The organism is Prevotella sp. HCN-7019 (genome assembly GCF_037890215.1).
Taxonomy (GTDB): domain Bacteria; phylum Bacteroidota; class Bacteroidia; order Bacteroidales; family Bacteroidaceae; genus Prevotella.
Map to the genome: position 1 here is coordinate 115,344 of NZ_JBBKBO010000006.1, position 55,531 is coordinate 170,874.

The 55,531-nt window shown below is 40.5% G+C and carries 55 protein-coding genes and 1 tRNA gene (1 of these 56 running past the window's edge); 5 read left to right on the forward strand and 51 right to left on the reverse strand.

What is annotated here, in order from left to right; translation table 11 throughout:
* From WKT13_RS09380 to WKT13_RS09395, 4 genes are all read right to left on the reverse strand, one after another.
* On the reverse strand, positions 1-2,181 hold the 5' end (the start) of the coding sequence (locus WKT13_RS09380) for a translocation/assembly module TamB domain-containing protein (RefSeq protein ID WP_340323679.1). 2,436 nt of this gene lie to the left of the window's left edge; only the first 2,181 of its 4,617 coding nucleotides appear in the window; the start codon lies at positions 2,179-2,181; its stop codon lies off the left edge, out of view.
* A 77-nt stretch (positions 2,182-2,258) separates the two neighbouring features.
* Positions 2,259-2,933, reverse strand: a complete 675-nt coding sequence (locus WKT13_RS09385; RefSeq protein ID WP_340323680.1) for an RluA family pseudouridine synthase — start codon at positions 2,931-2,933, stop codon at positions 2,259-2,261.
* Positions 2,934-3,017: 84 nt separating this feature from the next.
* On the reverse strand, positions 3,018-3,764 hold the full coding sequence (gene fabG / locus WKT13_RS09390) for a 3-oxoacyl-[acyl-carrier-protein] reductase (RefSeq protein WP_298620996.1): 747 nt from the start codon (positions 3,762-3,764) through the stop codon (positions 3,018-3,020).
* A 38-nt stretch (positions 3,765-3,802) separates the two neighbouring features.
* The gene (locus WKT13_RS09395) at positions 3,803-4,396 is read right to left on the reverse strand and encodes a TetR/AcrR family transcriptional regulator (RefSeq protein ID WP_298620994.1); all 594 of its coding nucleotides are present in this window, start codon (positions 4,394-4,396) and stop codon (positions 3,803-3,805) included.
* A gap of 638 nt (positions 4,397-5,034) precedes the next feature.
* Between WKT13_RS09395 and WKT13_RS09400 the strand changes: the two genes are divergently transcribed.
* A tRNA-Met gene (locus WKT13_RS09400) sits at positions 5,035-5,107 on the forward strand.
* Between the two features lie 267 nt (positions 5,108-5,374).
* Positions 5,375-6,397 carry a tyrosine-type recombinase/integrase gene (locus tag WKT13_RS09405; RefSeq protein ID WP_340323681.1) on the forward strand — a complete coding sequence of 341 codons (1,023 nt, stop codon included), beginning with the start codon at positions 5,375-5,377 and terminating at the stop codon, positions 6,395-6,397.
* Here the strand turns inward: WKT13_RS09405 and WKT13_RS09410 are convergent.
* The 32 genes from WKT13_RS09410 to WKT13_RS09565 form a co-directional block, all read right to left on the reverse strand.
* Positions 6,392-8,338 carry a hypothetical protein gene (locus WKT13_RS09410; RefSeq protein WP_340323682.1) on the reverse strand — a complete coding sequence of 649 codons (1,947 nt, stop codon included), beginning with the start codon at positions 8,336-8,338 and terminating at the stop codon, positions 6,392-6,394. The genes WKT13_RS09405 and WKT13_RS09410 overlap by 6 nt on opposite strands.
* Positions 8,335-13,140: a phage tail tape measure protein gene (locus tag WKT13_RS09415; protein ID WP_340323683.1), complete on the reverse strand. Its 4,806-nt coding sequence runs from the start codon at positions 13,138-13,140 to the stop codon at positions 8,335-8,337. The genes WKT13_RS09410 and WKT13_RS09415 overlap by 4 nt, the downstream gene beginning before the upstream one ends.
* An 11-nt stretch (positions 13,141-13,151) precedes the next feature.
* The gene (locus WKT13_RS09420) at positions 13,152-13,646 is read right to left on the reverse strand and encodes a DUF6808 domain-containing protein (protein ID WP_340323684.1); all 495 of its coding nucleotides are present in this window, start codon (positions 13,644-13,646) and stop codon (positions 13,152-13,154) included.
* Positions 13,647-13,664: 18 nt separating this feature from the next.
* Positions 13,665-14,090: a lysozyme gene (locus tag WKT13_RS09425; RefSeq protein WP_340323685.1), complete on the reverse strand. Its 426-nt coding sequence runs from the start codon at positions 14,088-14,090 to the stop codon at positions 13,665-13,667.
* Entirely contained in the window at positions 14,087-14,641 is a 555-nt protein-coding gene (locus tag WKT13_RS09430) for a hypothetical protein (protein WP_340323686.1), read from the reverse strand. Before WKT13_RS09430 ends, WKT13_RS09425 begins: the two co-directional genes overlap by 4 nt.
* Before the next feature lie 100 nt (positions 14,642-14,741).
* A complete protein-coding gene (locus tag WKT13_RS09435; RefSeq protein ID WP_340323687.1) occupies positions 14,742-14,990 on the reverse strand; it encodes a hypothetical protein in 249 nt (82 codons plus the stop codon).
* Between the two features lies 1 nt (position 14,991).
* Complete coding sequence (locus WKT13_RS09440) at positions 14,992-15,255, reverse strand: hypothetical protein (protein ID WP_340323688.1); 264 nt, start codon at positions 15,253-15,255, stop codon at positions 14,992-14,994.
* Positions 15,256-15,278: 23 nt separating this feature from the next.
* On the reverse strand, positions 15,279-15,938 hold the full coding sequence (locus tag WKT13_RS09445) for a carbohydrate-binding protein (protein ID WP_340323689.1): 660 nt from the start codon (positions 15,936-15,938) through the stop codon (positions 15,279-15,281).
* Positions 15,939-15,949: 11 nt separating this feature from the next.
* Positions 15,950-22,486, reverse strand: coding sequence for a leucine-rich repeat domain-containing protein (locus tag WKT13_RS09450; RefSeq protein ID WP_340323690.1), 6,537 nt, complete (start codon positions 22,484-22,486; stop codon positions 15,950-15,952).
* 17 nt (positions 22,487-22,503) lie between these two features.
* Entirely contained in the window at positions 22,504-22,677 is a 174-nt protein-coding gene (locus WKT13_RS09455) for an MFS transporter (protein ID WP_340323691.1), read from the reverse strand.
* Positions 22,674-23,045, reverse strand: coding sequence for a hypothetical protein (locus tag WKT13_RS09460; RefSeq protein WP_340323692.1), 372 nt, complete (start codon positions 23,043-23,045; stop codon positions 22,674-22,676). The genes WKT13_RS09455 and WKT13_RS09460 overlap by 4 nt, the downstream gene beginning before the upstream one ends.
* Positions 23,046-23,062: 17 nt before the next feature.
* Positions 23,063-23,326: a hypothetical protein gene (locus WKT13_RS09465; RefSeq protein WP_340323693.1), complete on the reverse strand. Its 264-nt coding sequence runs from the start codon at positions 23,324-23,326 to the stop codon at positions 23,063-23,065.
* Between the two features lie 7 nt (positions 23,327-23,333).
* Positions 23,334-25,565: a hypothetical protein gene (locus WKT13_RS09470; RefSeq protein WP_340323694.1), complete on the reverse strand. Its 2,232-nt coding sequence runs from the start codon at positions 25,563-25,565 to the stop codon at positions 23,334-23,336.
* A gap of 55 nt (positions 25,566-25,620) precedes the next feature.
* On the reverse strand, positions 25,621-26,202 hold the full coding sequence (locus WKT13_RS09475; protein ID WP_340323695.1) for a hypothetical protein: 582 nt from the start codon (positions 26,200-26,202) through the stop codon (positions 25,621-25,623).
* A 47-nt stretch (positions 26,203-26,249) separates the two neighbouring features.
* Positions 26,250-26,753, reverse strand: coding sequence for a hypothetical protein (locus tag WKT13_RS09480; RefSeq protein WP_340323696.1), 504 nt, complete (start codon positions 26,751-26,753; stop codon positions 26,250-26,252).
* Positions 26,750-27,562: a hypothetical protein gene (locus WKT13_RS09485; RefSeq protein WP_340323697.1), complete on the reverse strand. Its 813-nt coding sequence runs from the start codon at positions 27,560-27,562 to the stop codon at positions 26,750-26,752. Before WKT13_RS09485 ends, WKT13_RS09480 begins: the two co-directional genes overlap by 4 nt.
* Entirely contained in the window at positions 27,510-28,358 is an 849-nt protein-coding gene (locus WKT13_RS09490) for a DUF6712 family protein (RefSeq protein WP_340323698.1), read from the reverse strand. Before WKT13_RS09490 ends, WKT13_RS09485 begins: the two co-directional genes overlap by 53 nt.
* A complete protein-coding gene (locus WKT13_RS09495) occupies positions 28,330-29,784 on the reverse strand; it encodes a hypothetical protein (RefSeq protein ID WP_340323699.1) in 1,455 nt (484 codons plus the stop codon). Before WKT13_RS09495 ends, WKT13_RS09490 begins: the two co-directional genes overlap by 29 nt.
* A complete protein-coding gene (locus WKT13_RS09500) occupies positions 29,781-30,020 on the reverse strand; it encodes a hypothetical protein (protein ID WP_298620961.1) in 240 nt (79 codons plus the stop codon). The genes WKT13_RS09495 and WKT13_RS09500 overlap by 4 nt, the downstream gene beginning before the upstream one ends.
* A 22-nt stretch (positions 30,021-30,042) precedes the next feature.
* Positions 30,043-31,089 (reverse strand): hypothetical protein, encoded by a 1,047-nt coding sequence (locus tag WKT13_RS09505; protein ID WP_298620960.1) that lies wholly within the window; start codon positions 31,087-31,089, stop codon positions 30,043-30,045.
* 224 nt (positions 31,090-31,313) lie between these two features.
* Entirely contained in the window at positions 31,314-31,619 is a 306-nt protein-coding gene (locus WKT13_RS09510; protein ID WP_340323700.1) for a hypothetical protein, read from the reverse strand.
* 5 nt (positions 31,620-31,624) lie between these two features.
* Positions 31,625-31,828 carry a hypothetical protein gene (locus WKT13_RS09515; RefSeq protein WP_298620956.1) on the reverse strand — a complete coding sequence of 68 codons (204 nt, stop codon included), beginning with the start codon at positions 31,826-31,828 and terminating at the stop codon, positions 31,625-31,627.
* Positions 31,815-32,144: a hypothetical protein gene (locus WKT13_RS09520; protein ID WP_340323701.1), complete on the reverse strand. Its 330-nt coding sequence runs from the start codon at positions 32,142-32,144 to the stop codon at positions 31,815-31,817. The genes WKT13_RS09515 and WKT13_RS09520 overlap by 14 nt, the downstream gene beginning before the upstream one ends.
* Complete coding sequence (locus tag WKT13_RS09525) at positions 32,131-32,439, reverse strand: Tat pathway signal protein (protein WP_340323702.1); 309 nt, start codon at positions 32,437-32,439, stop codon at positions 32,131-32,133. The genes WKT13_RS09520 and WKT13_RS09525 overlap by 14 nt, the downstream gene beginning before the upstream one ends.
* Before the next feature lie 982 nt (positions 32,440-33,421).
* Complete coding sequence (locus tag WKT13_RS09530) at positions 33,422-34,444, reverse strand: hypothetical protein (RefSeq protein ID WP_340323703.1); 1,023 nt, start codon at positions 34,442-34,444, stop codon at positions 33,422-33,424.
* Between the two features lie 469 nt (positions 34,445-34,913).
* Entirely contained in the window at positions 34,914-35,360 is a 447-nt protein-coding gene (locus tag WKT13_RS09535) for a hypothetical protein (protein ID WP_298620950.1), read from the reverse strand.
* A 109-nt stretch (positions 35,361-35,469) separates the two neighbouring features.
* A complete protein-coding gene (locus WKT13_RS09540; protein ID WP_298620949.1) occupies positions 35,470-35,715 on the reverse strand; it encodes a DUF5053 domain-containing protein in 246 nt (81 codons plus the stop codon).
* A 61-nt stretch (positions 35,716-35,776) separates the two neighbouring features.
* Positions 35,777-35,908, reverse strand: a complete 132-nt coding sequence (locus tag WKT13_RS09545; RefSeq protein ID WP_298620947.1) for a hypothetical protein — start codon at positions 35,906-35,908, stop codon at positions 35,777-35,779.
* A 526-nt stretch (positions 35,909-36,434) separates the two neighbouring features.
* Entirely contained in the window at positions 36,435-36,842 is a 408-nt protein-coding gene (locus WKT13_RS09550) for a hypothetical protein (protein WP_298620945.1), read from the reverse strand.
* Between the two features lie 227 nt (positions 36,843-37,069).
* Positions 37,070-37,390, reverse strand: a complete 321-nt coding sequence (locus tag WKT13_RS09555; protein WP_340323704.1) for a type II toxin-antitoxin system HicA family toxin — start codon at positions 37,388-37,390, stop codon at positions 37,070-37,072.
* Positions 37,391-37,805: 415 nt separating this feature from the next.
* On the reverse strand, positions 37,806-38,792 hold the full coding sequence (locus tag WKT13_RS09560) for an ArdC family protein (RefSeq protein WP_340323705.1): 987 nt from the start codon (positions 38,790-38,792) through the stop codon (positions 37,806-37,808).
* 25 nt (positions 38,793-38,817) lie between these two features.
* Positions 38,818-39,057, reverse strand: a complete 240-nt coding sequence (locus tag WKT13_RS09565; RefSeq protein WP_298620940.1) for a hypothetical protein — start codon at positions 39,055-39,057, stop codon at positions 38,818-38,820.
* A 208-nt stretch (positions 39,058-39,265) separates the two neighbouring features.
* On the opposite strand from WKT13_RS09565, the gene WKT13_RS09570 reads away from it, so the two are divergent.
* Positions 39,266-39,559: a hypothetical protein gene (locus tag WKT13_RS09570; RefSeq protein ID WP_298620939.1), complete on the forward strand. Its 294-nt coding sequence runs from the start codon at positions 39,266-39,268 to the stop codon at positions 39,557-39,559.
* 88 nt (positions 39,560-39,647) lie between these two features.
* Here WKT13_RS09570 and WKT13_RS09575 read toward each other — a convergent pair whose 3' ends face one another.
* The 14 genes from WKT13_RS09575 to WKT13_RS09640 all read right to left on the reverse strand — a co-directional run bounded on the left by WKT13_RS09575 (position 39,648) and on the right by WKT13_RS09640 (position 52,231).
* A complete protein-coding gene (locus WKT13_RS09575; RefSeq protein WP_340323706.1) occupies positions 39,648-41,258 on the reverse strand; it encodes a hypothetical protein in 1,611 nt (536 codons plus the stop codon).
* Positions 41,227-41,829 carry a hypothetical protein gene (locus WKT13_RS09580; protein ID WP_298620936.1) on the reverse strand — a complete coding sequence of 201 codons (603 nt, stop codon included), beginning with the start codon at positions 41,827-41,829 and terminating at the stop codon, positions 41,227-41,229. The genes WKT13_RS09575 and WKT13_RS09580 overlap by 32 nt, the downstream gene beginning before the upstream one ends.
* A gap of 2 nt (positions 41,830-41,831) precedes the next feature.
* Positions 41,832-42,113, reverse strand: a complete 282-nt coding sequence (locus WKT13_RS09585) for a hypothetical protein (RefSeq protein WP_298620934.1) — start codon at positions 42,111-42,113, stop codon at positions 41,832-41,834.
* Entirely contained in the window at positions 42,076-42,594 is a 519-nt protein-coding gene (locus WKT13_RS09590) for a C4-dicarboxylate ABC transporter (RefSeq protein WP_340323707.1), read from the reverse strand. Before WKT13_RS09590 ends, WKT13_RS09585 begins: the two co-directional genes overlap by 38 nt.
* The gene (locus WKT13_RS09595) at positions 42,554-43,396 is read right to left on the reverse strand and encodes a hypothetical protein (RefSeq protein ID WP_340323708.1); all 843 of its coding nucleotides are present in this window, start codon (positions 43,394-43,396) and stop codon (positions 42,554-42,556) included. Before WKT13_RS09595 ends, WKT13_RS09590 begins: the two co-directional genes overlap by 41 nt.
* A gap of 77 nt (positions 43,397-43,473) precedes the next feature.
* On the reverse strand, positions 43,474-44,079 hold the full coding sequence (locus WKT13_RS09600) for a hypothetical protein (protein WP_298620928.1): 606 nt from the start codon (positions 44,077-44,079) through the stop codon (positions 43,474-43,476).
* A gap of 27 nt (positions 44,080-44,106) precedes the next feature.
* Positions 44,107-45,096: a hypothetical protein gene (locus tag WKT13_RS09605; protein WP_298620926.1), complete on the reverse strand. Its 990-nt coding sequence runs from the start codon at positions 45,094-45,096 to the stop codon at positions 44,107-44,109.
* A 2-nt stretch (positions 45,097-45,098) separates the two neighbouring features.
* The gene (locus tag WKT13_RS09610) at positions 45,099-46,205 is read right to left on the reverse strand and encodes a Clp protease ClpP (protein ID WP_340323709.1); all 1,107 of its coding nucleotides are present in this window, start codon (positions 46,203-46,205) and stop codon (positions 45,099-45,101) included.
* A gap of 54 nt (positions 46,206-46,259) precedes the next feature.
* The gene (locus WKT13_RS09615) at positions 46,260-46,664 is read right to left on the reverse strand and encodes a hypothetical protein (RefSeq protein ID WP_340323710.1); all 405 of its coding nucleotides are present in this window, start codon (positions 46,662-46,664) and stop codon (positions 46,260-46,262) included.
* Between the two features lie 15 nt (positions 46,665-46,679).
* Entirely contained in the window at positions 46,680-47,231 is a 552-nt protein-coding gene (locus WKT13_RS09620; RefSeq protein ID WP_298620924.1) for a hypothetical protein, read from the reverse strand.
* A gap of 548 nt (positions 47,232-47,779) precedes the next feature.
* On the reverse strand, positions 47,780-50,680 hold the full coding sequence (locus WKT13_RS09625) for a hypothetical protein (RefSeq protein WP_340323711.1): 2,901 nt from the start codon (positions 50,678-50,680) through the stop codon (positions 47,780-47,782).
* 38 nt (positions 50,681-50,718) lie between these two features.
* On the reverse strand, positions 50,719-51,243 hold the full coding sequence (locus tag WKT13_RS09630) for a hypothetical protein (RefSeq protein ID WP_298620919.1): 525 nt from the start codon (positions 51,241-51,243) through the stop codon (positions 50,719-50,721).
* 189 nt (positions 51,244-51,432) lie between these two features.
* Positions 51,433-51,666 (reverse strand): hypothetical protein, encoded by a 234-nt coding sequence (locus WKT13_RS09635; RefSeq protein ID WP_340323712.1) that lies wholly within the window; start codon positions 51,664-51,666, stop codon positions 51,433-51,435.
* A 1-nt stretch (position 51,667) separates the two neighbouring features.
* Positions 51,668-52,231 carry a helix-turn-helix transcriptional regulator gene (locus WKT13_RS09640; RefSeq protein WP_340323713.1) on the reverse strand — a complete coding sequence of 188 codons (564 nt, stop codon included), beginning with the start codon at positions 52,229-52,231 and terminating at the stop codon, positions 51,668-51,670.
* 322 nt (positions 52,232-52,553) lie between these two features.
* On the opposite strand from WKT13_RS09640, the gene WKT13_RS09645 reads away from it, so the two are divergent.
* The gene (locus tag WKT13_RS09645; RefSeq protein WP_340323714.1) at positions 52,554-53,009 is read left to right on the forward strand and encodes a hypothetical protein; all 456 of its coding nucleotides are present in this window, start codon (positions 52,554-52,556) and stop codon (positions 53,007-53,009) included.
* Positions 53,002-53,148, forward strand: a complete 147-nt coding sequence (locus tag WKT13_RS09650; RefSeq protein ID WP_340323715.1) for a hypothetical protein — start codon at positions 53,002-53,004, stop codon at positions 53,146-53,148. The genes WKT13_RS09645 and WKT13_RS09650 overlap by 8 nt, the downstream gene beginning before the upstream one ends.
* 1,188 nt (positions 53,149-54,336) lie before the next feature.
* Here WKT13_RS09650 and WKT13_RS09655 read toward each other — a convergent pair.
* Complete coding sequence (locus WKT13_RS09655; protein WP_340323716.1) at positions 54,337-54,774, reverse strand: lytic transglycosylase domain-containing protein; 438 nt, start codon at positions 54,772-54,774, stop codon at positions 54,337-54,339.
* Between the last annotated feature and the right edge of the window lie 757 nt (positions 54,775-55,531).

A 55,531-nucleotide genomic window follows, 5' to 3' on the forward strand; every position in this document is an offset into this window, starting at 1 on the left:
ACGGCTGAAGAAATTGTTACGGCCGGCACAGAAATGGAATCTCATATGCGGGAAATATTCACGCAACCGCACCTGATCGATATAACGCTCTTTCAACTGTTTGCCAATCTCACCCAAGAGCCCCTTACCATTGCGCATAAGTTTCTCATAACCACCAGAAGCACTTATCATCATATCGAAATCACCACTTTTCACTATAGCCAAAGTGGAGTCGGTGCGGGTGAATGCTCTTATCAGTACATCCTCCGGCGTATATACACGCGCACTGTCCGTCAGAGCAATGTTGCGTATGCTTCCGCTTACACTGTGATTCTTTCTGAAATTGGTTGCAAAATTAATGTCCGCATTTAAAGACAAATCCACAGGAACATCGAACACCTGAAGTCTGTAAAGGTCGATATTCTTTATGTCACACAACAAATTTGCCTGCAGATTCTTATGACTCATCATAGCGTCAAGAGCCACATTTCCGTCAAGCAACTTATTATGACTGTCAAGAGTTGCGCGAGCCTTGCCTTTATCCAGACTGGCAGTGAATGTCATGCCCGAGAGATCGTAGTTTGAATAAACAAAATCAGACACGTCTGCATTAATATTCAAACGTGTGCGTGAAGAACGAATATCCGTACCCTTTCCAGAAAGACTGATATTGCCGGAGAACGGTTTGAAAGCCAGAGATGGCAGAAAGTGACTTATGTTCAATTTATCGGCTTCGGCCTTGGCTTCGTAAGACATACCATCTGTATTCATGGCCGCCGACAGTTTCAGTTTTCCGCCCCCCTCAGATGCTACAACATCCACATCATATTTTGTTCCTCTGGCCATAAGACGTCCGTCAATGGATATGCCTTTTGGAATGCGCAGTGAAGGGTTGCCGACAAAAGCTGTCACGAAGTCCATATTATATGTCTTGGCCTTCATGTTAAGGTCTGCTCCGAATTTCTTGTTATCATTTATATTCGTAAACCGTCCCTTACCGCTCACACTGAAAGCCGTAGGAAGATTGATTACGACACCGTCAAGACTCGCACGTTTCATGTTGCCTGTCACTGAAGCTTTCAGCGTAAGCGGATAATTTGGCCAACTACGCATGAAGGCGGAAGGCATAGAAGCCATAAAACGTGACAAATCCTGCCTACCAAACGAAGCATCAAGCAAGACATTGAGTTTGCCTGCTGATTTGCCAGACAAAGCATTGAACACTACATCTGCACGTGCACGTAATGATGATTCACTCGTGCGCAGGCGGAAATCAGGTACCTTCAGTCGGACAGAATCAAGCGAAACGGATCCACTCAGTTCGTTCAGACGTATGCCACTCTTCTCGTAAAAAGCGCACTCCTTCATTCGAAGGCTTAATGCAGAATCATGATAATAAATTGAATCTACAGACAGATTCAGGCCGGAAAGCGCTATGTGATTGTAATCAAGACCGGCCACCGGCTTCTCAAATTTATTGTCGTAGGTAATTTTTCCGTTCTTCCAGCCAAAACGTCCAACAGTATATTTGCCGTCATGAAGATCGAAGTTGCCGTTTCCGGCATTCATACTGTCCATGTAAGCAGATACCCGAAGCGTATCGCCTGGCATGTGCACAGTGACAGAAGTGCGCGATATGTCAAGATTGTCGACACATATTTTCCAGAAATTCTCGCTCTTAGTGGTATCTTCGGGCACACTGTCACTCAATGCCACGTCCACAACAGCATCGGCGAGAGACACATCGTTTATACGCACAGTTTCCTTATTAAGATCTATGCCATGACTCATAAGCTCAAGACAACCGAGCGTTCCGCGTATGCGTGCACTCTCAACAAGTCCGGCTGTATTGAGAATGACATCACTCAAACTAAGGCGATCAATTTCGACCTGACTTCTGAACAATGGCAGAAGTCTCACGTCCACAATAATATTGCGTACACTTGCGATGGTGTCTTTCTTATTTGAGAGCGAGTCAACAGGCTGCAAAACGCTCACACCATTGACGCTCAGATCGAGTGGAAATGCCAACCGTACATTGTCGACAGCTATGTCAAAACCTGTTTTTTCCGACGCAGAAGATACGACTTGCCTTACAATCCAGTTTTGAATCGGAGGTATATACAAGAGCACAGCCACAATGAAAAACATCATGACCGGTATGAGCAAAACTATCAGTATCCTTTTAAAGATTTTCTTCATTGGCATGTCTTTGTCTGTAAGTCGGGGACATCGTATTCAGAGGCATTTGTCGCACAAGTACAGTCCGGAGGGCCGCATCAGTCCTTGCGCACTATTCCACGCCACAACGGCTCATCCGGAAGTATGGCATCGAAGCTCATAGGCTGTTTGGATACGGGGTGTACAAATGTGATATTGGCCGAGACGAGCGATATGCTTCCGTCCGGATTGCTGCGTCGCGCTCCATATTTGAGGTCGCCCTTTATAGGGCATCCTATTGAAGCAAGCTGACAGCGTATCTGATGATGGCGCCCTGTCTTCAGCTCCACCTCCAGCAATGTGTAATTGTCTGTGTGGCCGGCTTCTTTATAGCACAACACCGCCTTCTTCGAACCGGGCACCTCGTGGTCGTAGCAATAGCTTTTATTCTGTTTTTCATTGCGCACAAGCCAGCCGGTAAGTATATCCATTGTTTTCGGAGGACGGCCGGCAGTAAGCGCCAGATAGGTTTTATGGACATCACCATTGCGAAACATCTCGTTGAGTCGTGACAATGCTTTCGATGTTCTGGCAAACACCACAACGCCCGACACCGGACGATCGAGGCGATGGACAACACCGAGAAACACATTGCCGGGTTTATTATATTTGACCTTGATGTATTCCTTAACTGTCTCCGACAACGGCGTATCGCCGGTCTTATCACCCTGCACTATCTCTCCGCTGTCCTTGTTTACAACGATGATATGATTGTCTTCGTATAAAACCTTCATTTATTATAATAAATATTTATGCACAATCCATAAGATGCGTCCAGCGTCTATCTTACGGATCATGCATAATGAGTGTGTCAGCAATTACATGTTCATACCGCCGTCAACCTGTATTACCTGACCGGTAACATAAGAAGACATGTCGGATGCGAGGAATGTAGCAACATTTGCGATGTCCTCAACTGTTCCACCACGGCGCAGTGGGATCTTCTTGATCCACTCGGCACGGATGTTGTCTGGCAGAGCCTGTGTCATAGCAGTGTCGATAAAGCCCGGAGCGATGGCGTTGGCACGTATGCCGCGGCTGCCCACTTCCTGTCCGATACTCTTTGCAAGTGCAATCAGACCAGCCTTTGAGGCAGCGTAATTGCTCTGTCCGGCATTGCCATGAACTCCTACAACAGATGCCATATTGATGATGGAACCGCTCTTCTGACGCATCATGATAGGTGTGCAGGCGTGGATGAAGTTGAACGCCGACTTGAGGTTAACGGCGATAACTGCGTCCCACTGTGTCTCTGTCATACGCATCATCAGACCGTCCTTGGTTATACCTGCGTTGTTCACGAGGATATCGATGCTGCCGAAGTCTTCGTGTACTTTCTTCACGAGTTCTTCTGTCTCACCGAAGATTGCAGCGTTGCTTGCATATCCCTTTGCTTTGACGCCCAGCGCCAGAAGCTCAGCCTCTGTAGCCTTTCCGTTCTCGTCAATAACAAGGTCGGTGAATGCGATGTTTGCACCTTCTGATGCAAATTTCAGCGCGATTGCTTTTCCGATACCGCGCGCAGCTCCTGTAATAAGAGCCGTCTTACCTGTTAAAAGTCCCATTTTTCTTTTTATTTATAAATAAACTATACTGTGAATTGTCATTTTGCAGTGTTTTTCCCAAGAGCACCATACACCACCTTGGCCACAAGCGGCTTGCTTGCCTCCTCTGTCATGCCGTGCCCCAGTCGACCGTATATGAACGGTACTTCCAGACCTTTTATACAATAATGTGTGATGTCGGCAACAAGATCCACGTCTTCTATATCGAACTCTCCGTCTGCCTTACCTTCGGCATATACCTTACGGAAAAGTTCTATTTCATCCTCATCAAAATTCTTACGCACTTTCTCTACCATCCAAATATTGCGGAAGAACTCCGCACGCAGATTGCCATTGCGCACTACAGTCTCCCTGATCATGCAGAGATGCGTATAAATGAGTTTGATTATCTTGTCCTGGGGTCGTATCTTCATGGCAGCCACCTCATCCAGCTTGTCGGACAGACGTTCCAACTCCGACTCTATAACTGCCGAATAAACATCTTCCTTTCTATTAAAATATGTGTAAAGCGTACGGCGTCCCTTACCCGAAGCAACAGCAATGTCATTCATTGTCGTATTGGCAATTCCGTTTTTTGCAAACAACTGCCGGGCCACATCCACAAGTTTCTGTCGCGTTTTAGATACTGACATACATCATTATTATTTCGTTCGTTTTATCCGTATGCACATACTGGACTACATGTGCAAAAATAAAATATTAATTTTATATATGCAAATAAATATATGCGGTTTTATGTTTTTTATGCCAACATGCATTAAATCATACAGAAAACGCAGACAAAACTGCTGACACATGTTTTATAACGACATATGAGAGCCAAGAGCTAAGCTCTGTAACAGTATAAAAAGAAGAAAAACAAAATGAAAAACATTAACTTCATTATACACCTGGAATGACTGTAAATACATAAAAAATGTCGGAAATGCATTTTAAATAATACGAGCAAACTGATGGTATCTGGCAAAGAGGCAGCTGACATTAACTACATTTATACAGATCTGCACAGAATGTATACCCCAAGAATATAATGAACATACAGACGAATAAATTACGTTATTGCTTTTCATAACACACTGATAAACAGCAAAATATGAAAAAGAATCTATACAAACATCCGTAAAATAGCATTAAGTATTCCGTTATTCTCATATCGATATTTTGCATAAAAATAAAAAATAATGCCATTATAATTTGCATAATTCAACAAAAAGCAGTACCTTTGCACTCGCAAATCAGAAATGACATTGCAACAAACAAAACATTACATCGCGGAGTGGAGCAGTTGGTAGCTCGCCAGGCTCATAACCTGGAGGTCGCATGTTCGAGTCCTGCCTCCGCAACTAAGAGTGTCCGAAACACCTGATATCATAGGTTTTCGGGCACTTCCCGATTTTATAACGGGACAAAATCAGGAATCTAATAATATTAATGTTACATTGGCTGCTTCTCCGGACAATGTAAAAAAAATGTTTTTTAACACTTCAAAAAGCCTCACGTGTAAAGATATAGTATCTTTCACTCTTCCAAAGCTTCATAAAGGAAAAGTTTGGTATGTAGATTTTTTCGCCTTCGATCCGGCCAAAGATGGGATGCGCCGGAAAAAATATATGCTTAATCGTTACAAGACACACAAGGAACGGGAGGCAATGGCGTCTATCCTTATACATAATATATACGAACGACTGATAGCCGGTTGGAATCCATTCACCCAAGGCGGAAGAACGAGGCAATACACAGAGCTATCCGTAGTGCTCGACCGATATAAGAGTTATATATCGGCCGAATGTGATAAGGGAGTGATGAAGAAGAAAACAGGCATCGATTATCTCAGCCGGTTAAAGAAACTTAATAAGTTCCTTTCAGAAGTTGGAACAGTCAAGGTAAAATACGTTTATCAGTTTGACAAAAAACTGATAATCGACTTTCTGGACTACCTGATGTTTGACGACAACGTATCTGCTACAACGCGTAACAATTACAGGACATGGCTATCCACTTTAAGCACATGGCTAAAAGAAAGATTGTATATATCAGACAATCCTGTCGAGGATATACATATGCTACGCGAAACAGACAAGTTTCGTGAGCCTTTGTCACCAGCAGCCCTTAAAAAGCTCGGCGATTATTTAAGAGAGAAAAACCCGCCCTTTTATCTTGCATGCATGATGGAATATTACACATTTATCCGTCCGGATGAACTGCGCTATATAAAGATTGGTGATATAAGAGTGAATGAACAGACTGTATATGTATCATCGTCGGTCTCAAAAAACCGGAAAGGACAGACAGTCGCCCTTAATGATGTCCTTATAAAGGAGATGATTAGGCAGCATGTATTTGATTACCCTTCCGGAGATTATCTGTTTAGTGATGGAATGAAGCCAGGAAATACACAGATATATTTTAATAAGCTGCGTTTGGAATGGAAGAAGGTCCGCTCGGCTCTAAGGTTTCCGGAGGCATACCAGTTCTACAGCCTTAAGGATGCCGGTATCCGAGACCTAGCGAACGCTGAGGGAATCGTAATCGCTCGCGACCAGGCCCGCCACTCAGATGTGTCTGTTACCAACAGATACCTTAAGTCGAGCCGGGTCGATGATAAGGCGAAGCACTTCAAGGGAGCACTATAGCATTTCGAAGAAATATCCTTTGACGAGCTTATCTAGGCCTTTCTCTCCGACAGTCAATTCCAGCTTTTCACAGACATATCTGCGGTTCTTGAAGATGAAAATCTTACGCACGTCTGGGATGGAATCTGTCTCGAACTGTATCTGAATCTCTGTCTGTGTATTAACGAGATAATTGTTCTGATGCAACTGTCCGAGAAAATGATCCGCACTACAATTAGACAATGCCAACGACCAAGAGTCGTGCACGTTCTGATATCCGCAATCTGCAAGATTTATTGCCTTGTCACGATAGTCCGTGAATGGCATCGGATATGGCACTTTTTTCGACGCATCCGTATAACCAGGCTTGTTGATGTATTGTAGTTGTGTACCTACGAACATCACCTGTATACGATCTTCCGCGGTTGTCTCCTCATTGATGTCTTGTGTTCCGGATATACCAGCCCAGACTACCTTAGTATAATCACGGGTGGGGATATCTCCTTTTTCATTTTTCAACGATGGCATCTGCACCTCCGTCTCCCATGCTTTTTCATAAACTGCGCCATGCCCCGTTGAACCTGATGGAGATGCCTCCACATAATAACCAGCCATCTGTTCAGTTGTAATTCCGACAGGACATATCTTAAGTGAGATATATTCGTCAATCTTTTCATTTCGTATAATTGCTCCGAACTGATTAACTTGACCGATATACCAGGTATCATCTGAGTCATCACCGGATGATCCTGACGAGCTACCACCCCCAAAACTGCCATCTCCTTCAGAATCCGTCGGTACGTCAGGCGCATCGTTTGTCTTATAAATAAAGAATCCTTCCGGACAAACGAAAAAATACTTCTTCTTATCATCCTCGCTCAAGCTGTTGAAGTCACGCAGTAGTTCGTCATACGAATCATATTTTTTCCGCTCATAACCAGACAGTACATCATCGCTAAGACAATCATAAAGGTGTGTGCCGGAATCAGACACGTCGAATTTAATATTTGAGGATCCTAACGACTGTGTCTTTTCCTCGTCTTCGTCTGAAACGTCTGATGTATATTCATCAAGTGGCTCATAGCTTTGTATGCCTTTGTCGAAGTAGCTGATATTGCTTATTAGTTCTGCGGTCTTGTCGCTTTCGTTAAAAACAAATGTACAGTTGAAAAAATTCTGTACTTCCGTCAGGAAGTCAGAAACCGTCCAATGCGGTAAGGCTTCCTGAATTATGAGCGTCTTACGCGCATTGCAGATGACAAGTCTATTCCATGGAGATACATCGACATCATTAATGCTAAGTCTGTACCCGAAGTGTTCAACCACCTTACGGATTATCATCATCAGATTCGGCATAATTGCATCGCCATGCGTGTATATGTACGGCTTTGAATCCCCCTTATCAAGAGATAATCTTGTCACATTCTTAATTTCTTCTTTCGACTCATCATATACCGGCATCAGGACATACTCGGACACATCACCCATTGCTGGTTTGGAATAAGAATCCCATTCACCGGCAATATAGGTATATCCTTTGTATGGTATTCCTCCTCGTTCACCTGCGAACGTGTAACCTTTACCATCATATACTTCTATCTCACCATAGTCTATTTCGTCGATGTATATGTCGCCGTTCTTTGCGATGAAATTTACATCCGAGTTACCGCCCAACAGTTGTAATTTAACCTGCTTGTCCGATATAGAGTTGACAACAGCCGAACCAGACAGTAGCAGATTGTTGTCGACAACAAGTGTGGCCGTCATTTTCTCTGTTTTTTTTGATGTCTGCAAAAGCTGTAAATTCTTGAAAAACTGTCTGTTTTCAAGGATATCCATAGGCAGTACTACATCAAGTGTATAACTGCCTGATTGTGTAAAAAACGGATTTTCTTTTGTCAGCTTAATGTCTTGAGAGGTGTCTGTATAGACCCTCTGTTTGTTAAGGTATAATTCAATCATATTCGACCTTTCATTCTGTTGTAGCGGTTGAGATTATAAGCGACACCATCAGTACCATCGATTGAGACTGATGCCCGGATTCCGGAAGATAATACAACATTGAGCGTTCCTAATACTTCATTCAAGGCACTAATCGTAGTGTTAAGTTCTGCATTATCTGTCGTCACATTAACGATGGGTGCTGCGACAACAGAGCCATTACCTTGTCTCAATGCCATTGACAGATCGGATGCAGTCAGGCTGCCGACAGTATTATTACGCTGAGCCAAGTCAATGAGTTGCAAAGCAGGACGGATGGCGGAGTTGTTGACAGCTTTATGATTTGCAACAAATTCGCCTTCGTGGACGACGCCGGCTTCACGGCGATAGTTATTACCTCCGGTAAAACCACCCTCGTAATAACCGGCACTCTGTGCCTCCTGCTGTTTCTTTATTGTTGCGACTTGCAACATACCGGCAGCGGTTGCGGCTGCAGCGGCTGCATAAGCAAGAGGATATGTATGCGGTTGAAGTGGCTGCAAAACAGCACCATAGGCAGCCAATGCGTTCATTGCCGTAGTTGCCAATGCCTGTGCAATCTGTATAGGCATTGCTCTTCTGTTTGCAGCATTTTTTGCTTTTCGTATCTTCTCATCTCGTTCTTCTTCCAGTTTTTCACGCTTCGACGAGTTGTTTTTCGCTGCCTCTATCTGCTTATCGTATTCTGCTTGTATCTTAGCGGTTTCAGCATCAGCGCAAGCTTGTGCATATGATGATACTGACGATAACATATTATTGATGCCGCTTAAGACTACAATGGCATTCTGCAATCGTCTTTTCCAGTTTTCTTCGTCGTTAATACTTATAGCCTGTTGGTATTGCTCATAATTAATCACATTCTCCTCATAGAGCTTCTTTAATTCCTCATTCACTTTTTTCTGCTGCTCAACAGATGTGAATATATCGTTAACAGCAGCAAAGGCATTAGTAGGGTTTGTGCTATTATCACTCACCCCTACTCTATCTTTCGCGATAGACAATGCAAGATTAGCGGCATCACGCGTCTTTTCTTCTTCCGTTTTAGCCCTTTCCGAATATTTGGCAATGATAGCGAGACGCATCTGTTGATATTCTTCTTCACTTACAAGTCCTTTGCGATATATTTCTTCAAGATTTCTTAATTCAATATTCTGTCTTGTTGCAGAGCTCTGTCTGAGATATTCTTGCTGCATCTTTTGGAATGTGGTCTGATACCACATCTCCTGCTCAAGTTTATGTTTTTCTTCAGCATCGTTGATTTCCGACTCTATCTGATGGTATTCTTCGGCCGACTTTTTGTACAACAGCTGTTTCTTTTTAAGATAATTCATGTCGCTTTGAAACAGAGCTTCGTTAAGAGCCGTCTCATTGAGATACATCTCATTAGACGAATCGTTATATTGAGATTTTATTTTTGCCTGCTCAATGGTCTTCTGCCGCTCAAGTTCCTTTAGGTCGAGTGCAGTTTTACTCTTAAGATAATCAGCGTCAGCCTCCTGTTTTTTTGCGATAACATTATCGTATTCCGAGGTGTCTGCCTTATTATAATTTCGCATCAGCTCCAGTTGCTTATCGTAACCATCCAGCAGAGCCTTGTATCTTTTTTCAAGAAATTCCGTATATTTGATTTCGCCCGATGTGTATTGCGCATCGAGGGCAATCAATGATGTTTTCAGGTCTGTCTCTCTATCCTTCAGAGCCTTCTTATATCTATTCTCGCGTTCACGTTCTTGTTTCTTCAGTTCCTTATCATCAACGCTTGATGTTGCTGGCGCTGAACTTGTGGGTGTGCCGGTAGATGCGGCGGCATCAACTAAAGATGCACCCTGCTTATCAACTTGATCCAGTACGGTGTCTATACGTTTGTTTATATTTTCTGAAGCTTTTGTATATGCTTCAATGCGCTCGATGTTGTAATTATATGTTTTCATAATGGCATCCAACTCATCGAGTTGCTTATCATTAAGATGCTTTAAAAATGTGCCGGTCTCCTTATCTCTAATAAATCCACCTCCACCCGTCGTATAACGTCGGTATTCCTGAGTTCGTGGATCAAAGTCCCTCTCTCTGAGCCTTTTGAGCATCACCTGTTGGTTTAGCTCACGATTACTCTTAAGATTAGCGTTATCCATGAGTGCACTTTCAAAGCCGGCGACTTTATTCATCGCAGCCTGAGCTAAGGCTGCCTTACGAAGATTTTTTATATATTCATCAAGTGCTGATGTATTGTTATTAATGAGTTTACCCTCAGCTGTAAGAGATGCATGGTATTGTGGTACAATGCCTTTTAGTTGGGTAAGGGCCTTTCTGCGTTCTCGGAGGCTGTTATTGGCATTGTCTACGACATTCCGAAGCACGCGTATCTGTGAGATTTCTGCAGAATTGCTGGATGCAGCCTCTTTCTGTATATTCCTTAAGTCATTGTAACTGTTGCGCATCTGCCGTATCGCTTCAGCGTTTCGTTTAGATTCCTCGTTGTTTTGTTTAAAGTAATTATACAATTTGTATATGCCATAACCAAGTGCCAGAACAACGGCGAGCAAGGCGGTATAAGGATTAGTTAGGCTGGCGGCTTTCATCGCCTGCATCGCATTAACGGCCTTTGTTACGTTACCCGTCAAGAGAGCCATTGCGACACGCAGCGTACCGATGAGAGCCACGCGCGCCTTGATGATAACATTATGCGCACGGTGCAACAGGAGCAATGCGTTTTCTTTGAGATACCATAGTCCGGCACTGATGGATACAGCCTTATATGTTACGGTGAGCAAGAGCAATGACGTTACCAGATACGCAATCTCGCCCCTGTATTTAGCGACAAAAGTTATCAGATTGTACAATCCTTTTGCAAGCAGAGTGCCCGATGTCACGACATAGCGCATCACCGGCAAAAGTTTTTCGCCGAGCTCGACGGAAATGTCGTGGAATTGTTTTTTTGCCTTGTCAATCCTTGCCTGCTCGGTATTGTTTTGCACATTAAACTCTTTTATAATACTCGTGCCCTCGTTGTAGGCCTGGAACGCTAAGGCCTGAGCCTCTTTTACTTGGTTAAGGTGAGAGGCTACAGAAGAGAGCACACCAACTGCACGGGTTCCGTCGAGTTGCATTTGCGTAAACATAGGGGCCAAAGCGTCAAAACCACCACGTTGTTGCATCGACTCCAAAAACATAAGGAGAGCAGTGTTGGCGTCATCCTTAAGGATGCGCGAAAACTCCTTTACTTCAATACCTGCCAACTTTGCAAAACGTGCTGGCTCTTGGAACATCTTTGTAAGGAGCTGTGAAAAAACTGTCGCCGATGTCTCGGCCTCCTGATTGTTTTGGTCGAGCGCAGAGCCAAGGCCGAGTATCTCCGACTGAGCCATACCGGCCTGATAAGCTACACCCGATAGACGGGATGTAAAATTCACCATATAGTTGGCCGATGCCGACGAGTTCTGCGACAGCTCGTTGACAGCTGAGCCTGTCGCGAGCATAGCGCCACGGAGACCAAGTTTATCATCCTCTCCAAACATCTGCGCAAGTTTACCTATGTCCCTCACAGCCGTTTCGCCGAGGTCATCACCAAGAGCCACACGTATCTTATCAGCTCCATCAACAAACTCCTTTATCATTTTTTCGTTTGTTATACCGAGACGGCCAGCATCTGCCGCCAAACCGTTAAGCTGTTCGCGAGATGTTCGGGTGTCCATTTTTTTAAATGATTCGTTCATTTTTTCGACCTCCTGCTGTGTCTGCCCGGTGTATTTGGTGACGTTGGCCATGGCCGAGTCCATATCCAAAAAATCCTGAGTAGATTTGCGCATTGTTAACGTAAGGCCGGTAAGCGAGGCAATCACCGAAAAAATTAATGTTTGCCATCGGTTAAACCTGTCGGCCAATCGGTTTATCCAAGATTCTTGTGCCGCTCCCTCGTCACTTATAGCCTTGAGTTGCGTTTTTAATTGTTTGGCTTGGGCTGTCATATGCTTAAATTCGACGGTACCGCGCTCCATGCCATTAATCTCATCATTGATTATCTTAAGAGAGTAGCGCAGGTCTCGTATGGATGCCTTATCCAAAGATTTGAGAGTCCTATTGACAAGCTCCGTATTACTTGCAACCTTCATTGTCTGCTGGCCTGCCTTCTCAAGCTCGATATTATATTGATCAATTACTGTATTAACAAGTTTCTGCTTACCATATATCTCATTCAGTCGAGCCTTTATTTTTAGCAAGTTTTGATTTTGCTCCTTGTATTGAGAGGAACTTGGGTTCAGTGTCTGCAACCTCTTTTCAATCGTTGCCTGCGCTGCCTCAAGTGACGATATAGATGCATTATCTATATTATTGATTACAGAAGCAACAAGTCTTCCACTTGACGACAGTTTTTCAAACATAGCGTCAGTCTGCGTTGCCGAAGACTTTATATCATCGAGTCTCTCCTTACACAGGTCAAGATATGACGAGAGTTCTCGCCATTCCTCTGGACTTGACGTTAATTTCAATTGTCGCCGAATAGCACGCATGGCTGTCTCAATTTCTCCGACAGAAACCTTCGACAAATTGTTTATCGTAGATATAGTCTTATTAATATCTGTATCATATGCCTTCAGCTCCGCCCTTGCTTTTTTAAGATCTTTGTCGATACCCTTCAGAAAACTTACATCACCCTTAGCAGCTAGAACCTTATCCCGAGCAGCTGTAAGATCATCGACTCTTTTCTTCAACTGCTCAAGATTGTTCTTGGCTTCTTCTGAGTTAAGCTTGATTATCGTAATGAATTCCTGACTATTCCCGGGCATGGCAATTTTATTTAAAAATTAAAAATCCTATAATAAAAACCAACTCCGACAAACGGAGAAAGACCTGATATTCCCAACCCATATCCACCCATAATTCCAATTCCGAAGCGTCCGTCGTTTTTGATAACAGTCTTAGTTATCATTTTTTGATATATTTTTATTGAATCCAGTTGTGGGCGGAATCCACTAACCCATGCCTGGTATGTACTATCCTTATACTCGATTTGCGTTATGGGTAAAACGACATCTGTACTATCGTGATGCACAGAGTCAACATATGTGATGGTATCACAGAGAGTGTCCCTTACTATAGGCAAAGTAACAGTCACATACCTTGTGACCGTAGAATCGACTGGTACTGGCACCTTGTATGGTATTGTATCGATGATTATGCGCTCATCGATGCCCCCTTTATGACTATTAGGCAATAAAGGGGACAGCAGCTGTCCTAAAAATAGGCCAACTGCCGCCGATACAATTATGATGAAAAAATTACATATTTTCATATATCAAAAGGTTTCAATTTATTCAACCCATCGCAGAGCTTCCCAAGCACGTCTTTTTACTAGTCCCGGTAATTTTTTACCGCCAGCGTAAACCCACCTTTTGAATTCATTCTGAATTTCAGAAGTGGGAGCTTTAGCACATATTTTTTTTAGCAGTGTAGATCTACCCAAGCTACCTGTACCGAGATTATATGCAAAGTCAACAAGGGCATCGAACTGACCTTGCGAGAATGAAAAACCTAAACCATTGACATACTTCTCTGAATAGAGAAGATCGCCTCGGAGCAAACTCTCAGCCTGTTTTTCGGTTATAATTTGACCAGGCTTAACACCTCTTGTATGCCCATATCCTATTGTCCATACACCAGCAGAGTCTTGATAAGACTTCAACCTGAGCCCTTCAAACTCCTTTAATTTGTCAATTAAAATGTCACTAGACTTCATAATTTCTCCTTTCCATTAATTTTTTCAAATCCATCTTCTATAGCCTCTCCTATTTCTGGATTTTTGCTTTTCGCGAACGAAACAGCAAAAGCCTTCAGAAAGGCCTTTATTGATGTTTTCTTTATATTGATACCATGCAACCAGAGAAAGTGACCTACAAAAGACTTACCTTCACAGAAGACGGCAATGAATGTTGCAGCCCAACCACCCATCATATATTGAATTCCTATTGGCTGTAAGAGTGCGAGACCGATGAACACACCTATGCTAACCCACATCAGATAATCAATCAACTTATTAATAGTTCTTCGGATAGCGCGTGATGTGCGCCATTTCCATTGAGCCATTGCAATCCTATCATTCTCATTTTTCGCAATCATGTAACGTTTATGGCTTTCGCCCCATCCGAATCTGAAATCAGCTACGACGCATAGTAATATTACTCCCAGTAACCAGCGCGAATCATATATAATCGGTACAAATTCCTGACCAATCATAGCGATAGTAAAGGCACGTGTGCCACTATTCATATTGAAAGTTTGTTCTAACATTTTAATATTTTTGCGCGTTGTCTGTCTTTTATGCGAAATTAAATAAAAGACAATGATCGTAAAAATACAAAAAGGAGGCTTCGTAGTCTCCTTTTAATACCTATTGAATAAATTCAATAAACATTGTTATCCCAGGATATTTAAATTGTAAGATCGTAACACGTAATATCAATCCTGAACATATAGCTATTAATCCTAATATAATATCTTTTTTAGACCACTTTCCATTGTAGTAGTGGCATCGGTCATTATCCTCATGAACGGCAAGTAATATCAGCGCTATGCCGCCACCGAATATTACTGCCGTCAAGAAATAGACCAACATTCCTAAAATGTCGTTTTTGTCCATGTCACATGGCAAACATTATTATCATACCAATAATGCTTCCGCCAAGGTAATACAGAATGTTTGTCCAAATAAACTTTTTCATGATTACAAGTCTGAAACATTCTGCAAGACAGCCAAAAAGCAAAGACGTTATAAGTCCAAGTGCCCATGAGTTAATCATGTCACCTAATGACTTCTCCTGCCACATAACCAAAATTGTTAATACTAAGCCTACAATAAGGCTAAACCACTTACTTGTGATAAAACTGATTACTTTTTCTTTCATAATAAAATAAATAAAGAAATAAATTAAGCTAATTCTACGTAATGACCCACCAAATCCGAAAGATTGTGAGTTAAAGGTATTTCACTGCCTCTTGTGCACTTGTAAACCACTCCGGACTGAGTGTAATATTTACCCAGTTCAAGAATCATACCCTGCCATAACGGATTGAGTTCCTCATTGTAAGGAATAGGATTTTCAAGAGTACCTTGTCCTGGTTTACCAACTTCATGCCACAATGAACTCTGTCTTCCTGGTGCCCAGTTTTCTTGAGTCTTATGACTTTGGTCAGCCTCATACAGCTTTCCGTTGTACTGATATTTATCACCCTGTTCAACATCAATACCTTCTTTCCATTCCGGGAAATAATCTTGTAATTCTAAAGATTCGTCGTCTGAAAGTTCCAGTGTGTTGATGCTGTCCAAGGTTTCCTGCCATAATTTCTGCGTGTTTCTGATACGGGCAACATGATTGATTATCTGAGATTCTTCATAGTCTTCCGGTTTATCAATCTCCTCATAATCATCCGGAACTTCCAATTTAGGTGCAGCAAGTCCTACACCTGACTCATAGTAATTGTAACCGAGGGTAAGCTGCTCACCTGCAACCCAACCGTCAGATTTACGTCTGAGCAACTTACCTTCATCAGCCACAATCGTTGTTACCGTTCTTTGTTCTAATTTCATACTTAAATATATTATTCAGTTACTTCATCTTCTTCGCCTTCTACATATTCAGACATTGGGTGTATTATAGTCGCCAAGTCAATCCATCCTGATGCTTGCTTATATGCTTCTACACTATCGTCTGGAACATATATCTTAACCCTTTCTCTCTGTTCTGGAGATAAAAGTTGAGTGCTACTAATATTAAAAGGTGTACTACTATTCATTATTAAAACTTTCAGAGCATCACATTTAAAAAATGGGCCATATATTATACTCGTAACTGTTTCTGGAATAGAAACATATGTAAGTTTTCCACAATTATTTAAGCAACCATTCTGTAATGTGGTAATCTTACCTAAATTTTTTACCTTAGTTACATTAGAGTTGTTTATAGCAAAGGCGCCCGTTAAATTTGGAAGACTAATTTCTCCGAAAGAATTATAAAAAGAACCGATATTACACTCTACTAAAGACTTTGGTAAATTGCCTAAGTCATAAGGTTCTAATGTTTCTGTTGTGTATAATAAATACCCACCCTTAATGTTAGTTAGACTTTCTGGAAATACTATACTTTTCAAATTCTTGAAATATCTATAATCCCAGTTACTCATAAATGGTGCATCTATGACACTAATTTTTCCTAAGCTATTTATTTTTGTAATATTACTATTCATAAATGAATTAGCATAAAATGTTCCAGTAAGATTTGGGAGATTCAGTTCTCCATAGGACAAAGTTCCATAGAAAGCCTCCTTATCAATCATAGTTACTGTTTTAGGGATTATTCCAACATCTATTGAGGCATTTTCACAACCCTTAAAAGTAAGCATACCTATTGAGGTAATACTACTGCCAAGATTTTCAATTTTAGTAATTCCTAAGCAGTTATAAAATGCTCTGTCACCTAAAGATTGTAAATTTGGAAGATTTATTACCCCATTGATATTACTACAACTGTAAAATGCCTGCGAACCTATTGATGTAATTGCTTTAGGTAAACTGCTAACATCATAAGATAAATTTGCACAATTATAAAATGAGTAAGCACCTATAATCTGTAGAGTTTCTGGTAATACTGCACTTAACAAATTAGCACATGAGGAAAAACAAGCAGTTGCATTTCCTTGTGCTCCCTGTAATTCAGTAATATTACCTAAAGACTGTATATGCTCTATGGCAGTATTATGAAACACACCCTTAGGGAGAACGCCAGTTAATAGTGGAAAGTTTATAGTTCCTCCTAACGAAGAGCAGCCTTCAAATGCACTAAGACCTATAGATGATATCTTATCTGTAAGTTCTATTGTAGTAAGTTTTGAGCAGTTTCTGAATGCTGTAGCACCTATAGATGTAATTGTTACAGGCCAAATGACTTCTGTAAGTTCCTGACAGCCATCAAAGCATCCTGTCGGTATCTCTCCTGTGGTAATTTTACCTAAAGAAATACATCTAACTATATTTGTGTTACCAAATGCGCTATTACCAATTTTCTGTAAATTAGGTAGGCTTATTTCCTCTTCTAAACATTTTATATTAGCAAGAGCCATAGCACCCAATGTTTCTATTGATTTAGGTAAGTACCCTATCTTTTCCAAATTATTTGAGACTGATAAATTTAAACAATAGTCTGTCATTTCCAATAAATTGGGTGGTAAGGTTATCTCTTTTAATGTTGTACTATAACGAAACATCTGTCCTGGCAATTTAGTTAAGCTCTTGAATTTTTCTAACTCGTTAAAAGTAACAACAGTGTTATTTGATTGCGGCCATCCGGTTAAAGCTTCTGTAGATTCAACTACATCAATAGATGTACCTGTTCCGTCTCCGATTGTTTCTCTTAAAATTCTATCAACTTCTGAGTCAGCAAATCTAACATAAAGAACACCCTGTAAGTCAAACACAACATTCGGAAAATAACTTTCCACTGTTCTGAAGCTGTCTTCATAAGCGTTACCCTCAAGGGTCATTTTACCCTCAAGGACGGGCAGCAAGTCTTCAGATGGCACACCATTTGAGTCTATACCTCTAAAGTCATGTGGCTCACCATTCTTGTCCTTATCAGTAGCAAGATTTGCAAGGAGGTCCACATCTTGTGATACACCGTTATACTCAAAGCCCAAAAGTCTTATGTTAGTGAGTGCAGTATTATCTTGATTGTAGATTTCTTTCAACTTTGCAAAAGAATCAAGCACTCCACAGTTCTCTATTCTAAAGAACTCAACCTTACTGAGATTACCCCATTCGAGGTTCTTAAGCATACTTAAATTCAGAAGCTCCAACACTGTTGTAGCGTCAGAGAGCTGTATTTTCTCAATCTTACTACCATTGGCAAATGTTATGCTTCTGACATCAGTACCTGCGAAATATGCTTCAACAAGACGAGGACAACGTGATAAGTCAACTGTTCCGGTTAACGCTTTCAGATTTCTCGCATCAACCTTTATAAGACTATCACACTGACCTATATTCAACTGCTGCAAGTTAGATGTTACTTTCTCCGCAACTTCATCACCGACCTTAATTTCTTTCAGTCGTTTGGAAGCTATTGTGATACCTGCGTTACCTGCTGCATCAACTGTAAGCGTTGACAAGTCACCTATACTCTCAAGTTCGTCGGCAGCCATTATATACACGTTGGTATTAGTACCACCTGCACCTGCAATAGTTACTTCCTCTCCGGACAAGACACGATTAGGGCTTGCATGAACAGCACCCTGTCCGCTGAGTATGCACGGGTACATATCCATGAAAGGTGTCAGCTTAAATGACTGTGCAAGCTGTGTACGGAAGTTTATACGACCGAGACAGGAATCTGTATATTGAGCGAACGGTCCGAAGCCCCATTTGCTCATCATGTAGATAAGTCTTTGACGCACCCAAAGCATTTCAGCCTCTAAGTGGTCACCCAAAGATTGTGCCAAAGGATGAACGTCAACATCATATTCACCGCTTGTATATTTCGGCCACGCTTCTTCGTACTTAAATTCAGCATCAGCATTATACGCTGACTTCGTAAAGTAGTTTTGTGCCTTATTCCAAAAGTACTTATTGAAAAATCCCATAAGGCGGTCTATGGTTGTGGTTCCTGTATCGCTCATTTCATACATTGCTTGCAGGATTTTCTTACCCATAGCCTTTTCCTCAACCTCAAAGCACTCGTTCAAAAGAGTCCAGAATACAGAATCCTCACCTTTAAAGACGTATGCAGTCTTATTGGCATCAGTCCAGTCGTGCATTTCGATTGAATATCCTTTGACGGCCAATCCCTGGTTATCAATGTCAAACAAAGTGTCAAGGTCATCTTGTCTCCAACGCCAACGGGAACCGCTTGCAAGGGTGTTCAGCTTGTATGGATATGAGTTTTTCTTGAAGTTATCAGTTGCTCCGAGAAGCAGCAGCATACACAAGCAATACAAGCAGTCGTCCAAATCCCAATAGTTCTGCATCTCAGCCTTGAACTTTTCTCTGCGTTTGGATTTAAACAACTCGTTCTTTGCCTTTATGTCAAGTCCGGATAAATCCTCAGTAGAAAGTCCGAGCTGTGTTAACAAATTCACACCGTTCTTGACATACTTATTTGTCTTTTTGGAAAGATAGTAAAGCTCATATTCACCGTCAATCCAGAACTCATAACGCTGATAAGCATTTCCGTTTTCATCGGTACGCTGTCCCCAAGCATCCACATCAGCATTTATTGTTTCGAGAGTTTCGTCTGTACCGATAATCATTGTGGAGTTATTATATGCAACCTCATAAGCCGGTTTAAATTCGGCATCAAGTTTTGCCTGGATTTCTTCTTCAGACTCTGCACTACCCGACTGAGATACCTCCCAAGCGGCATCATAGGTGTCAGCTCCCTTATCAACACAAAGAGATTCTTCATCTGCTACATATTTCAATTCAGACCAAGGATAATCCATGCCCACACTTTTAATAGGGTGGTCAAGACCTTCCAAAACCAAAAGATTATCTTTTACTTCCGGTTCCTTATAACCAAAAGTCACTTTATCGCCTTTATCTGCGCCAAAAGTAAATAAGCCTATAAACTTATATGTATATTGGCTATCAGACCCTTCTATCAATGTTTTCTCAAAGAAATAGAACGGTTCCTGATAAACGGCAACTCTACCGTTTACTTCATTGTTAAGACCAAGATGCTCGTGCACATCATTATAAACTCCTGTTGCACCAATCTTATGAGACTGCATAGAAGAAGCATAATTTATCTTTGCAGTCATTCTTGAAACCTTCGGATGATTGTTTTCTCCGTCAAACCAAAGGGCATTTTCTTGCGAAGTCGTACCATCTGCAAGATGTATAGTATATCCGGAAGACTTGTCAAGCCTCCAACGTAAGTTCCATCTAAAGTAGTTCATAGATGTTGTTCCCTGTCCTTCAACCGGGATATTGTCAATACTCCAGTTCCATTCTGGATGCCCGTTCCAAAAAACAGACAGATTACATTTTGCCGAATAGTCTTTACTCAAGCCGTAATGCGGAAGCTCCGAACCATTCAACATCTCTATAGTAACGACATTGGCTACGCTCTTTGTCTTTTCATAGTTGACGGAATAAGAATCGTCAATTACGCTGCTGAATAGGTCATAAGCCTTTTTCTTGTCTGTTGATGTAGGCAGTGATGCTACGTAATTCTGTAACGCATCCTGAGTACCGAAACCTTTTGAATAAACACGGATATTGTAAACGTAAAGGTCGGCAGTCTGAGAGCCGAGGATAATATTAGCCTGTGTTATCCAGCTATCAGCAGTAGAATACGCAAATTCTTTCTTACGCACGCCGTTGACATAAATGATGCAAAGATTTCCGTAATTGACTTTATAATCTCTAACCACAGAAACCTGCATATTTATAAGCGTGTCTTCCGGTATGTCATAAGACTGGTTATCATTGTCAATATTCAAGTCACGGGAATGTACCAAGATATTATTCGGGCGGATCCGAATACCTCTAAATGTTGGTGAATCCGGTTCGTCACATATTGTGATGATATTCTCGTTAGCATCAGAAGCATTTTTGACTTTGAAAGTAATTTCTATTGTCTTTCCCTGCCCTAAAGAACTGAACGGAGAATAGTTAAGATTAACACCCGTTCTTGCAGGAAGATAAAGACATTTTCTTCCTCCCTCATCGGTGGTCCATCCGTCAGATACCCACGACATATTGGTCCACTCTGCGCTTATAGTCTCTTTGTTGGCCTCGTTGATAATATTTGTCTTGTTATCCTGCGAGTTGTTTCGGTTTGCAGCATTAAGATAGAATAATGCTCCACCAACTGCAGGATATGAATTAGAGTTATCTACGGTGAAAATCACACGTTGCTCGACCCCAAAAACCAACTGTGAGTCCAGCTTAACGTTAGACTCGTCTGTTTCAATCTCAAGATTTATCTTATACTGCAACTCTGTTGCCGTTGCGACGTCATACAGATATTCATCAATAATTGTGGTCGGATTTGTATTGATGATAGACTTTAATGTGATTTTAGGTGAAGCGGTTGTGGCACCGCCGTTGTAAACGGCATAACTGAACAGGGTGTTATCAGAATAGTTTACAACTTTGTCGGCTTCATTGGATATGCAGCACAACTGCGCTGTATGCACATCTGTTTGGGCTACAAACATCATGTTGTAGCTCAGGTGTTCCGATTGTAGGCCGTCGGCATCCAGCCATATTTCTACATTATAAATGCCTGTGCCCGCAGTTGGAAATGGCAAAGCGGTATAATAGTACGGGTTTGTTACATAGGTTGCGGTACCTAAGTTTTCTTCGTACTGTGCACTATAACCGGTTTCGTTGGTAACACGGATTACAAGTTTCTTATTAAGTGCACCGCCGATGTTCATTCCTCCGAGATTGTATGGAGAGCCTTCTACAAATGGTACATACCAGTTAAAGTTGGCCGGTGATAGATACATAGAAGTCAATGTAACAGTATATCCCAGGTTGGCCGTCTGCTCAGATATTGCACCAACAGCAGTAACTTTTACTCTGTTTGCACCAGAGGAAAGATAATTGAATACGTCAAAGGTCAGTGTGTCGCCATCCTTTACAAGTTGGTTTTCAATTATATTGATATATTTACCGGTGGATCCTTTATCAACAGACACAGTAAAGTACGCATCCTCGACAACTGTATTCCAGTCAGAAGCAGTTATTTCTTTTTCTTCAGACTTAAAACCAACAGTTATTTCAGCGGTGCCTGAGTTTGTTGTAAAATACAGATTTGTGCTCTGCATACCGTTAGTAATAGTGATTCTCTTTTGAGTACCACTAAATACTATATCTTGCTGCGACAACACCAACGAAGCATCATTTGTCAGCAAATATTCAGCTTTATCCTCCTCGGTTCGGAAGAAGTAAAACCTCATATTGGCTGTGTCAAAATAGAACGCACCTGCCTTAGTCGTGTTGTTGTCGTCGGCAAGTTGACAATATTTCTTTAGGAATTTCTGGACAGATTGACCTGCATAGGGTAATCCGTTGCGATCGTCGTTATTCCAATCTTCTTGTAAATTCCTTATATCGTTATAAGATTTATTTGGCATATTCTTTATTTATTTTTTTAACCATTATTCCAACCATCATCATTATTCCAGGGTTTATCATTATCCCAGGCACCACTTCCAAAGCAACTTCTAACTGATTGCCATACAAGTGTAGCTCCTTTATATATTGCGGCAATTATTTTCTTGCCTTGATATATTTCAGTTATTTCTTTATTCCCCTTGAAAATCATTCCTCATTCTCAAAAACAAAGTACAATTTATCATCTTCCGGTTCAATCTCTTTAAACTCATCCTTCGATAAGAACACATTCATATCGGCTGTTTTCTGTGCTTCTTTTGCTGCCGCATTAGCTGATGTGGCAGCTTCTGTAGCCTTATTGGCTTCTTCTTCTGCATGTTCTGCCGCAGCATCGGCATTCGCTGCTGCATCTATCGCTGGTTTTGCTAATAAGCTGATTGGCACAGTAACAACTTTGCCGTTCTGTGTTGCCGGTAGAGATGTTGCATCATCCAACGTCTCCACCTTCTCGAGGTCGTTCACATCAACGCTCTCAGCTCTAATTGCGTTGATAATCTCATTTTTTTCTTCGTCAGTCATAGCAATTCATTTACTTATTATTCTGAAATCTGAGCACGCAAGCCGTCGATGAAAGCAGGAGTGCAAAAATTTTCAGCTGTACGTTTAATCATCATAACCTCCTCGTATGTGTAATCTGTCGGTCCGTCACTTTTGAATATTTTCATTGCAAGCGTATGCGCACGTATTCCGTTGACGGCCATATACAATACGTCTGCAAACCTCTCGCGTACATCACACTTGATAAATTCAGCGCTTGCCACGCTTTTTTTTATGGAAAAATTTTTAAAATCAATTTTCATATCTTAATCATTTGTGATAACCTGTTATATCAAACACAGCATACTCACCGTCTTCATTTCTGAACTCCAGGGATTCCTTTGTCAGATGACAATAAGCCTTACCTAATGGATTTACCAGGTAAAAACCATTGTAGGGGTTGATTGTCAGGATGTCACCGCCCCATAACTTTATAGAAGCATATCTTTGAGAAGATTCAGAGTCTGTAAGAAACTCCAGTGCGTAAAGATCTTTCCTGTTGTCGTCAGCAGGAAGGTCGCCAGCGTCCACAGCTGAGGGTCCTATCATCTTAAATGATCCTGACGACGCATTGATTATAATTGAGTTCCCATATTTATCATCCTTAGAAACAAAGTTACCGTTTGCCTCGATACTACCGTCTTCGAGAATTTTAAAGTTGTCATTTGCCGTCACAAGTCCTTCGAGTGATATGTTTTTCGCAGATATCTTTATATCGGCGGCAGTCTGCTCTATCATTGATACAAGATTTCCGTTTGCATCAAAGGCATACAGCTTGTTCATTTCTGCTGTCGTGACAAGCCCTGCGGTCTGGAGAAGCCTACCGTCTTCATCGAAATACTTAGACATTAAATGGTTGTACTTCGCGTTTGTGATGATGCTTGAAGACTCAATAACATTTCCATCTTTGTCGAAGTTCTCTGCAACTATCTTTACCAGCGTATCTGATTGTTCAAACAGCGTTCTGTATCTGTACGCCAAAGCATCAGCACGGTCTGTACTGAGCACAAGCATATATATGTATATCTCGCCAGTGAATGACAGTTTAAAATCACCGGTGCCGTTCCAAATCAAAGATGTATTGAAAGTCTGATATCCGTCGGTAACATCCATCTCTGAGCTGTACCCATAAGGATCGAAGTCTTCGAAACCGCTTTTATCAATGTTTTCAAATGATATTGTCAGCACGCCTTTCTTTGCCACACGGTAGAAAAATGATATATATACCGGTTCTACCTTTTTCAATCCTTCTTCGTTTTCCTCAAACTCCGGATGATACCTGAAGTTCTCATTTTTCTGCAAAACAAACTTATTGTTGATATATAATGTTGTTCTGCCAGAATCGGTTTTTACGGTCGCATAATCAGATTTCTTGGCCAAAGGTGCGCCGTTAGCCAGCAACCACTTTCCTGCTCGCATAAACAAAAGGGCACTTGCTTCTGTCTCCCATTTGGATAAGCCATCAGAAAATGATGAATTTGCCAGATAGCTCTTTTCTTCGGATAAATCCTTTCTGAGACTTTCAACAGCACTTTCTATTTTACCTTCCGTTATGCTGAATTTTGTAAGGATATCCTCACCGGTTTCCAGTAAGAATGTTCCTTTAAGATACACATTGTCACCATACAAACCATAACCTTGCGGCTGTTTGTTTGCCGGGAAACTACTGTCACTGATACCATCCAAACACCCAATTCGTACACGAAGACAACCATTGAAATGCTTCGCGCTGACTTTATCCAATACGTCTATTCTCGGTTGTCCGTCTTCGGTTGCTGCTATGGAAATAAGGTTTTGACGAAGACAGTTCTGGGTGTTACCCATCAAAACACATTCATCACCGATATTAGGTTCTATACCCCCGAATTCAGTCAACGGGATTACAACAACATCCCCATCCACTGCAGAGATCTCTACCCAATATTCATGGCGTTGTGTTCCTGTAAATTCTGCACAACGAATTAGATCGTGTTCTTCAAATTCATTTCCCTGTTCAAATGTTATATAAACATAATCATCATTTTTGCGCACATCCTTAATCTTACCATTTGCTGCACTGACGACAATCTGTCCATTTGTACTACGCACCTTTTCGATAAGATATTCCATAGCGACAAGAGTCTGCCGTATCGTAACTTTATCTATAGTCAGATTACTTAGTCCTGAAAGTGAATCTATCCACAGTTGCCATCCTTCGCCATTAATACCATCGACAAACCTAACAGAACGCATCAATTCGCTTATGACAGCGATCATAAATGCGGCATTTCCATCCTTATCAATAGAACCACCATTCTTGCCGAAATGAGCACCATCGAGAAATGTTATCTTCTTTTGAGCAGTGTCTTCAATATCTTTCCGAAGAAATTTATCTGTATTTATATTGAAAAATGATAAGAGGGAGAGGAAGGCATTGCCAATCCTCTCCGCTGTGTTCGAGTTTTTCCGGTGTTCATCTCGAATTTCCTCGAATAATTTCTTCAAGTTCTCAAATGTACTCATGCTCAATTTTAGTTATTAGCAAAAATAAAAATCAAGATGTGATAATAAAAATACATCAGAACCGGTTGGACCTGATGCGGTTCTTCGCGTTGAGAGCACTGAAAAGTCCCTCAAGAAATGATGACACAAGACCTTGGTATGCTTCACCATACATCATTGCCTGCTTTTCATTAAACCGCTGCAGTTGGTAATAATACTTGCGCATGAACCAGTCTTCGCGCTTTCTTTTTCCCCTGACCAGGGCTGCCTTCTTACCGGCATTCTTACCATGTTGGACAGTGATATGCTCAAACTTTGGCTCGAGCATTGCGTCCTCGGAAAGTCCGGCACCGACTTGTTTGCGACCATAGCCGTTTTCTGCACGATAGGCATCATCCATAAACAAGAGGTTACCGCCATTGCCATGTTTAAAACCTTTACCAACACCAGCGGCAACATATATACCATACAACAGGAATTTATGCTCAATGGTATCTGTGCCGTGAAGCGCATGGTCAATACTTCTTCTCAAATTTCCAGTATCGCCGACAGACAATTTGTCAATCTGTTCTTGCAATATGTCCACGAGAAACCTCGCCCATCCTCTGTTAAAAGCATCTATGTCCGATTGGTTGCGTCTTCCGGTATTTTTATCCATATCATATCATTTAGCGGAAAATATCCGAAAATTTCCCAATATTTCCATTACTCCCACTCATCTGCATTATAAGTAAGGTCAACCGGCTCATCGTTGTTGACCATGAAATATAAACCGGTGACGCCATTCATCGAATACTTCGGCAGTTCCTTCGAGTATATCGAGTTCATATCCATGTATTCGAGGCTGTCACCATAAGCGAGAGTTTCCTTGTCATGGAGCAGTTTACTGTGTATCTGGCGGAATATCCGTCGGCAAAGTTTGAGTTTCTCCTCGCGATCTGCCATGTCATCATATCTGTATGACGCTAAGATAAACACAGTATATACATTGCGGTCAAAAAAACTTACACCCTTACTGTAAGTGTTCTGCGACGCGGTGTCGTCAATCATAATAAAGTTCGATGTCTTCCGGAATTCCTGAATAACATCGTTAATGCCCTCTACCCCGGCGCAATAACAAGATTTAAAACCATTTTCTTTTGCCAGTTTATTATGGTCGGCAAGGTCTTTGAAATACGCAAGTGCGTTGAACGTGTCGTGTGTGTTCATTTTTTCTTCATTTGTTTTTTGAGTTCCTCTGTCTCTCGTGCTTTAGCGTCGAGTTCGGTAAGAGCACGCCAACAGTCTGTGTCAAAGATCTGCTGTTCTTTGGTCACGTCACCATCCGTGAGTGCTCTTATCTGTACATTCACTGACGCGAGGAAATTGTATTCCTCATTTTCTGCCATATCATCAGTTCTCTTAAATAAGTGTGGAAATGATTTAGCGAATATATCCTTAGCGTATGAATACCAAAGGAACACACCAAGAAGCTGTGCCTTATCCAGCTTTATTTTTTTTACCTTGGTTCCATTCTTTTTACGGTAAAGTTCGAGAGCAATATTATACAAAAACCGATCATCTTGATTGACGCAATATGCCTGATAATATTTTTCGGCGTTAAGATAATCGATGAATCTTACGCCATGAAGATTAACATCGACCGCATGCAGGCCACGGACGTCATCCAACCTGACGCCCATGTCCACATACGAGTCGATGTAATCAAAAATCTTCAGGAAATATTCTATCTGCCAGGCTGCCAACGTCACCGGTACCCTCTTCATGCCGCAGAAGCCTGTACGCACATAGCATCGCCAGCCGAACCTGTCTCTTTTTACAACATGCAAACCGGTGAACCTGATAAACATATAAGTCTTGACAACTGTCGTATCGGCGAAAGTCGCGAGCAGAAACAATGTATAATGCAACTGTTCTGTGGTCATCTCCTGCCATGATTTAGGCACGTCGAAATTGACACTTTTCTTATCCGTTGAAAAAGAAGGCACTGCTGTCCTTAGTGTTTTGAAAACTCTCATGATGATTAATCTTATAAGCATCTGACTCAAGATATGTTTTATAAAGTTCCGCGTTGTTGACATTCTCCAATTTAGAGAGAATTAGTCTCATTGGAGTTTGCTTTGCAATCTCCGGGCTGCGGAACGCCCAAACTTGGTAGAACGACCTTATATTGCCGATGATGCTGTAATAATTGTCATAGTCTGCAGTCCCCTTTGTCCTGTAAGCCGAAAGTATAATATCGAGTTGCTCATCAGATATTTTCTGGCGAAGATACATATCAGCATCCTTAAGTGCCTGTTGCACCTTTAGCCATCCGTCCACATCATTATTATCGTTGTAATCGTGCCGGACAAAGTAATCATACTCATCATACATATAAGGTATGTTGTCCTTGGCCTGTTGAGTATTGCCCCATGCCTCGCCCCGCAGGAAAAGGATAACATAAGCCTTGCTGATATATTGTGTCTTGCGCAGCTGGTCTTCCAAAGCATCAACGCGCTGTTTGCTCGCCGGCGACAGGTTGTCATTTGACACGACACCGAATCCCGTAGGAGTCAGTACGAGGTCCATTTGCCTCATAAGCTGAAGAAACGCACTTGAAGCTACAAGTCTGAGATAGTTATAATAAAGTATGCTGTTGGTGCCAGATTCTTCTATTAATTTATCACCTTCCTCCCCAAGCAGTTCCATATTGTATATGCAGAGCTGATTCATCATCTCCGGCTGCGCCATCTCATATATACCGTTCTGCGATGACATCGCTATCGGCAGAACCCTTTCCAGATCATTCTTCGTTATTGTCGTTATCATCATCTTTTTTATTAGTATTAGCCACTGTTGTTTTCTTTGCATCCTTATTTTCGTCGAGCGTCGTAAGCTGTATCATCGGCACATCAATGGATGCTTTCTTATTCCACCCGTTGTAGTGCAGGATGACATGGTACGGCTTGCACATCACGTCGTGCATAGGTTTCTCGAGAGCCTGTTTAAGCGTAAAGAGTTCGCGCTTGTCCGAACCGGAGTTGTTCATCTGACTCTTGCCCGGAGTCGCGCCGACGAGATTAGGATGTATTCCGAAAGCGAAGCACAGAGCGTTGGATGCCTCGCTCATATCGTCGCTCCAGTTGCCGCCCTCTTTTTTCGAAGCGTCATTAAGCGGATAAATTCTGACCATACGATTCTCCTTTCCGTTCGGGTCAATGTAATATCCGGACACTATAGCCTTGCCGGCATTCTCGACGCCTGTTACGAAGTTGATTATGTCCTGCTTCTCTTTTTCCTTACGTTCGATACGTTTAGCTTCGTCTGTTATACCCTCCATGTCGCACACGTTGTCCCAGTAATCGTTATGTACCTCTATCTGTGTGCGAGGCGCAGAGGTATTCTTTATCATGAAGCGTTTGCCGATGCCTATGAGACGGTAAATGTCAAACCAGGCGTCGCGGAAAATACTCATATAGTAAGGTATAGGATAATACTGTGTGCCCGGCGTCGGCACCTTGCACAGTATGGCAAACTTACGGTCTCTTGTCATCGGGCGGTTAGAGCCGGTGTTCGGGTCGCGCTTCCTTCCCATCCTTACCATCAGATCGCCGAGCGGATCCCAATAGTCGAGCAAAGGGATGACCTCGATATGGTTTTCGTCGAGCGAGCCAACCCGGAAATCACCGAAAAAGACATGCTCAATCTTACCAGACTTAGTTGATGGAGCATATTCGAACCGGCAATAGCACGCATCCTTGTTGCGAACAGTCACAATCTTATTGCCCTTCCTGTTCAGGATGATTACGGTCACGCTGAAGAAGAAATACTTCATATCCGTGCATTGCTCCATGAAGCAGTCGTGCAGCGAATTTCGCAGGCAAAAATCAAGTATCTCCTCGTCATCAACGTCATGCTTGGTCTCGCGGTCAATAAATCTGACTCCTTGGCCATAGCAAGCAAGGATGTTGAACTGCTGGCACTGGCTTGTGACCATATTGCTACCTATCATATTTTTAATGTTGAAAGGCAGCATGTTGTCTGCACCGAAAGGCACATATTTATATTGCTTACCCTTTATCTCGATGTCGATTGGTGACAGAATCTCATCCTCGTCGAAGGCAAGGGCTGAATCCTTACCGTATTCCGACGAGACAGAGTCCTGAAAACCTTTGCCACCGACGCCAGACGGCACAATGGTATAGCGTGTGGTGTCCTTTGTCCTGCCAACAGGCATTAATCTCATATCTTCGTTCATAAGTATATGCTGTATCCGTTAATCTCTATAATGTATATCTCTGGTATAAGCCGTATCTCATTATTCACAGGGTTACGCAGTCTGACGAAGCCTTTACGCCAGTATTGGTGGTGCACGAGCCACCCCTTGTACAGGTTTACCTTCCCCTCGCTGGTCCACGCTCTGACATTAAGTGTCTGCCTGCGTTCCTCGGCAAGAGCTATGTAGTGCTGCATCTCGGTAAAGTGCATTACCATAATTTTCTTCTCGTCCATAAATTCAGTTAAAAGTATGGTCAAACGTGTTGTCGAAAATCCTGCCACCACGCCTGAGGTCCATTACATTGTGATTCTTCTGTGAATAGGTATACGTAAAGGTGAACCGTGGCAATTCGTCATCGTCGTTGGTGTATTCTGACTTCGATTCGGTGATGACAATATCCTTGCCGACGGTTGCTTCGCCGTCAAAAAAGTTTACGAGCTTGACCGTTTGTGAGCGGAACAGTTCATCGAGCCAGTTTGCCATGGTAAAGGTCAGCACACCTGTGTCAGCCTTAAACTCGCGGTTCTCCTCAATGAGATAGTTGCGCTTCATCTTGTTAATGTACGTTGTGCTACGTGTATATTCCGGCGAAACCGTGTGTGTTCCGGTACAATAAACGAGTTCGTCACAACCGAAAGAGTTTTCGAACATAAGTATTGGCGCACAATCCGGTTGTTCGAAGTCGATGACAAACCGCTGCGATCGCAGGCCTGCCTTGACGGTATAGGCATAAAGTTCCTTGCCTTCGGTCACGAAATGATCCGGCGATGCGTCGATGGTCTTGAAGTCTGAGGTACCCGTCAAAGTCTCAATGGTAAAATCGGAAGTACTGCCATCGCTATATTCTGCTGTTGCGGATGCATCATCATCTCCTATGTAGTGCAGAAACTCGAGTCTTCCCAAGGCAGTAACTTTCTCGCCGTCGAGTAACGTCAGGAAGTGTTCTGCAAGAAAGCTTTCTGCGTTGGAAATGCAAAAATCAGCTGAACAATATACCACCGTCGCCGTAAGTGTAGAGGTGTTTTTTTGTTCATTATCTTCAAATTCCTCTGTAATGTTGACGGTCAGCTCAGCCATGAGCCGCCTATGGACGTATGGCTGCACAAGTTCGGAGAGCTCGGCGAACGTAATCTCGTCGTTGAAGGGGAAAAGATAGTCTGAAAAAAGGATATCACCGTCGGATTTTATCTCGACCAAAGCACGATATCCATCAATGGTAAATGTGAGATCTGGTATCGTCGCCGAGAGATATGTTCCGGAAAGCCCTGTAGTGATTACTATCATATTCTTTTTTCGACAAAGATAGATACTACATTCTCCGACTAAAAATACAAAAAGCGAAGCCGTTTCACAACGGCTCCACACGCATAATGAAAAAGAAAATTAGTGATTTTATGAGAACAAAGATAGATACTACATTCGCTGGCTAAAAATACAGAAATGCGAAGCCGTTTCACAACGACTCCGCCATGACAGAAAAAAATGTAAAAAAATGTTCTAAGAAAAATTCATAATAGTCCGGACATCTGCATATCACGCCAGATGCCCCATTTCAGTGTTCCGTCTGTATCTGTCATCGGCGTATAGCCTTTGAGTATAAGATACTTAGATATTATTCTACAAGATACCGGCATCATCGAGGACAGATCGTCGGAGATGTCTTGAGTTGATTTGTGCTCTGCAACATATTCGTTACCTGCCGCCGATTTTCCGGGCAACGGCGAGCGCGTCGCGAAGTATGCTTCGACAATCACTATCTGGTCGCGCTCATCATCTGTAAGGCTGTTCAGCCATTCGTTATATATGTTGTTCATGTGTTTTATTTTTTTATGCGTTTAAAATTTTCTCTCAGCTCTCTCAAACAATAGATTAACTCCATGTTGTCCTTTGCCCGTTCGTCAGGATCGTCAATCGAATGCTCGATGACATAGTCTATTGTGTCTGTGAGCAGATCTATATTTGTATCAATGTATGACGGCTCAAGCAGCTCGTGCTCCGCCTTGGCTGTGTCAATCGTTTTCATCTTCTACGAATTCATTTTTTATTAAGATTCCTCTGATATTGAAGGCATAGTCCACACTCTTACGAGGATGCAAGAGGATATAGAGATAGTTTTTATCGTAAGTGTTAACCGTAACGAGCATCTCTTTAAGTCTCCTGTTCTTCATAAGTTCATCCTTCATCTCGTCCCTGATGTATTGTACTATTTTCTGCACTTCCTCACCCTCGGTTACGAGCGTGTGGTTATATTTCGCATATACTTTCTTATTAAGGAGATGGCCCAACTTAGTAGTATTGTTGAAACAGCTCACCTGGAGGAAATACTTACGCCTGCTCATGTGTGCCTCCTTTCCTGTCGTCAGCGTTAATCCGATATACTATCCAAGCCGAACAGGCGGCTGCGGTCAATGTAACAACAGGCTGCTGAAAAGCGACAACAACAGCGATCATGACAAAGACCGCCAAGAGATTAATCCGTGTTGCGAGCTTGCGTGTCACCTCGAAGCCGCAAAGTTTAGAATAGAATTCGCTACGACCGTTATACCAGTTAGATAATGATTGTGCCTTTCCTGTCAACCATGCCTTGATGTCGACAGGGCGCTGCGCACTGCGCTGAATTGCATTTGTCTGCATATTGCGTAATTTGTTAGCATACCACGAACTGCGTGGCGCAGAGATACAGAAAAGCGGCTGCACATCCCGCTGCTAACAAATCACGACTTCTCCGCACGGAGCAATATTGATTTACGGAATGGCAACCGCCAATACGATATAGTGAGGGCATAAAAAAAGCCCTGCGATTTATGCTGAGCAATAACCGATGCTCTATGCGGCATGATAAATCATGATTTGTTAGCGATGGCAAAGATAGGAATTTTTCTTGAGCCAGCAAATCATTACATGAAAAATTTCCTTGCACAGAATAGAAATCACTCTTTTCGTTATACCAGGTATTAAGATAATTAGCCTTTTCAACCATCCGGTCTCTGACTGTGGTTGCGCGCTGGCTCGTGCGCCGGATTGCATTTGTCTGCATATTGCGTAATTTGTAACCATACCACGAACTGCGTGGCGCAGAGATACAGAAAAGCGGCTGCACATCCCGCTGGTTACAAATCACGACTTCTCCGCACGGAGCAATATTGATTTACGGAATGGCAACCGCCAATACGATATAGTGAGGACCCTATAGATCCTTCCTTTGTTTTTAAAAGTTGAGCAATAACCGATGCTCTATGCGGCATGATAAATCATGACTTGTAACCGATGGCAAAGATAGGAATTATCTTGTAATCGGCAAAGGAAATGTATGAGTAATTACAAGTTTTTAAACTGAATTATTTAAAATAATAATTTAATTATTATAAAAAAACGGCAAAAAAAATCTAAAAGCTATTATCTTTGTAACTGTAAAAGTATAGATGGTCGAATTAATCAGAAACATATTAGCATTTTCAAGCACTTTTGTAGTAATCACTTTTATAAGTGCATTTATTTTCCAAATTGTCGCTTGTGCCTTTAATAAAGGATGCGTAAACGACAAGATGGAAAAAAACGGCTTAATATGTGGAATAATTATCGCACTTATCCTTATTCCTTTCTATTATCTTCCTGCTTAATAAGCAACCCTATTTTCGTTCTGAGTTCTATAAAGTTCTATCACTGCTTTTTTATAGTCCTCCGGTGTCTTTATCTCAAGCGAATCTAATGAATTTTTTATTGACATGCGGAGTTCACGGTCAACCTCTCTGTCCATGTGTTCATCAAATTTTTTGAATAAGCCATCAGTAGACAAATCCAGATGAAAACCTCCCCAGTCTATTTTTAACCCACCGCCATTTATAAATAAAATACCAAGAGCTAATATAGCCAGATAGGATTTTTTTGATGAAATAAAATGCAGCTTACCCTTAGACTCCATTTGGACTTTCATCACAACATCATCAGCTGTTCCTTCAATTCCATTTTTCGCACAGAAATCTTCTGTAATTTTGAAAAGCTTCTGAAGATTATAAAAGACGTTCGCAGAAACTTCATTTTCTGTATTAATGTCTAAAGACAAGTGAGTTTCTTCATTCTTATTATAAAAATCACATACAGAATCGTCAATATACATCGCGTAATGTGAGATATCAGAAATAGGATGTCTGGAATTAAACATCAATTGGGCCTTGGGTGGCAACATATATCTTCTTGTCCGCTTTAGTACATTGATTCTTATTCGCTTCATAAAGGTGCAATTATTATCACCTCTTTCGGCATTGGCGTCTTCATAGGCTTCACTTATAACGCGACAGATACTTATTTCTTGATTGCTATTAGGTATAATAATAATGTCGCCATTTTGTATTTCCCTACAGAATCTAAGAAGTTGAGAGACAATTTGTCCTGGTCGGCTATATTCGCGATCATGATAAACGTTATTAACAATTTCACGAAGCTGTCTTCTGGCAATGTTACTATCTTCGTCCAGTTGTCTTATTGTGTTCAATAAAATTTCATTATATCCAATTGCTATGAATTTATCATCAATAAAATCATGATAATATTCACCGCCCATTGCCCTCACCATCCAGTATTTTGATTGATTATTTACAATATGTACATAATCGTTTAAAGCATCAATGTTATCTATCATATAAAAATTGAGTTCACACATCCAGGGCGCATCCTTTCAATGTGAACTCTAACAGCTGTATATTTTTATTTTTACCCTTAACAGATTATGCGCCATCCGTAAGGATTTAAAATAATCAAAAGATATATGCAAATGTAAGAAAAAAAACAAACATAAGGAAATAATTACAAAGAAATTAAGAATAAAGAATTTATATAAAACATGGGAGATGCACCGTGAGGAACATCTCCCCCAAAAAATCATTAAAATATCCACCATCAATCCTGAATATATTTTATCAAAACAATCATAAATCTGTTTCAGACTGTTATTTCCGAAGTGTATATGACGGTGAACTGACAAACGTAAAACAAGATGGGCAATATCAATATGCAAGAAGCACCATATTGTCATGCAAAACAGTACATATCAGCAGTCGAAATAGCCTGTATTGACTGTCAAGAAAGACTATATCACAACGCCGGAACCATCATTCTTCTATGCCGGCATCAAACATATCATCACCGGTTTTCTTCCTTGTTGATTCTTTTACTTTGATATTAATGCCCTCTGTGATCTCTTCGTCGCTCTTTACATACTTTATCATAATGTAATGGAGCACATTACTAGTTCCCTTTGTAAGAAAAATAGTCTTATCTAGTTTCCATCCTCGCTTAGCCATATAGTTGACAGCACCCATTGTAGATGTGAACTTGAGTTTTTTGCCGTCATCACCGAGCAACGTGGAAGAGCTGGCACTCCATGTCTTGCCACCTCCAAAGTCTATGGTAGCATCTACTTTTCCAAATCCCCAGAAATTAGAACATACAATAGTGCAATAAACCGGATAGCGCCCATCGGCATCAGTAATCAAAGCCTGGGCACCGGCTTTAAGGCTTAATACAGCCAATAAAAAAATGAATAAAAGTTTTTTCATAAACTCAATATTATAATTCTCACTGCAAAAGTAAACAAATAATATGAGAAATAAAAAAGGGCATGATTTAGACATGCCCTCACTATATTGTCAAAATAAAAATTATATATTAAAGTGTTTCTGCAGTACGTCTTAAACGATCTGCAATATCACAAAGTGCACCTTTCAACTTCTCACGATCCACGTCACTGAAATCATCAGGTTTTCCGTTATTCATACCACTGAACTTATGATAAAGCCAACTACGTGATTTGCCGAAATAGTTTTTGGCCAAATATGCCCAGTTAATATCCTCATAAATGTCTGCTAACACCTGTCTAACACTACCGTTAGATACAACAACACGTGATTCCATATTTTTTTAGTTTATTCTGTTATATTTTCAATAGCCCTCCCCTTTCGGGGAGGGTGATTGTTCATTCATTTTCCATAAGCTCATAAACCAAGTCCATAATGTAGATTTCCAAGTTTTTCTCGCCGTTCGGATAAGCTCTCCTGTAATTTCTTATGGCTTGGATAAGCTCTTCTTCTTTGTCTGTTAAATTCATATTACTTATTTTTATTTTGACAATGCAAAGATAATCATCTTTTGCGTATTATGCAAATTTTCAGCGTTAAAAAATCATCTTTTGCGTATTTTTTTTTCAAATTAATCATTTCTTATTGTAATGATATAAAAAGTACTAAAAGCTATTATCTTTGCAACAATAAAAATATAAATGTACGAATTAATTAGAAACATATTAGCGTTTTCAAGCACTTTTGTAGCGATCACTTCTATAAGTGCAATTATTTTCCAAATTGTCGCTTGTGCCTTTAATAAAGGATGCGTAAACGACAAGATGGAAAAAATCGGCTTATTATCTGGACTGATTATAGCACTTATTCTTATACCTTTCTATTATCTTCCAGCTTAGCAACTCTATTATCGTTCTGAGTTCTATCACTGCTCTTTTATAGAGCCTCTGGAAGTTTTATATAAAGTGGATCTATGAATTTCTATTAATATAAACACAATAAAGTCCGCAAACTTCGTTGCGGACTTTATTGTGTTATATTTTCAAATATCTAAATTCAAACAGTCACCACTTGTAATTCATGAGCCAATTTTCTCAAACCCTTTGCAATTTTTTCAGCCTGCGCAGGACGTGGTTTTGAAATGCCTGTAGCATAATGCGAAAGTTGTTTTTGATTGATTCCAGTAATAGTTTGTAAAGCTGAAAATGAAAAAATTCCTCGATAATATTCAAGAAGTGATTGTACATCAAATTTATATACTATTTCATAATCTTCATCTAATATTTTAGGATAAGAAGTTCCATCTGCTTTCGCACATTCTAGATAGAAATCAATACTTTCTTTTACATAATTACGAAAATCCTCAAAATCTCCAGTATAAGCTACGATCCAGCCTGGTAAAAGATTACAATTGCAACTATAACCTTTTTCCGTTTTAGCTGTGTTTACGATAATTGTTGCCATATGAGTGTAAATTATGTTGTATGTGTAGATAAAATGATATAAAATTAAAAACAGAGATAATTATCTATTTGCTAATTAATTTTTAAAATGTTGTTTTCTTTTGATAAATTTCGTTTTTTAATCCTGCGTTCTAATTGTAGTTTTTTTAAAATAAATATTTAATAAAATGTATATTTTATAATTATATATATATATAAAGTCGTTAAAAGTTGGTTGGTGGGTTGGTGTTAAAACACCAACCCCGACTGGTCTTCAATACTTTTCAAGAGGTCGCCCCAAACATCAGCATTTTCGTCACCGTTGACAGTTGTTGTTCCTTTCTTTGTCGGGTGGTGGAACTGTCTGTGGCTTCCTCGTTGTCGGACCATAACCCAGCCATCTTTTTTTAAATCCCGTAGGATTTTACGAATTTTAATTATTTTCATAAAACAAATATAATTTTCATGGTGCAAAGATAGTAAAATTACTATTATCTGCAAAAGAAATAATAACTTTTTTTCTACTGATGTTAAAAAAATCAACATCTGCATGTCTGTAATATTGTGCATCAGTATAAATAATTGATTTGCAAATCATAGAAAATATAAATATATATAACAATAAATATGTAATAAGATACCTCATAAACAGCTGTTTTATTACATATTTTCCACTATCAAAATCCGCAAAAGTCTGACGCCCAGAAAGTTAGACTTTTGCGGCCGGCGAAAGCCGAAAAATTCTGCGAAAGCAGCCCCCACCGCCCTACGGAAAAGGCGCAATTGCCATTTTATAAAATAGCGGAATATGTAGAGCCATTGCGATTAATGTGATAAAGCCCCACCGCATCCGCGGTCGAGCGAGCCTACTCAAGCATGCAAACCAATAAGCCATACTCATTCATAAACATTATGGATGTGTGTGGCTTATCAAAATGCAAAAAAAAAGCAACCATGGCAATTGCCTTGGTTGCAGACAGAGGATTTATGCAGCGAGATGCTGTAGTATCATCCTGCTCGCCTTCTCCACATCCGACATTATAGTCATAATGTACATCGGATCTTTACGAAGTGAGCTGATCCATGCATCAAGATATGCAGCGTTATTATCGAGTATTCTTTTATCGAAGCCAAGAATCTGACCACAACGTGCAGCTCCCAACTCTGCGACCAGTTCTTCTGTTGCATAGCCTTCGTCGCCGAACTTCTTGCCAGTCTTACGATTGAGTCGGTCTTTGGGTGCAGTAGAGTGGATAAGCTCATGTATGAGTGTAGCGTAGTATTCTTGACCGTCCTTATATACTTCATCGGCGTTAGCTCCAGTGCGGAACTGAGACTTCTTAGGTACCACAACTACATCCTTGGACGGGCTGTAGTATGCACCATTCGATGCCCTCTTATAATGTATAGGACACAACCATGTCTGCTCTTGCAACATCTTATCGAGTGCGGCGTTGACGTACATACCGGAATCATCAGAGCTGGCTGTACTGGCGAACAGAGAATACAACTTAGCCAATTTATCCGGATGCTTCTCTGCGAGGTTGGTCTGCTCGATATTAAAAACAGTGTAACACTTCAAGAAGGGATAACGAGTACATTCGGACTGTTGCTCAACAGGCAGTTTTCTGAACTGGTCAGAAGAGAGTTTCTTACCGTGGAGAAAATAACAGAAATCCCAGAAGATGATAGGCAGAGATTGTGCTCCCTTGAGGATACGGGCGCCAAGTTTATTCGCCTGCTTCAGCGTGCAGAAGATAGGATACTCATAATTCTGTTCCATGCAGCCCCATGTAAGCATGAAGGCATTAACACCTCTGTAACCGACTCCTTCCAAATTGACCGGACCGGCGCCGTAATTGCTGCCGATCCATCCTTTTTCCCATTTATTATTTTTCATCTCTTCCATGCGCTTAATCATCATTTCCGCAAATTTATTAATAACCTGTTCTGTGTGCTGTGATACTTTCATAGTCGTATAATTTAAAAGTTAGACATTAATCCATTGGCATTACACTTATGTAGCTGATATTAACCATCGAGTCGGATGCGAGACTTTCTGCGGTAGCAGTGGCTTCTGCACATGAGTCAGCCATTATCTCGTAAGTAAGACATTCGCCTTCTTCTCCGTTTACCTCCACCTGGTAGATGTTCTGTGAAAACAGATAACTTCTTCTTGTTCTACACTTCTGCTCGTTGTTTGATGTTGCGATGTGATGTTGTACTGTAGTTGTCATAGTTGTATATTTTTTTTGTGAAACATTTAATTTTTACGTGCACAAGACAACGGCAAGAGGAAGGCATGTGTATGCAAGGGAAGACAAGAGATTTTTTAAAAAATATGGATTAGAAAAGCCTTTCCCATAATTTTAAAAAAATCTCGAAGGCAAGCAGAGCGAGCCCTTGCAGCATGCCGCTTGCCGTACCTTTGCTAAGTAAAAATAAGTGTGGCACGAAGAAAATTACGACAACAACAGGACGGTCACGTCGGCATCAAGAGCAGAACTGAAGTACAAGAATATACCATTAACAGAGAAGAACATCTATCAGGTGGAGGTTAACGAAGATGATTATACCTTAGCCGATAATGACTGTATCGTGAGCAGAATCAACAGCATGAGCAGAAAGCATCCGTGTAGAATGTATCAGCCACATAAGTGTAATGGCAAAGGGTTAATACCCAAAAGTAAGACTATGAGACTGTCACAGCATAAGAACATCATATGCGGTCGCACATGATGATTAAGCGTATGGGAGTGATGAGTATGGGAAAAGGAGGCAGCTGTTATGACAACCGCCCGTCTGGAAGGAGTCGGTTACAGAGGTTTTATTGCGAATAAGTGTTGACAGTGACTGAATGGAACTGATATACCGGGAACTTCTCCACACCGATGCAGAGAGTATCGAAAGCGTCTGATCCGTCGGTACGTCCTTCGAGCTTATCTTCTTCTGTCTCTGCTAATTTTTCTCCACGCTTGTCTTTCAGGCCATTATATACGCCTGCCGATTCGATTGAGATTATTAGGTCCGGATTGTTATCCCTGTTTATGAGCACCATATGTCGAGCACGACCTCGCAGCATACGGTTTATCAATAGGTTCTTGTCTATGTGATTCATCGGCTTGCCAATATATACAGCTCGCACGCTCCACTGAGCACGTCGGAATCGCTTCTCGATATACTTATGAAAATCGTCGTTGTGCAGAGCATAGTTGTTGCCTACGAATGTGGCATCGAAATAGAATACCACCTGCTTACGTTTATGATAGCTGTAGTACCTAAGAACATCATCCATCAGTTCCGGGAGCTTACGCTCGTACTTGACGAAGAAGGACTTGAGAACACGGAGCTTCCATGTCCTGTCCACTTGCCCAACGACCGCCCAGTTGATATTGGCATTAGCGTCGAAAGCTATGCACAACGGTAGATTTGGGTCGCAATCACTGTCGAGCCTGCAATCCTCTGTTACTTTACCGAGATTGGCAAGATATAAGATAGACTCATTAGGTGCTGTGTAATAGTTAACGTCTTCGCGCAGTCCACCGTAAAAACCATCCGATGCTATACCGATACGTTTGCACATGATAGATGTGGCGAAAGTGAGCGGTGGCAGATCGCGTTTAGCACGCCTGATAAAATCCTCTGTCAATATAGCAAGGTTCTCAATAGACGAATACTCCTTATAGAGCAGGCATTTGGACCTCAAGAAATTCAGTTGCGAGGTCATCGCAGCAATGCGCTCGGATATGGAGGCTGCCTTTTCCGGATACTTCAGCAATTTCTGGCGCAGTCTCCATATATCATAGACAACACCTTCGATCGCTTGGACAAGATCTTTGTCCATCTGATCCTTGTAAGAGAGAAACCAACTGCCTTTTTTTGTGACCGGCATATCAGACGTTATGGTCAAGCCGTGGTGCATGTAGAAATTTCCGAAGTACATCTGATTGCCTCGGTTAGCCTGGAACGTCTCGTCCTTGAGCTGCTCATAATCGATAAACTTGGCTTCGTCAATTATGATGTAGTCAAGTGACATTGAGTTGCTCGTGCCTTTACGATCCTGACTAATTATGTTGATTACCGAGCCGTTATAAAATGAAATTGTGTTTTCCCAGTTTGCCGGCGTAAAAATAGGATTCTTCCACTTGAGTGCTTTCCATGGTCTTTTCCCAACAACATAATGGAGGTCGCGTTTATAGCCCCAACGCTCAAGATGTATGAGCATGGAAGGAAGGATGTTTGTCAGACATCGTTTGACCGACGGGGCGACAAAACCACCCATCGAGCCCGGCATACCTTGGAAACAGGTAAGTGCACGGACAGCTTGGACGGCACCTTTGCCGAAACCACGTCCGCAGACAGCAACGAGGTCGCGCGGCATGATAGACAGAAGGTAGAGCTGTGCATCATTGAAGTACTGCTTCATTGTCTCTTTCATCCTTTACCTCCTCATAGTCTATGTAGTTAACATCAATGTTGTTCGAATATTTCTTCGTGAGCAACTTTATTCGTTCACGGAGTTTAGGTATTCTTTCGATACCAATAACCGTCGGATCATCAGTCGGCTCGAAAATCTGAGGTACAATCTTATCGAACTCAAGCTCCACTTCATCATTCTTATCAGTACGGTTATTCAGAATTCTGGCTTTTTCGATAGCTGCGACCGAGCGATAATCCTGGGCCCGACGTGCTGCCTTCAGATCCTCTTCGAGGTCCCTGTTGATTTTCCAACGCATAAACTCCTTATTAGCAGCCTGAATGTTGCCGAGCAACAACTGCACAAGGCGTATGTCGTCATACGCCTGTGACTTCCCCACCCTGAACATATTTATGTCATAAGTAAGTATCTCATTCTCAAATTTTCCCGGGAACTGCAGCCAATAGGCATACAGACCCCGAAGACGATGGATGCGCTCAAAGATGTTTGGGTTAACTCGAAGTTCTTTGAGTTCATCATCGGTGAGCGTGATATACTTACTGTATTGGTCAATGTCAATAGGTAGGCTCATAATTATAAATTTGATTCTGTAGCTGCCTTAAGGATTAAATCCTTGCATTGCGACAGTGCATAGGGAGAACCGGCATTAGCAGTGTCGAACAGGCTCTGTCGCATAGAATATACGGTATTCATCACCCCTTTGAGGTAATATCTTCGGACAATAGTTCCGGAGGTATTAATATCATCGGATAATATATCTTCATCAAGCTCGAGATAAAAAGCTGTCTCCTTAGGAGTCAGCATCTGCTGGCCGCAATCACGTATCTTCTCCAGTAACTCTATTGAATAATCCATTAACCTGTATAGATTTATTATTCACCATCTCACTCAGGCCTTCATATAATGAAAGAAAAACATCCTGGTCTGTCGTTATCATTGTGCACTCTGCCCTATCACCGTAAGTCTGGTTCTGCGAGCTGATGACACTTACCGTCCACTTATCATTTTGCACCAGCACGATCTTTGAGTGATTCATTGCGAGATAGACATTATCAAAACAGTTCTGCATCAGCTTGTTCAATTTGATTGTCTTGCGTGCAGCCTTGAGGTCGGCAACCAGTACAGAGTGATTAATAAGTTTTTTATTTTTCATCCGGAAAAATCCGGAAAGAAAGGCGTCAGAGGTGGAAAACGTGCTGACATAAACGTCAGCACGTCCGGTCTGGTCGAGAATCCATCCTAACAGCCCCAATGTATGAAGTCCTGTACCAAGAAAAGTCTGACACTTGTCAGAATTAACTTTCAGCGGCTTTAGTATCGTTGATATTTTCCTCATTGAAACTCAGATCATCATATATCTTAGACAATTTCTCCTGCATTTCCTGCGAAAATTCCTCACCGGCTTTAAGGATTACATCCACACGTTCACGTATTTTGACAAAAAGAGCATGATACTTCTCAGCATTCTCCGGCTTAGATAGCGTTTCCAACTTGTCGATATTCTTTGAGATGTACGCCCTGGCATTGGTTATGTCCTTAAAGCTAATCTCGGTCTGGACACTGTCAGACTTGAGTGCTGCATTGTCATCAAGCTTATATGTGTCGTATACCTCATAATTTTTTTTGTAAGTGTACCACTCATCCTTCAGTATCTTGAGATACTCATATCTGTCGCAAGGTTTGTCAAGACTCTTGCAAGTATTATACAGCTCCTTTATTTTTTTCCAACGCTCAACGTTGGAATCCCACAAAGTCCGTATATCCTCAGGCAAAGAGTCATGGTCCGCGCGGCGACCAGCCGCGACGGCCTTATCGTCCTGGTCATCATTCTTCTGCTCATCTTCGGCAGGCTTATCATCCGATTTGCCCATCTCCTCCTCGATTGGTGGCATTATCTCCTTTTCAAGATTCGCAACATCGGTACGTGTCATATGGTCAAGTCGCATCGGTAACCGTTTTCTGAGTTCATAACGAATTTTCTCGACGTACTTTTCAGGACGTCGCATAATTGTGTTATATAAGGTTTGGTTGCGATTCAACTTGAGCATCATCATGGCACCATCCTTTAGCTGGTCAATTGTAGGGTTCTCAATTTCAAGCCATCCTACAATTTTTTTTGTGAATACATCATCTATCATATTATTTATTTAAAAAAGGGCAGGCACTATAGTGCTATGCCCTTATAAAGTCAAACAACGCTGTTAATAACTAATTACTACACACCACCGCCAGCTTCAATAATTGAGCCGTCAGCACCACTGATATCGCCGTTTTCGGTTTCAATCTTTCCTGTGTAGAACGGTGCCGGATATTCATCTGTCGCCTCTGCTGAAATGGTCGTCTGATTTGTATCTGTGGCAGCCTGTCCTGTGTCTTGAGAGAGAGTAAGCTCAGGTGTGAATGCCTCAGAACCAACTACTCTGTATTTACCGTTTCGTTGCGGTACGAGATAAACCATCTCATCGTTGTTAGCTTCGGATATATATCCTGTTGCATCCTCTTCTGTTCCAGGCAGATTGAATGTGCCTGTCACCTTGAATGTCTTACTGCCATAAGTGCCTTGTGATTCAACTTGCAGCTGTCCCTGATTCGGTATAAGATCCAGCTTATGCCACTTCTTATCAGCCGCAAGTTCGAAGTCACCTTCGTACACAGGGACTTCGGCCAAAGATGCTTTTTGGGATCTGTCAATCTTAGGCCACTTGACAATATCTCTCTTAGAGCAACCATACACATGGTTACGGATGCCGGGCAAAGACTTTTTGCCCTGGCAGAACTGCACGTCACTATATAATGAAACCTGATCTTCGCATGTACTCATATCATTTTATTTAAAAATTTGACAATATTACATTTCCGATTTTTTCCAAACTGAGAATATTTCTTTAGATACCGACTCGAACTGAGTTCCGAAGAACATGTTTGCGATGAAATCAACATCGTAGTGATTATCAAGAGATTTCTCCACGATATAGGTCTCATCTGATGTCTTTTGGTTGAAAAGAGCAAGAATGTTCGACTTCGGCGTAAGCAGGAGAAAATCATCCGGAACATTAGCCAAAGGAACAAACTCAACATTCGATGCGCCTTCGAGAGTGCGCTTGTCATAGTTGGTGTTGTACGGGAGCGAGCCATGGTTAAGCTGATAAGCCTCAGTGTAATAATGGTAAGCCATGTCACTCATGAATAGTTTCAGTTTCTGGCGACGCAACTTAACATCTCGGCTCCAGTAAAAGTCTTTGATGATATCTTCGGCATTTTCTGCAGAGATACTATCAGATGACTGTGAGAGATTTCCGAGATCTGTTGAGATGAGAGCCTTGCTTACATCATTAGTACCGGCGATATCATTGTCGATGATCGTACAGAAGCCGTTGAAGAACTTTTCTGTCGATGTAAAGTCCGATGCATCATGCTTAGCCGTAAACATCGACATAAAGAGATGCTCACCGAGCTGCTTCATTATGTACGCGCATATCTGCAGAACAATCGGAACATTTTTAAGTCCTTCACCCTTTGTGATATTTGAGCCCCATATAGATTGATAAATCGCATTAGGATCAATCGGCTCGATGCAATTTCCAAAGAAAGTTTCAAGGACACGTCCGTCAAAGCTGACGTTTCCGGTACCTTTTTTATCTTTCTTATAATTGCCGAGCTCGAATTTACCGGACATCTCCGTAACTGTTTCACGGTATCTTATACCGGTGCGGACACTCATGTGTTGGAGAGCCTCATTCATAGCCAGCATTGGCATTACGATGAGTTCCTTGCGATACGTCTGGAATGTCTTTGACAATTCATCAGGCGTGAATGTAATATTTCCTACTTTTGCCATAATCAGATGTTGCTAACTAAATCAAACAGATCCTTAGACGAGAAGTTTTTTTCCTCTATCTTTGATTTATCATCCGTGATGTCACCATCACTATCTTCAAGAGTCTTGATTTTCTCATCTTTCTCTTTCACGTCATTTTCGAGTTGCTGAACCTTGTTCTTCAACTCGTTTAGTTCCTTGTTTTTGTCCTTAATCTTGCCTTCATAGTCAGAGATTTTGTCGGCATGATCTTTGAGAGCGTTTTCAACGGTCTCCGCCTGTTCTGTGGTCAGGACAACATTACCTTTGTCATCCGTTGTCAACGTCTGGACATTCAAGAGATTCTGAATTTTCGTAAAGATCTTGTCCATTGTATGTTTAAGAGTTTTTTGCGCCTGGTTGTTATGGATCAGGTTCTGGAGTCCTTGCCAGGTCTTTTGCAAAAAACTCTGAGTTGGATTACCGTTGCCATCAACTATATCCTGGCGATGAACATCAGAAATAGAAGATGGTAACGGCGGTATACCTGCATCCTTGTAATTAGAGTGAGAATATGAGTTTATAAAATTATTATTAAATTCATTGGCAGCCTTCTCAGCATCGTCATCTTCGCGAATGGTATCAACAAGCCCAAAGTCAACAGCCTGCTGTGCAGTCAGCCAGTTGCCCTTTTTCATCTGCGCGAGGCACTCATCAATTGTCTTGCCTGTCTTATCCGCATACATTGATGCAAGTACTTCATCAAATGTCTTAAGGCTGTCGCGCTGTATCTTGAGATTGGAAATCATATCGTCGATAGCCTCTTTATTCGCCTGTTCATACTTGTCAATCCAGACAGACACATTGTGAATGAGAAAGAATGAGCCCTTGACTATATCTATAGTCTTACATCCGAGCATTGCGATTGTTGAGATTGACGCATTCATTCCGAAGGCGTGTGCATGCACCTTGCCGTGGTCCTTGAAAGCCTGGTTCATCTCCAATCCATCCTTAACATAACCGCCTAGAGAACAGAATCCGACATGTACATCCTTATCCTTGTTCTGATTGAGTACATAACGGACATAATCTGCAGAGCAAGAGCCCCACCAAGAACCAATAGTGCCAGATATTACAAGTTGGTATTCCATTGTATTAATTTTTTCCAAAATTAGTAATGGCTGCATCATTGAAAAAATACGGAATCATATAATACACGGTATGATTCTTGGCGTTGAATAAGTTACTTTTACTTCCAATAGCTGGTTATCTGTAGGATTTTCCGGTGCCTTATCAGTGAACTGTTGTATGGGATATGGTCTCTGTCCATCTCCGAGAAGCATAAACTGTCCGTTGCTAAATCCAATTTTCCATACCAACCGGCGATGTGTCGGTAAAGACTGATTTGTAAAAAAATCAAGTTCTGCAGTCCACAATTTGTTTTTAGCCTCCATTTTATCAGAAATAATAAGATTCGGAAAAGGCTTAGTACAGATTTTGGTCCAATTAGTATGTTCCGATACTTTGACTTTCGTCGGAGAGACTCTTATAACAGAGACATCTGTTGCGTATGCATATTCGATGCTGCTAACTAATTTAGTTACGTTCATGCCAGTTAGATTACGTTAATATTCGGTTGGAGTCGTATCGCACGCGCGCGAACAAAAAGAAGGTGATTGTCCGTAAGAATATTTCAAAAAATCATCATTATTTCTTTTTTTATTTCTCAGGTCAATACCTTTCTTTAGGTAAGAATTTCTCATGCGCTGATAGCGCATCTTAATTGTATAGTCGTAATCAATAGATATACCATTGTTCTCACACCATGCCTGTATAGCCTTGAGTACTGAACATCCGCAGTCGTGCAGATCATTAAGATCTTTCCACATCTGTAACTTAAATGTATCTTCTATACATTCCACCAGCGCAGACTTAGCATATTTGCCTAAATAGTTGTATGTAACAACAGGCTTCTGTTTACTGTCAGGTATGCAGATTGCGATTTCATCGTCAGCCTGAGCCTGAGGGAGTTTGTCAGCAGGACGTGTGGTCAAAAATCTTCGTATGGTAGCATTCTCCGCACTATGTGAAGGGAACACAACCGGGTCACCGAAATGAAAAGAAAGCCACTCACGGATAAAAGGTTTGACTTTAACATAAACTAAAAATTTGTCCATAATATTAAATAGTGATTTTTGACTCCAAAATTAACACAAATTCAGAAATCTCCAACAAAAGAAGGAAATAATTTCCTCCTAATTTTGGTTTAATAATACAATTATGATGGTGTGATATGAATTTGCAATAAAAGTTTGTGATATTGCAATTTTGCAAAAAATGAGATAAATAACTCTGTGTATCAATATATTAAGATTATCACAATACATATATCACATTTTTTTTTGATAGATTATTTTTGTGATGGCCAGATATCCCGGAAATGTTTATCACAAAAAAATAAAATTTGTGATAACTTTGTGATAAAGTTTGTGATGGAAGAAAAACTCTCAAATGCCCTTTATCTATTAATGTTTTTCTCTTTTTCAAATACTCTATTACAAAATCACAAAAATTTATAAGAAAAAAGAAAGGGGTAAAAGGGGCTGAGGTGCAAGGTGATTGTTAACAAAAGAAAAGAACTGATAATTTGCGTAAAAAGGGAGTTACTCTCACGAGCAACTCCCTTCCCTTATTAATTAAATAAAAACAAAACATATATCTATGATCAAAATGGTGTGTCATCATCACAATCAAACGCCAGCGATCCTTCAGTTGTGTCAACTATATGTGGGTGAGACCTTAGATAGATCATATCCTTTGTCTTAGTATGTCCTCCCACGACGACGCTCTTTTGTATTCGCCCGGAAGAGTTTTTAAACTCCTCCGGATTAAGTTCATCTATCCATGGGCATAACTTGACAAAAGATGATAACTTACGGCTGAAGGACTGCATTGTTATCTTATTTGTCTTGGCAAAAGACATATAATCCTCAAGCACTTGGTCACGTTGTAGGAATGTATCAAGATTACCAGACTCTCGCGAGAAATATCCGTTTGCCCAATCCTCGAAGTTTGTACCCATATCCGCCTTGAATTTGCGCCGGATAATGTTTTCCATCGGCGGAAGGAGTTTTATTGGCTCGTCGATTAATTGCAAATAAAAACTGCAACACTGCATCCAAAAGTTAATGTCAGCCAACCATTCGTCTTCGGTATAGTCTTTTCCGTAAAGATCCTTGCCGAAATCATCCCGTATAGAGCGTGTCTCGAGATAGTCGTTATCTTCGGTCCGCTGATGGTAGTAATCCGAAAACACCATGTATAAGAGACGGGCTTCTGACGATGGGTCAAAATCGGAAGGGACATAATTCGTTGTAAATGCTATCTTAGGACTACTCTCGAATGGTATAGTAAACGACTGATTATTTTTCGGATTGACAGTCATATCCGATGTAATATTGTCGTAAAACAGACCAGTGTTAAGATAGCGGTCACAATCGTCGAGCAGCAACATCTGGGTGTGTTGATTAACCTGGTCAAAAACATGCGGGTTATCCATTAGCCGAGGATTGCGTCCGGATAGCTTGACCGTCTTTTGCATATAAGAGAGTACTTTGAAAAAGAACGATTTACCACTTCGCCCGTTACACTCATTGTCCTCTCCTATCTTGTTGTCCATTGCCATCGGCGCCCATGCGCGAGAAGGCGACTTGTAATGGTGGAGCATATATCCAAAGGTAAATATCTTATTAATAAGATTCTGTTTTTGTTCGGCAATTTCATCAGCGGTCAGCCCTTGTCCAACGATGTCAAACTTATGCACCGCATGATATTCAGCAGCCGCATCACGATTTTCAAAATTAGTCTCTAATTCCTTGCGCCAATACAATCTTGAGGTGTTTATAAGATATCCGAAAAAGTGACTTTTTACATGGTTTATCTCAATATCAAAGTACTGTTTGCCATTCTCATCCTGCATCTTTTTTATTGTAAAAGCATCAGGTATCCTCTTGAAATTATGTGGAATGACGTTATCCTCCCACACATAATTATGCAAATCATCGCTCCCCGGTTCATATTCTTTCAGAGATTCGCCGCCTTCATATGTTTTGCAAACCTCCACCGTCTTGTTTGGGAAAAAGAAAAGCTGAGACCTATTGGTATATGATGTAAAATCAATAGAAACTTCCTTCAGACTCTCAAGCGCTGCGTTTGTCAGCTTAGGTGTATTGAGCACCAGGTTGAGTATGTCGCGCTCCTCAAACCTGTCAACTACCCATTCGCGAACAAACTCTTTGATGTCTTTTACCGTCGTCCTTTTAACGATATTGCCGTCAACACGAATATATTGCGTTACAGATGAATTGTCATCATGTAGCGCATAAAATCCATTAAGGTTTAAAAAATTGAAAAGGCATGCAGTGTCTATCTCATGCTTCCATCGCCCGTCTTTATTTTGATAGCTGATCCAGAACTTTGCTGGCATTGCCAAGCGCATCATGTCACGAAAATCCTTTTTTTGTGTACGAATTTCCATCCAGTCTCGCAAATCCTTGCGATGACGTCCGCGGTTATCTCGGAATGTGGCCAACCAAGCAGGCAACCATATTGTATGTATGTCGATAAACTTCAGAGCAAGCTCTTTGCCTTTGCGGCGTCCTGTGTCGTCTATATCTGGAATGTTATAGAGAACGTCGACATACTTCATAATTTCCTTGTACTCCTCTACAGAAAGCTGGTATGTCTCACTGTTAAACCATAGTGGGTGGAAGCCCATCGAGCGGCAACACAGTGCATCACGTTCCCCGGAACATATAAAAGCATAATCTAATTTCTTCACCTTATATGGCTTATCGTCATCATGTAACTTATACCATTCTTTCTCTTCCTTGTCATTCATCAGTCTGTATGCCTCCTGCAATTCATACAATCCATTAATATAGTATCTAGGCTTTTTGCCGGCCGGTGTGTATGAAAACCGAAAGCCCTTGTCATAATTGAGAGGCTCATAGACCTTATAGAATTTTTCTTCAGAATTGTCGCCGTATGCCGGCTTAATTATACATTCTCGTATAAAAATTGGATAATGCTCATTGGAATACTTAACTGTCGTTACTCTATTTTTTACATTAGTAATCCACTTGACAGAATGCCAATGTAATGCTTCAACCGTATCTTGTGTCACTTTAGGCCCAAGGACACATAATTCTTCCGGGGAAAAACTTTCATTAAGTTCGAATGACCGGCTTCCATCAGGCTCATCTACTCGTGCATCACGCTGTCTGATATCCGGTTTGTTTATCTGACGGTTTATTTCATCAGATACGCCATACTTGGCAGCTATCTGCAAGAGGGCCTCATTGTATCTCGACCGGTCATAGCCTTTTTCACGCATCCATAACGATATTGCATTTTCACCTCGTCCATCGCCGCCGAAGTCTGTTACCTGCCAAATTTTGCCATATGTCTGTGAGTTATACTCACGAAGTGACGCAGAAGGTGTTCTCTCGTTTCGGATTGCGAAATGTTTTTTTCCCTCAAGGGCAACTTTTGCCTGAGGAAAGAGGTCAAGGATAATATCCAGACCTCCATTTGTTTTTTGAAAAATTGCTTCTGCCTTGATCATAGTCTTTTGTTTTGTCTTGCTAAAGTAAATTGGATGTTTTACTTTCCAAAATACAGAGAAGTCCCAATGTAAGTTATGCAATATTCAGGGCGTTGTTCCAACTTAAACCCTCGAATCTCGCAGAATTCGAAATCAGGCTCATTAGTATATTCATCGCAGATGCGTAAATCTCCGTCAAAAGAAAATGCGGAAGCATAATTATCTGAATTTGCAACAAATAAAAATCCCAATTCTTCTATTTCACTATATGCGAGCGCCATATTATTTTTATATCGAAGCATCCGAAAATCGGGAGCAACTTTATTCGTTGCTTTAAGAGCGTTGATTGCGTTTTCAAACATCGTTGCTGTAAATCTATATCTTGGATAATGCATTAAACTTTCTTGGAGTAGAGACAATAATTCTATCATCTCGCTTCTCTCCAAAATAACAGTAGTTTTTTTATCTATGTTAGCCTCGACGTGCATAAGCGCTTCTTTACGGAACGGATAATTTGCTTTGTTATCAAAGCTTTCAATTATAATGTGTCCACCATTTATTAAATTGATATCATGAGAATCCATATTATTTTCTCCTTAATTGAATGTAGTTAAGTTGTTCGTAATACTTAAGTATAGACTTATTGTCTTCAGTAACGTCGATTACGTTTTCGCCGTTAACTGTCATACCAACAGTAATATTTAAATCTTTGCGGATAGCATCAATTATTACCGGGTTTCTTGTCTTCCAATATATTGATATGTTCATAATTGCTAGTGAGGTTGGAATCCTCTGTATACAAGATAATTAATACCATCATTTTTTATAAAATCCAACACATTGACAAAATAATCAACATCGTCTCTAGCGCATCGAAGTAATATAACCTTCCTGCCCTTCAATAAGCTATTTGATACTCTCAGTTCATAATACTTATCTTCGTCCATAAGACCATTCATTAGGTCCATAACTAATGAATTTTTTATCACAGAAGTAATATATGCCATATCAAATTATATTATTCAACCTTAAATCCCTTATTAACGCACGACTATTTTTAAGACACATTTTATTCTTCATTCGATTTAGCACAGTCTTTATCGTATTTGGCTTTTTCTGTAATCTACTCGCAATCTCTTTAAAGGTGATACCATTAACATATAAAGATGCGACATCATGTTCGAGCTTCGACAATTTAACATCCTTGCCTACAGGATTACATATCTTATTTTCATAAGGGCAATGTCCACCTCTTAGTGGGCAATGCACCATCTCAAATTGTAAGATGCCATTCTCATAATCATTGGTCAATAAATCATATTCACCAAAATTACATCGAACAAAGCGCTCTACCATCATATAACGCTGCGTCAACTTAGATGCCTCTGAGTTGTTCTTACTTGGATACAATATCTGAAGTTCAGAATATGCGGCGGTGAAGTTATTTTCAATGATTAACAGCATGGAATCAATTATATCTCTGCAAAAACGTGTCAATCGCCTGGCTTCACCACTATCCAATTTGTAATATACAATACCTTCAGGAGTTGTGTAAAATTCTATTTTCGCCATAATCCTTTTTGTATTTCGTCATTAAGTACTGATTCCTCAATAACAGTCAATGTATCATTAGATTTTTTTGATAACTTACGTACAAGTGTAGCAGGTTTAAGTGCATACTTAATGTGCATGTACGCAAGAAATCTAGATTTGTCTTTTTTTGAGAGCGTATTATAAAAATCGCTAGGGGTTACTGTCCTTAAATTTTCCATATATTGCTTGTATTTTTATTGTTTTAGAGTTAAATTTGTTGCAAATTTAGCAGTAAAAAACGCATTATCCAACTTTTGAAGGGCTTTATTCCCTTCTTTGGTTGGTATTTAACATTTATTATATGATGTACAAAAGAGAAACACCAAATTACGATGTAGTTATCGAAGTGCTGAACAAAATTGGTATGACAGAGAGACAATTATCTAAGTTGATGTATGGAGAGGCTACTCACCGCAACATAATAAAAAACCTTCGCGAAAAACCAGATATAAGATCATCCACATTGGTTAGACTATGTAATATCTTATGCATACCTATTGATTCTCTTTTTGGAAAAAGAGATGGTTCTGAAAACAATACGGATATTCCCTCTATAGTTGGGAATAATAATGTTGTCAACAGTCATCATATACATAATGATATAACTGCACTGAAAGCAGAAAACACTGCCCTTAAAATGTTAAATCAAGAAAAAGACCGCCGGATAGACGATCTTAAGACATCAAATCAAACACTGGCTAATCAAGTCAATCTGTTGTTAGAAAAACTGGGACACAATCAGGACAGCAATGAGTGAGAATGCTATGACTAATATAGATAAAACTGCGGATAATAACCAAGAAAAAGAATTATTAAAAATCCTGCCTCCGCAACTATTAAAGCAGACATTTTTATGTCTGCTTTTTTTATTTTACATGGCTATGGTTGTTCCATAAGAGATAACGACGGCCTACCCTATAAATATAGAGACTCATGATGAAAAGATAATTTTTTTATTTCTTCACCACAATTTATAGGATGAGCCGATTTTCCATCCGAGTTTTCTGTTCTACAAAAAAAATTAGCAAGTATTTATTGCACAGACACTCCTTCAGACGCAAATACGCAAGAAATAAGAACTTTACTCAAAAAGTTGAACATCAGCAACTTACATTCAAGAAGATTTTTTCCACCATACAAAAAGCACCATTTCATGACGTGATATTGTCCATTTCATGGCCCAAAATAGACTATATCGCACCATGAAAAAGGCGTAAACAGATGCTGAAACAGGCTTTATCAGAATACCAGCTGCACCATTCCTTACTCCACTGCAGGGTACATAAAAATCTATACGGCCTGAACTGGCCTTTTTACCGCCATCTTAAAAATTTTCTCACATCTCTTTTGCGATTTTATTTTGTCAAAAAAGTCAAGAAAATCCGTGAATCCGCCATCTGAGTTTTCTATAAAAGTGCTGATATGAGGCGTTAGAAAGAACACGGGATATATGGATCCATATTTTGATGCATGATTCATCGGTTTTAGCAACTTGCTTGAGAAAATGCACCATTACTGTTTATATCATCACGTGTTTCAGTAAGTGTTCCGGCACTATACGGTACCTCATAAATAAAAAACAATCCCCATCGACTTTCTTCTGAGCAGTATGACATACTGCAACAATATTCCGCAATATCGTTTTCTCACATAGTTCCCTTTTATTTTCATACACAATATTCCGAATATTTATTCATTTTGTCAGTAAAATCTTTTTTCAAAAAATTTCTCAAAATAGGAATAAGAAAGTCGAAATACAGAGATATTGACATACCATTATATCCTTTAAAACTTTATTCTCTTTTCCATAAATCATCATATTGTATTTTCATTACCAGAAAAGACAACTTTTTACAGTACGGAAAGCACCGTCTTATGGCATCAAACAGACTATATTGCAATACGCAATTATGCTTTTATTCTATCCCCGCGACCAACATTACATTCGTAAAATTGAATATCACCAAACCACAAAATAAAAATCGGACTGTTGCTATATACAAAAGCAACAGTCCGTCTTATCCATTGTTTCTACACTGAATTTCTATTCCTGGCAGTGCAGATATGTTCAACTTAATAGTGACTTAACCCATATATGAAGGCAAAATCTTCATTACTTTTTCAAAATAACGCTGGGTACGCTTCACGCTGTATTTTATACCTCCATTCCACGATCTTATAGCCTTTTCAATGTCATTTGTAGGATTAAAATACGATTGGATAAGCAGAAACATTTCCTTTGATTTGGCTATGCTGAAACGATCTTTCAACGTGTAACGCTTCTTGCTCTTCCTGCGTTTCAATATCAAATTACATTCCTTCACAAGAATTGGAGTTATCTGCATCGCACCGCAAGAACTACCACTGACAGCCTTTGCATCACCTCCACTCTCAACTTGAATTATTGCTTCCATCACTGGCTCCCAATTAAAATCTGAAACAGATTCGTCATCCTTTGAAAACACTGCCACAGGCAGCAAGAGAAAGAAAACAATAAATACAATCTTTTTTATTTTCCTCATTATAATATAAATTTTGGAGCATCGGACAATACAAATCGAATCCGGAAGTGCTGTCATGACAATACGAATACACAGCACAATGCTCTCGTTAATTTCGCAAATAAAACATTCCTAATTTGGAATATAAATATTTACTCCTTATTTTTTACACCTGCAAAGGTACAAAAAATATAGTAGACAGCCAAAGCTATTGTAAAAAATTAAGACATAAATACACTTTTATAACCTTGATTATCAAATACTTAAATTAAAATAAGATAAACTATACCCATTCAGAGATCTTCTTCAGATACACTTAAACAATATATACAAACTGTAACATATCCCGCACTAAAAGGATTATCCTAAATTAGACAATTAGAACATTTTTTAATGGTTTAATAATTCGAAAAGCAACCATCTCATATTGATACATAAAATATTAAAGAAATATTGCCTCATACTTAATACTACATTTTATGAAAATACATGTACTGATCGTTGCTTATATATCCCGTTTAAATATATTTCGACGGACTAAATCTTATCACTGCTCATAACCAAGTATGCATATCAGCATATACAAACTAATCATCAATACATATAACAGGCTTACATACAATAAAGATGAGCAAAATAATACATAATATTCCGCAGACATAAACACATATATATATTATTATAACAGGTGGAAGGAACTGTAAATGACCGTACACGGAACTGTACAATGACCGCTGCCTCCTGCACCGACAATAAATTATATAACAAAAAAAGAGGA

Coding starts and splice junctions, on each gene's coding strand:
- WKT13_RS09555 (WP_340323704.1), bottom strand. CDS start 37,390: ATGCACAATATTACAGACATGCAGATGTTGATTTTTTTAACATCAGTA.
- WKT13_RS09540 (WP_298620949.1), bottom strand. CDS start 35,715: ATGGAATCACGTGTTGTTGTATCTAACGGTAGTGTTAGACAGGTGTTA.
- WKT13_RS09455 (WP_340323691.1), bottom strand. CDS start 22,677: ATGATTTTCAAGGGGAATAAAGAAATAACTGAAATATATCAAGGCAAG.
- WKT13_RS09630 (WP_298620919.1), bottom strand. CDS start 51,243: ATGGATTCTCATGATATCAATTTAATAAATGGTGGACACATTATAATT.
- WKT13_RS09435 (WP_340323687.1), bottom strand. CDS start 14,990: ATGGACAAAAACGACATTTTAGGAATGTTGGTCTATTTCTTGACGGCA.
- WKT13_RS09420 (WP_340323684.1), bottom strand. CDS start 13,646: ATGAAAATATGTAATTTTTTCATCATAATTGTATCGGCGGCAGTTGGC.
- WKT13_RS09525 (WP_340323702.1), bottom strand. CDS start 32,439: ATGCAGACAAATGCAATTCAGCGCAGTGCGCAGCGCCCTGTCGACATC.
- WKT13_RS09590 (WP_340323707.1), bottom strand. CDS start 42,594: ATGAGGAAAATATCAACGATACTAAAGCCGCTGAAAGTTAATTCTGAC.
- WKT13_RS09640 (WP_340323713.1), bottom strand. CDS start 52,231: ATGGCGAAAATAGAATTTTACACAACTCCTGAAGGTATTGTATATTAC.
- WKT13_RS09650 (WP_340323715.1), top strand. CDS start 53,002: ATGAGTGAGAATGCTATGACTAATATAGATAAAACTGCGGATAATAAC.
- WKT13_RS09500 (WP_298620961.1), bottom strand. CDS start 30,020: ATGGTAATGCACTTTACCGAGATGCAGCACTACATAGCTCTTGCCGAG.
- WKT13_RS09410 (WP_340323682.1), bottom strand. CDS start 8,338: ATGATTGAATTATACCTTAACAAACAGAGGGTCTATACAGACACCTCT.
- WKT13_RS09430 (WP_340323686.1), bottom strand. CDS start 14,641: ATGTTAGAACAAACTTTCAATATGAATAGTGGCACACGTGCCTTTACT.
- WKT13_RS09495 (WP_340323699.1), bottom strand. CDS start 29,784: ATGAACGAAGATATGAGATTAATGCCTGTTGGCAGGACAAAGGACACC.
- WKT13_RS09645 (WP_340323714.1), top strand. CDS start 52,554: ATGATGTACAAAAGAGAAACACCAAATTACGATGTAGTTATCGAAGTG.
- WKT13_RS09565 (WP_298620940.1), bottom strand. CDS start 39,057: ATGACAACTACAGTACAACATCACATCGCAACATCAAACAACGAGCAG.
- WKT13_RS09625 (WP_340323711.1), bottom strand. CDS start 50,680: ATGATCAAGGCAGAAGCAATTTTTCAAAAAACAAATGGAGGTCTGGAT.
- WKT13_RS09545 (WP_298620947.1), bottom strand. CDS start 35,908: ATGAATTTAACAGACAAAGAAGAAGAGCTTATCCAAGCCATAAGAAAT.
- WKT13_RS09655 (WP_340323716.1), bottom strand. CDS start 54,774: ATGAGGAAAATAAAAAAGATTGTATTTATTGTTTTCTTTCTCTTGCTG.
- WKT13_RS09550 (WP_298620945.1), bottom strand. CDS start 36,842: ATGGCAACAATTATCGTAAACACAGCTAAAACGGAAAAAGGTTATAGT.
- WKT13_RS09515 (WP_298620956.1), bottom strand. CDS start 31,828: ATGAAAACGATTGACACAGCCAAGGCGGAGCACGAGCTGCTTGAGCCG.
- WKT13_RS09560 (WP_340323705.1), bottom strand. CDS start 38,792: ATGAAAGTATCACAGCACACAGAACAGGTTATTAATAAATTTGCGGAA.
- WKT13_RS09415 (WP_340323683.1), bottom strand. CDS start 13,140: ATGCCCGGGAATAGTCAGGAATTCATTACGATAATCAAGCTTAACTCA.
- WKT13_RS09520 (WP_340323701.1), bottom strand. CDS start 32,144: ATGAGCAGGCGTAAGTATTTCCTCCAGGTGAGCTGTTTCAACAATACT.
- WKT13_RS09480 (WP_340323696.1), bottom strand. CDS start 26,753: ATGAACACACACGACACGTTCAACGCACTTGCGTATTTCAAAGACCTT.
- WKT13_RS09405 (WP_340323681.1), top strand. CDS start 5,375: ATGCTTAATCGTTACAAGACACACAAGGAACGGGAGGCAATGGCGTCT.
- WKT13_RS09510 (WP_340323700.1), bottom strand. CDS start 31,619: ATGAACAACATATATAACGAATGGCTGAACAGCCTTACAGATGATGAG.
- WKT13_RS09605 (WP_298620926.1), bottom strand. CDS start 45,096: ATGGCAAAAGTAGGAAATATTACATTCACGCCTGATGAATTGTCAAAG.
- WKT13_RS09385 (WP_340323680.1), bottom strand. CDS start 2,933: ATGAAGGTTTTATACGAAGACAATCATATCATCGTTGTAAACAAGGAC.
- WKT13_RS09450 (WP_340323690.1), bottom strand. CDS start 22,486: ATGCCAAATAAATCTTATAACGATATAAGGAATTTACAAGAAGATTGG.
- WKT13_RS09475 (WP_340323695.1), bottom strand. CDS start 26,202: ATGGATAAAAATACCGGAAGACGCAACCAATCGGACATAGATGCTTTT.
- WKT13_RS09395 (WP_298620994.1), bottom strand. CDS start 4,396: ATGTCAGTATCTAAAACGCGACAGAAACTTGTGGATGTGGCCCGGCAG.
- WKT13_RS09445 (WP_340323689.1), bottom strand. CDS start 15,938: ATGAAATTAGAACAAAGAACGGTAACAACGATTGTGGCTGATGAAGGT.
- WKT13_RS09460 (WP_340323692.1), bottom strand. CDS start 23,045: ATGACTGACGAAGAAAAAAATGAGATTATCAACGCAATTAGAGCTGAG.
- WKT13_RS09465 (WP_340323693.1), bottom strand. CDS start 23,326: ATGAAAATTGATTTTAAAAATTTTTCCATAAAAAAAAGCGTGGCAAGC.
- WKT13_RS09425 (WP_340323685.1), bottom strand. CDS start 14,090: ATGAAGTCTAGTGACATTTTAATTGACAAATTAAAGGAGTTTGAAGGG.
- WKT13_RS09600 (WP_298620928.1), bottom strand. CDS start 44,079: ATGAGTACATGCGAAGATCAGGTTTCATTATATAGTGACGTGCAGTTC.
- fabG (WP_298620996.1), bottom strand. CDS start 3,764: ATGGGACTTTTAACAGGTAAGACGGCTCTTATTACAGGAGCTGCGCGC.
- WKT13_RS09485 (WP_340323697.1), bottom strand. CDS start 27,562: ATGAGAGTTTTCAAAACACTAAGGACAGCAGTGCCTTCTTTTTCAACG.
- WKT13_RS09610 (WP_340323709.1), bottom strand. CDS start 46,205: ATGGAATACCAACTTGTAATATCTGGCACTATTGGTTCTTGGTGGGGC.
- WKT13_RS09580 (WP_298620936.1), bottom strand. CDS start 41,829: ATGAGCCTACCTATTGACATTGACCAATACAGTAAGTATATCACGCTC.
- WKT13_RS09470 (WP_340323694.1), bottom strand. CDS start 25,565: ATGAGTACATTTGAGAACTTGAAGAAATTATTCGAGGAAATTCGAGAT.
- WKT13_RS09440 (WP_340323688.1), bottom strand. CDS start 15,255: ATGAAAGAAAAAGTAATCAGTTTTATCACAAGTAAGTGGTTTAGCCTT.
- WKT13_RS09575 (WP_340323706.1), bottom strand. CDS start 41,258: ATGAAAGAGACAATGAAGCAGTACTTCAATGATGCACAGCTCTACCTT.
- WKT13_RS09490 (WP_340323698.1), bottom strand. CDS start 28,358: ATGATGATAACGACAATAACGAAGAATGATCTGGAAAGGGTTCTGCCG.
- WKT13_RS09615 (WP_340323710.1), bottom strand. CDS start 46,664: ATGAACGTAACTAAATTAGTTAGCAGCATCGAATATGCATACGCAACA.
- WKT13_RS09505 (WP_298620960.1), bottom strand. CDS start 31,089: ATGATAGTAATCACTACAGGGCTTTCCGGAACATATCTCTCGGCGACG.
- WKT13_RS09535 (WP_298620950.1), bottom strand. CDS start 35,360: ATGAAAAAACTTTTATTCATTTTTTTATTGGCTGTATTAAGCCTTAAA.
- WKT13_RS09530 (WP_340323703.1), bottom strand. CDS start 34,444: ATGATAGATAACATTGATGCTTTAAACGATTATGTACATATTGTAAAT.
- WKT13_RS09595 (WP_340323708.1), bottom strand. CDS start 43,396: ATGATAGATGATGTATTCACAAAAAAAATTGTAGGATGGCTTGAAATT.
- WKT13_RS09635 (WP_340323712.1), bottom strand. CDS start 51,666: ATGGCATATATTACTTCTGTGATAAAAAATTCATTAGTTATGGACCTA.
- WKT13_RS09585 (WP_298620934.1), bottom strand. CDS start 42,113: ATGGATTATTCAATAGAGTTACTGGAGAAGATACGTGATTGCGGCCAG.
- WKT13_RS09620 (WP_298620924.1), bottom strand. CDS start 47,231: ATGGACAAATTTTTAGTTTATGTTAAAGTCAAACCTTTTATCCGTGAG.